50 protein-coding genes and 2 tRNA genes (1 of these 52 running past the window's edge) are annotated in these 56684 nt (G+C 69.2%); 29 read left to right on the top strand and 23 right to left on the bottom strand.

What is annotated here, in order from left to right; genetic code table 11:
* Both V6M51_RS22050 and V6M51_RS22045 read left to right on the top strand, forming a co-directional pair.
* Positions 1-4: the 3' portion of a hypothetical protein gene (locus V6M51_RS22050; protein ID WP_332770384.1), read on the top strand. Its footprint begins 773 nt before the window's first position; the window shows 4 of its 777 coding nt (coding positions 774-777); the start codon falls outside the window, past its left edge; its stop codon occupies positions 2-4.
* Between the two features lie 100 nt (positions 5-104).
* The gene (locus tag V6M51_RS22045) at positions 105-1865 is read left to right on the top strand and encodes an ABCB family ABC transporter ATP-binding protein/permease (protein ID WP_332770539.1); all 1761 of its coding nucleotides are present in this window, start codon (positions 105-107) and stop codon (positions 1863-1865) included.
* 155 nt (positions 1866-2020) lie between these two features.
* Here V6M51_RS22045 and V6M51_RS22040 read toward each other — a convergent pair whose 3' ends face one another.
* Positions 2021-5272, bottom strand: coding sequence for an efflux RND transporter permease subunit (locus tag V6M51_RS22040; protein ID WP_332770383.1), 3252 nt, complete (start codon positions 5270-5272; stop codon positions 2021-2023).
* A gap of 32 nt (positions 5273-5304) precedes the next feature.
* Positions 5305-6378, bottom strand: coding sequence for an efflux RND transporter periplasmic adaptor subunit (locus tag V6M51_RS22035; RefSeq protein ID WP_332770382.1), 1074 nt, complete (start codon positions 6376-6378; stop codon positions 5305-5307).
* A gap of 245 nt (positions 6379-6623) precedes the next feature.
* Between V6M51_RS22035 and V6M51_RS22030 the strand changes: the two genes are divergently transcribed.
* Together V6M51_RS22030 and V6M51_RS22025 are read left to right on the top strand one after the other, a co-directional pair.
* Complete coding sequence (locus tag V6M51_RS22030) at positions 6624-7064, top strand: VOC family protein (RefSeq protein ID WP_332770381.1); 441 nt, start codon at positions 6624-6626, stop codon at positions 7062-7064.
* Positions 7061-7843: an SDR family NAD(P)-dependent oxidoreductase gene (locus V6M51_RS22025; RefSeq protein ID WP_332770380.1), complete on the top strand. Its 783-nt coding sequence runs from the start codon at positions 7061-7063 to the stop codon at positions 7841-7843. The genes V6M51_RS22030 and V6M51_RS22025 overlap by 4 nt, the downstream gene beginning before the upstream one ends.
* 51 nt (positions 7844-7894) lie before the next feature.
* On the opposite strand, the gene V6M51_RS22020 is transcribed toward V6M51_RS22025, so the two are convergent.
* From V6M51_RS22020 to hutI, 5 genes are read right to left on the bottom strand one after another with little or no spacing between them, the layout of a single operon-like run.
* The gene (locus V6M51_RS22020) at positions 7895-8479 is read right to left on the bottom strand and encodes a HutD/Ves family protein (protein ID WP_332770379.1); all 585 of its coding nucleotides are present in this window, start codon (positions 8477-8479) and stop codon (positions 7895-7897) included.
* Positions 8476-10143, bottom strand: a complete 1668-nt coding sequence (gene hutU / locus V6M51_RS22015; protein ID WP_332770378.1) for a urocanate hydratase — start codon at positions 10141-10143, stop codon at positions 8476-8478. Before hutU ends, V6M51_RS22020 begins: the two co-directional genes overlap by 4 nt.
* Positions 10144-10150: 7 nt before the next feature.
* Complete coding sequence (gene hutG / locus V6M51_RS22010; protein WP_332770377.1) at positions 10151-10963, bottom strand: N-formylglutamate deformylase; 813 nt, start codon at positions 10961-10963, stop codon at positions 10151-10153.
* Complete coding sequence (gene hutH, locus V6M51_RS22005) at positions 10960-12492, bottom strand: histidine ammonia-lyase (protein WP_442957873.1); 1533 nt, start codon at positions 12490-12492, stop codon at positions 10960-10962. The genes hutG and hutH overlap by 4 nt, the downstream gene beginning before the upstream one ends.
* Complete coding sequence (hutI, locus tag V6M51_RS22000; protein ID WP_332770376.1) at positions 12489-13694, bottom strand: imidazolonepropionase; 1206 nt, start codon at positions 13692-13694, stop codon at positions 12489-12491. Before hutI ends, hutH begins: the two co-directional genes overlap by 4 nt.
* A gap of 65 nt (positions 13695-13759) precedes the next feature.
* On the opposite strand from hutI, the gene V6M51_RS21995 reads away from it, so the two are divergent.
* Both V6M51_RS21995 and hutC read left to right on the top strand, forming a co-directional pair.
* Positions 13760-15130 (top strand): formimidoylglutamate deiminase, encoded by a 1371-nt coding sequence (locus V6M51_RS21995; RefSeq protein ID WP_332770375.1) that lies wholly within the window; start codon positions 13760-13762, stop codon positions 15128-15130.
* Positions 15127-15834, top strand: a complete 708-nt coding sequence (gene hutC, locus V6M51_RS21990) for a histidine utilization repressor (protein WP_332770374.1) — start codon at positions 15127-15129, stop codon at positions 15832-15834. The genes V6M51_RS21995 and hutC overlap by 4 nt, the downstream gene beginning before the upstream one ends.
* Positions 15835-15985: 151 nt before the next feature.
* On the opposite strand, the gene V6M51_RS21985 is transcribed toward hutC, so the two are convergent.
* Together V6M51_RS21985 and epmA are read right to left on the bottom strand one after the other, a co-directional pair.
* Complete coding sequence (locus V6M51_RS21985; RefSeq protein ID WP_332770373.1) at positions 15986-17038, bottom strand: lysine-2,3-aminomutase-like protein; 1053 nt, start codon at positions 17036-17038, stop codon at positions 15986-15988.
* Positions 17039-17073: 35 nt separating this feature from the next.
* Entirely contained in the window at positions 17074-18129 is a 1056-nt protein-coding gene (epmA, locus tag V6M51_RS21980; protein WP_332770372.1) for an EF-P lysine aminoacylase EpmA, read from the bottom strand.
* A gap of 134 nt (positions 18130-18263) precedes the next feature.
* On the opposite strand from epmA, the gene efp reads away from it, so the two are divergent.
* Positions 18264-18830, top strand: coding sequence for an elongation factor P (gene efp / locus V6M51_RS21975; RefSeq protein ID WP_254833602.1), 567 nt, complete (start codon positions 18264-18266; stop codon positions 18828-18830).
* A gap of 196 nt (positions 18831-19026) precedes the next feature.
* On the opposite strand, the gene infA is transcribed toward efp, so the two are convergent.
* Positions 19027-19296, bottom strand: a complete 270-nt coding sequence (infA, locus tag V6M51_RS21970) for a translation initiation factor IF-1 (protein ID WP_254833601.1) — start codon at positions 19294-19296, stop codon at positions 19027-19029.
* 107 nt (positions 19297-19403) lie between these two features.
* On the bottom strand, positions 19404-19613 hold the full coding sequence (locus V6M51_RS21965) for a cold-shock protein (protein WP_254833600.1): 210 nt from the start codon (positions 19611-19613) through the stop codon (positions 19404-19406).
* A 329-nt stretch (positions 19614-19942) separates the two neighbouring features.
* Here V6M51_RS21965 and V6M51_RS21960 point away from each other — a divergent pair, with 329 nt between their 5' ends.
* Positions 19943-20410, top strand: a complete 468-nt coding sequence (locus V6M51_RS21960) for a DUF4126 family protein (RefSeq protein ID WP_332770371.1) — start codon at positions 19943-19945, stop codon at positions 20408-20410.
* A complete protein-coding gene (locus V6M51_RS21955) occupies positions 20410-21783 on the top strand; it encodes an FAD-containing oxidoreductase (RefSeq protein WP_332770370.1) in 1374 nt (457 codons plus the stop codon). Before V6M51_RS21960 ends, V6M51_RS21955 begins: the two co-directional genes overlap by 1 nt.
* 281 nt (positions 21784-22064) lie before the next feature.
* Here the strand turns inward: V6M51_RS21955 and V6M51_RS21950 are convergent.
* Positions 22065-22140, bottom strand: a tRNA-Asn gene (locus tag V6M51_RS21950).
* A gap of 294 nt (positions 22141-22434) precedes the next feature.
* Between V6M51_RS21950 and V6M51_RS21945 the strand changes: the two genes are divergently transcribed.
* On the top strand, positions 22435-23844 hold the full coding sequence (locus V6M51_RS21945; protein WP_332770369.1) for a Mur ligase family protein: 1410 nt from the start codon (positions 22435-22437) through the stop codon (positions 23842-23844).
* Here the strand turns inward: V6M51_RS21945 and V6M51_RS21940 are convergent.
* Positions 23841-24749, bottom strand: a complete 909-nt coding sequence (locus V6M51_RS21940; RefSeq protein WP_332770368.1) for an alpha/beta fold hydrolase — start codon at positions 24747-24749, stop codon at positions 23841-23843. The two genes, V6M51_RS21945 and V6M51_RS21940, sit on opposite strands and share 4 nt — an antisense overlap.
* Before the next feature lie 98 nt (positions 24750-24847).
* Entirely contained in the window at positions 24848-26185 is a 1338-nt protein-coding gene (locus V6M51_RS21935; protein WP_332770367.1) for an acyl-CoA dehydrogenase family protein, read from the bottom strand.
* Between the two features lie 104 nt (positions 26186-26289).
* Between V6M51_RS21935 and V6M51_RS21930 the strand changes: the two genes are divergently transcribed.
* The 7 genes from V6M51_RS21930 (at position 26290) to V6M51_RS21900 (ending at position 32977) form a co-directional block, all read left to right on the top strand.
* Entirely contained in the window at positions 26290-27282 is a 993-nt protein-coding gene (locus V6M51_RS21930) for a phosphotransferase family protein (RefSeq protein ID WP_332770366.1), read from the top strand.
* Positions 27279-27638, top strand: a complete 360-nt coding sequence (locus V6M51_RS21925) for a DUF6285 domain-containing protein (RefSeq protein ID WP_332770365.1) — start codon at positions 27279-27281, stop codon at positions 27636-27638. Before V6M51_RS21930 ends, V6M51_RS21925 begins: the two co-directional genes overlap by 4 nt.
* Positions 27635-28864, top strand: a complete 1230-nt coding sequence (kynU, locus tag V6M51_RS21920) for a kynureninase (protein WP_332770364.1) — start codon at positions 27635-27637, stop codon at positions 28862-28864. The genes V6M51_RS21925 and kynU overlap by 4 nt, the downstream gene beginning before the upstream one ends.
* Positions 28861-29667: a tryptophan 2,3-dioxygenase gene (kynA, locus tag V6M51_RS21915; RefSeq protein ID WP_332770363.1), complete on the top strand. Its 807-nt coding sequence runs from the start codon at positions 28861-28863 to the stop codon at positions 29665-29667. Before kynU ends, kynA begins: the two co-directional genes overlap by 4 nt.
* A 2-nt stretch (positions 29668-29669) precedes the next feature.
* Positions 29670-30848, top strand: coding sequence for a cyclopropane-fatty-acyl-phospholipid synthase family protein (locus V6M51_RS21910; protein ID WP_332770362.1), 1179 nt, complete (start codon positions 29670-29672; stop codon positions 30846-30848).
* A 138-nt stretch (positions 30849-30986) separates the two neighbouring features.
* Positions 30987-32582 (top strand): flavin monoamine oxidase family protein, encoded by a 1596-nt coding sequence (locus V6M51_RS21905; protein WP_332770361.1) that lies wholly within the window; start codon positions 30987-30989, stop codon positions 32580-32582.
* An 8-nt stretch (positions 32583-32590) separates the two neighbouring features.
* Positions 32591-32977, top strand: coding sequence for a c-type cytochrome (locus V6M51_RS21900; RefSeq protein ID WP_332770360.1), 387 nt, complete (start codon positions 32591-32593; stop codon positions 32975-32977).
* A gap of 12 nt (positions 32978-32989) precedes the next feature.
* On the opposite strand, the gene V6M51_RS21895 is transcribed toward V6M51_RS21900, so the two are convergent.
* Complete coding sequence (locus tag V6M51_RS21895) at positions 32990-33247, bottom strand: hypothetical protein (protein WP_332770359.1); 258 nt, start codon at positions 33245-33247, stop codon at positions 32990-32992.
* A gap of 143 nt (positions 33248-33390) precedes the next feature.
* Positions 33391-33464 (bottom strand) — tRNA-Cys (locus V6M51_RS21890).
* Positions 33465-33641: 177 nt separating this feature from the next.
* On the opposite strand from V6M51_RS21890, the gene V6M51_RS21885 reads away from it, so the two are divergent.
* The 6 genes from V6M51_RS21885 to V6M51_RS21860 all read left to right on the top strand — a co-directional run bounded on the left by V6M51_RS21885 (position 33642) and on the right by V6M51_RS21860 (position 42016).
* Entirely contained in the window at positions 33642-34211 is a 570-nt protein-coding gene (locus V6M51_RS21885; protein WP_332770358.1) for a protein-L-isoaspartate O-methyltransferase family protein, read from the top strand.
* Between the two features lie 122 nt (positions 34212-34333).
* On the top strand, positions 34334-35806 hold the full coding sequence (locus tag V6M51_RS21880) for a TolC family outer membrane protein (RefSeq protein ID WP_332770357.1): 1473 nt from the start codon (positions 34334-34336) through the stop codon (positions 35804-35806).
* 135 nt (positions 35807-35941) lie between these two features.
* Complete coding sequence (locus V6M51_RS21875; RefSeq protein WP_332770356.1) at positions 35942-36493, top strand: DUF2497 domain-containing protein; 552 nt, start codon at positions 35942-35944, stop codon at positions 36491-36493.
* A 120-nt stretch (positions 36494-36613) separates the two neighbouring features.
* A complete protein-coding gene (locus V6M51_RS21870) occupies positions 36614-39277 on the top strand; it encodes a valine--tRNA ligase (RefSeq protein WP_332770355.1) in 2664 nt (887 codons plus the stop codon).
* A gap of 235 nt (positions 39278-39512) precedes the next feature.
* Positions 39513-41273 carry a class I adenylate-forming enzyme family protein gene (locus tag V6M51_RS21865; protein WP_332770354.1) on the top strand — a complete coding sequence of 587 codons (1761 nt, stop codon included), beginning with the start codon at positions 39513-39515 and terminating at the stop codon, positions 41271-41273.
* The gene (locus V6M51_RS21860; RefSeq protein WP_332770353.1) at positions 41273-42016 is read left to right on the top strand and encodes a TlyA family RNA methyltransferase; all 744 of its coding nucleotides are present in this window, start codon (positions 41273-41275) and stop codon (positions 42014-42016) included. Before V6M51_RS21865 ends, V6M51_RS21860 begins: the two co-directional genes overlap by 1 nt.
* A gap of 32 nt (positions 42017-42048) precedes the next feature.
* Here the strand turns inward: V6M51_RS21860 and V6M51_RS21855 are convergent, their stop codons facing one another.
* Both V6M51_RS21855 and V6M51_RS21850 read right to left on the bottom strand, forming a co-directional pair.
* Positions 42049-42657: a glycine zipper 2TM domain-containing protein gene (locus V6M51_RS21855; RefSeq protein WP_332770352.1), complete on the bottom strand. Its 609-nt coding sequence runs from the start codon at positions 42655-42657 to the stop codon at positions 42049-42051.
* 44 nt (positions 42658-42701) lie between these two features.
* Positions 42702-43121, bottom strand: coding sequence for a glycine zipper 2TM domain-containing protein (locus V6M51_RS21850; RefSeq protein WP_332770351.1), 420 nt, complete (start codon positions 43119-43121; stop codon positions 42702-42704).
* Between the two features lie 242 nt (positions 43122-43363).
* Here V6M51_RS21850 and V6M51_RS21845 point away from each other — a divergent pair, with 242 nt between their 5' ends.
* On the top strand, positions 43364-44587 hold the full coding sequence (locus V6M51_RS21845) for a class I SAM-dependent RNA methyltransferase (protein WP_332770350.1): 1224 nt from the start codon (positions 43364-43366) through the stop codon (positions 44585-44587).
* Here V6M51_RS21845 and V6M51_RS21840 read toward each other — a convergent pair.
* The gene (locus V6M51_RS21840) at positions 44577-45047 is read right to left on the bottom strand and encodes a group II truncated hemoglobin (protein WP_332770349.1); all 471 of its coding nucleotides are present in this window, start codon (positions 45045-45047) and stop codon (positions 44577-44579) included. The two genes, V6M51_RS21845 and V6M51_RS21840, sit on opposite strands and share 11 nt — an antisense overlap.
* Positions 45048-45224: 177 nt before the next feature.
* Here V6M51_RS21840 and V6M51_RS21835 point away from each other — a divergent pair, with 177 nt between their 5' ends.
* Entirely contained in the window at positions 45225-46496 is a 1272-nt protein-coding gene (locus tag V6M51_RS21835; protein ID WP_332770348.1) for a cytochrome P450, read from the top strand.
* A 109-nt stretch (positions 46497-46605) separates the two neighbouring features.
* Here the strand turns inward: V6M51_RS21835 and V6M51_RS21830 are convergent, their stop codons facing one another.
* Positions 46606-47688: a PA0069 family radical SAM protein gene (locus V6M51_RS21830; protein WP_332770347.1), complete on the bottom strand. Its 1083-nt coding sequence runs from the start codon at positions 47686-47688 to the stop codon at positions 46606-46608.
* Between the two features lie 76 nt (positions 47689-47764).
* On the opposite strand from V6M51_RS21830, the gene V6M51_RS21825 reads away from it, so the two are divergent.
* Complete coding sequence (locus V6M51_RS21825; RefSeq protein WP_332770346.1) at positions 47765-48220, top strand: glycosyltransferase; 456 nt, start codon at positions 47765-47767, stop codon at positions 48218-48220.
* On the opposite strand, the gene V6M51_RS21820 is transcribed toward V6M51_RS21825, so the two are convergent.
* Positions 48176-49783: a lytic transglycosylase domain-containing protein gene (locus tag V6M51_RS21820; protein ID WP_332770345.1), complete on the bottom strand. Its 1608-nt coding sequence runs from the start codon at positions 49781-49783 to the stop codon at positions 48176-48178. The two genes, V6M51_RS21825 and V6M51_RS21820, sit on opposite strands and share 45 nt — an antisense overlap.
* A 68-nt stretch (positions 49784-49851) precedes the next feature.
* Positions 49852-50664 (bottom strand): uracil-DNA glycosylase, encoded by an 813-nt coding sequence (locus V6M51_RS21815; RefSeq protein WP_332770344.1) that lies wholly within the window; start codon positions 50662-50664, stop codon positions 49852-49854.
* A 154-nt stretch (positions 50665-50818) separates the two neighbouring features.
* Between V6M51_RS21815 and V6M51_RS21810 the strand changes: the two genes are divergently transcribed.
* The 3 genes from V6M51_RS21810 to V6M51_RS21800 are packed head-to-tail and all read left to right on the top strand — an operon-like array spanning position 50819 to position 55150.
* Positions 50819-52492 (top strand): electron transfer flavoprotein-ubiquinone oxidoreductase, encoded by a 1674-nt coding sequence (locus V6M51_RS21810; protein WP_332770343.1) that lies wholly within the window; start codon positions 50819-50821, stop codon positions 52490-52492.
* 57 nt (positions 52493-52549) lie between these two features.
* Positions 52550-54253, top strand: a complete 1704-nt coding sequence (locus tag V6M51_RS21805; RefSeq protein WP_332770342.1) for a tetratricopeptide repeat protein — start codon at positions 52550-52552, stop codon at positions 54251-54253.
* Positions 54254-54256: 3 nt separating this feature from the next.
* Positions 54257-55150, top strand: a complete 894-nt coding sequence (locus tag V6M51_RS21800) for a 4-(cytidine 5'-diphospho)-2-C-methyl-D-erythritol kinase (RefSeq protein WP_332770341.1) — start codon at positions 54257-54259, stop codon at positions 55148-55150.
* 91 nt (positions 55151-55241) lie between these two features.
* On the opposite strand, the gene V6M51_RS21795 is transcribed toward V6M51_RS21800, so the two are convergent.
* Positions 55242-56684: ammonium transporter (locus V6M51_RS21795; protein WP_332770340.1), on the bottom strand; the 1443-nt coding region annotated here is incomplete at its 5' end.

Here is a 56684-nt window from a genome sequence, read left to right as displayed (position 1 = left end):
ATGAGCGCCCTGACTTGACCTTCGCCCACCCCAGCACGGCGCGCGGCTTCGCCGTTCCCGGCGCGATCTCCCCGGCCTCGGTCAAGTTCGACTTCTGGCGCTCCATGGCCGATCTCGGCCGGCTGGTCATGCGCTCGGGCGCGCCCGGCCTCAAATGGCGGGTCAGCGCCTCCCTGGCCCTGGTTTTCGTCGGCAAGCTGGCCGGAGTGGGCGCGCCCGTGGCCCTGGGGGAGGCGATCAACACCCTGGCGCCTGGCGCGGGCGCCCCGGCGGCCGAGGTCGGCGTCGGTTTCGTGGCCTTCGCGCTCGCCTTCGTCGGCCTGCGCCTGGTCGCGGCCTGCGCGCCCTATGCCCGCGACGCCATCTTCACCGTGGTCAGCCAGTCGACCATGGCCAAGGCGGCCACCGAGACCTTCGCCCATGCGCTCGCCCTGTCGCTGGACTTCCACCAGGGCAAGCAGACGGGCAGCATGGCCCGGATCATCGACCGCGGGGCGCGGTCCACCGACTTCCTGATGCGCAGCGTGGTGTTCAACCTGGGCCCCACGGCTATCGAGCTGGTCCTCGCCATGATCGTCATGGCCACCCGGCTGGACTGGCGTTTCGCTCTCACCGCCTTCGCCACCATCGTCGTCTATACGGTCCTGACCTTCAAGATCACCGACTGGCGGCTGGCCCACCGGCGCGAGCTGAACGAGGCCGACAGCCGCACGGCGGGCCTCTCGGTGGACGCCCTGTTGAACTACGAGACGGTCAAGACCTTCGGCTCCGAGGTCCGCACGGTCGGCCGCTACGAGGCGGCCATGGGCGACTATGTGAAGGCCGGTGTGAAGGCCAACACCTCGCTCTCCCTGCTGAACGCCATCCAGTCGGTGGTGCTGAACCTGGGCCTGGCCCTGATGACTGTCATGGCCGGGTATGAGGTGCTGGAAGGCCGCATGCGGATCGGCGACGTCACCATGGCCATCCTGCTGCTGATCGGCATCTACGGCCCGCTCAACATGTTGGGCTTCAACTACCGCGAGATCCGCCAGGCCTTCATCGACATGGAGCAGATGGTGGCTTTGACAGCGCTGAAGCCCGACATCGTCGACGCGGCCGACGCGCGGGACCTGCCGCCCGCCACTGGGCGCGGGGCCGAGATCGTGTTCGAGGATGTGGAGTTCCGCCACGACGCCCGCTCCACCGGCCTGATCGGCATGAACTTCCGCGCCGCGCCGGGCTCGACGGTGGCCCTGGTCGGTCCCTCCGGCGCGGGCAAGACCACGGCGGTGCGCCTGGCCCTGCGGTTGATCGATCCGCAGAGCGGCCGGATCACCCTTGATGGCGTCGACCTGCGCCAGGTGAAGCAATCGGCCCTGCGCCGGGCGGTGGCCCTGGTGCCGCAGGACGTGGCCCTGTTCAACGACACTATCGCCGCCAACATCGCCTTCGCCCGGCCCGAGGCCAGCGCCGCCGATGTCCGCGCCGCGGCCGAGGCCGCCGAGCTGGGCGCCTTCATCGACGGCCTGCCGAACGGCATGGCGACCCTGGTGGGCGAGCGCGGCCTAAAGCTCTCCGGCGGCGAACGCCAGCGGGTGGGCATCGCCCGCGCCCTGCTGGCCGATCCGCGCTTCCTGGTGCTGGACGAGGCCACCAGCGCTCTCGACGGCCCCACCGAGGAGGCGATCCAGGCCACCCTGCGCAAGGTGAGGGAAGGGCGCACCACCCTGGTCATCGCCCACCGGCTGTCGACCGTGGTCGACGCCGACCTGATCCTGGTCCTGCGCCGCGGTCGCATCGTCGAGCAGGGCCGCCACGCCGAGCTGCTGGAGAACGCCGGCGAATACGCCGCCCTCTGGCGCCGGCAGACCCGGGAAGTCTGAGGCGTCGCGCTCCTTTTCCCTCCCCTTTATGGGGAGGGACCGGTCGCGAAGCGACCAGGGTGGGGAAGTCCGGCAAGTCGCGCGGAAGCTTCAGAAAGCCCCACCCTCGACCGCTACGCGGTCTGCCCTCCCCATGAAGGGGAGGGAAAAGCCAACTACTCCGCGGCCTTGGGCAGGCCGTCATCGTCGCCGAACACCACCGAGGGCTTCCGCGACAGCGTCTGGCGGGGCTTGAAGACCTTGCCGCCGGTCTTGCTCCAGAACCAGGCGAACCGACGCGAGGCCACCTTGGGCGCGGCCAGCAAGACTGGCGTCAGGATCAGGGTCAGCAGGGTGGCGAAGGACAGGCCCCAGACCACGGCGCCTGAGAGCTGCACCCACCATTCCGAACCGGGCGCCTTGTACTCCATGTGCATGCCATGGAAGTTCGGGTGCACCTGGAACATCAGCGGCAGCAGGCCGACGACGGTGACCAGGGTGGTCAGCATCACCGGCCGGAACCGCTGGGCGGCGGCGCGCACCGCGGCCTCGTCGGCCGGGAAGCCCAGGCGCCGGAGCTGGTAGTAGGTGTCCACCAGCACGATGTTGTGGCCGACCACCACGCCGGCCAGGGCCACGACCCCGGTCCCCAGCATGATCACCGAGATGTAATCGAAGGTGTGGCCGAGGTTGACCACGACCCCCAGCAGCACCCCGACCGTGGACAGGGCCACCGCCGAGAGCGTCACCAACACCCCGTAGAAGGAGTTGAACTGCCAGAGCAGGATCACCCCCATCAGGAACAGGGACACGGCCATGGCGGTCATGAAGAACACCGCCGCCTCGCGGCCCTCCTCGTCGGCGCCGGTGAATTTCCAGCGGACGGACGGGTCGAGATTGGCCTTCTCCAGCCAGGGCCGGAGCTCCTCGATCTTGGGGCTGGCGTCGACGCCCTCGATGGTGTTGGCCTGGATGACCACCAGGCGCTGGCCATCGCGGCGCTGGATGGTCGTGACCTGCTGAGCCGGCATCTGCTTGATGAAGTAGCTGGCCGGCACCGGACCGCTGGCGGTCGGGATCTTCAGAGTGTCGAAGGCGGCCACGTTGCGCGCCTCGGGCGGGAAGCGGACGCGGATGTCCAGCTCGTCGTCGGCGTCGTCGGGGCGGAAGCGTCCCACCAGCACGCCGCCGGTTACGAACTGGATGGCCTGACCGACCGAGAGCACGTCGACTCCGTAGCGGCCGGCGGCCTCGCGATCGACCGCCAGGTTCCACTCGATCCCGGGGGAGGTGCGATTGTCCTCCATCTCATAGAGTTGGCGATCGCTGGCGAACTTGGCCTTGACCAGGTCGGCCGCGGCGTTGAGCGCCACCGGATCCTGGCCGCGCAGTTCGACCTGCACATCCTTGCCCGTGGGCGGTCCGCCCTGCGGCTCGCGGACCTCGACCTCGATGCCGGGCAGGTTGGTGACCCGCGCACGGACCGCATTGGCGATGTCCTTGCCGACCAGGCCCAGGGCCTGGCGTTCCTCATACTCGGCAAAGTCGAGATTCAGGCGGCCGATGGTGTCGTTGGGGGCGGAGTTGGGCCCGCCGCCCGGGCTGCTGGTGCCCGTGCGGGTGAAGATCGAGTTCACGCCCTTGATGCCCTGCAGGCGGTTTTCGACCTGCTTGACCAGGATGTCCTGGGCCTGGGGCGAGAGGTTGCCGCGGGCCTTCACATAGACGTTCACCCATTCCGGGTCCTGCTGCAGGAAGAACTCCGAGGGCTTCTTGGCCGCGCCGAAGGCCATGACGATCGCGACGATGATTCCAAGGGTCGCCAAGCACGTGCGGCCGGGGTGACGGCCCAGCACGTCGATCATCCGGGCGTAGTAACCCATGAAGCCCTTCATCTCGCGCGGGTCGCCGCGCTCGGACTTTTCGATCTCGGCCAGGTGCTCGGCGTCCACCGCGGCCTTGCGGCCGAAGATCGACCCCAGGGCCGGGGTGAAGATCAGGGCGATGAAGATCGAGGCGCCCAGCACGTAGAACAGGGTCATGGGCAGGAAGCTCATGAACTTGCCCGGGATCGAGTTCCAGAACAGGAAGGGCAGGAAGGCGCAGAGCGTGGTCAGGGTGCCATTCAGCACCGGCCAGAACATGCGCTTGCCGGCGGCGGCGAAGGCCTCCTCCTTGGGCATGCCCTCGGCCATTTTCCGGTCGGCGTACTCCACGACCACGATGCCGCCGTCGACCAGGATGCCGACCGCCAGCACCAGGCCGAACATCACCATCTGGTTCAGGGTCACGCCGTTGGCGTTCAGCATCAGGAAGGCCAGCAGGAAACAGGCCGGGATCGCCGCGCCGACCATCAGGCCCTGGCGGATGCCGAGCGTCGTCACGATGATCAGCATGACCAGGATGGTGGCGGTCAGCAGGCCGCTCTCCAGCACCACCAGGGTGCGGCCGATGAAGTCGCTTTCGTCGAAGATGTAGTTGGCCTTGACCGTCTCGGGCCAGCGCTTCTGCTCCTCGGCGACGACCTTGCGGACCTCCTTCACCGTATCGAGGATGTTGGCGCCCGAGCGCTTGGCCACGTCCACCGAGAAGGCGGGCTGGCCGTTGAAGCGGGTGATGAGGGTCGCTTCCTTGAAGGTTCTGCGCACGTCGCCGATGTCGCCGACGGTGATCAGGCGGTCGCCGTTCCGCTTGATCGGCAGGGCCAGGATGTCTTCCGGCTTCTCGACGACGCCGGGAACCTTCACGGCGAACTTGCCGGTGGTGGATTCCAGGTTGCCGGCGGGCACCAGCTGGTTGTTGCGCCCGATCACCTGGGCCAGTTCGCCGGTGGTGACGTTGGCCGCCTCCATCCGCGCTGGGTCGACGGTGACCTCGAGGAACTCCTCGCGACCGCCGTTTAGATAGACCTCCAGCACGCCGGGCGCGCTTTCCAGCCGATCCTGCAGGGAGCGCGCGATCTGGAACAGGGTCCGCTCGGGCGCGGCGCCCGACAGCACGATGCCGATGATCGGTTCACCGGTGAAATTGGCTTCCTCGATGATCGGCTCTTCGGCGTCCGGCGGGAACTCGCCGCGGGCCAGGTCGACCTTGGCGCGGACTTCGCCCAGGGCCTTGTCCTTGTCGAAGTCCGCCTCGAACTCGAGATTGACGATCGCCATGCTCTGGCGGGCGACCGCGTTCATCTCCTTGATGCCCTCGATCGCCTGGAGTTCGGTCTCCAGCGGTCGCACCAGCAGCCGCTCGGCGTCCTCGGGACTGACGCCGGGATAGGGCACCACCACCGAGATGAAGGGGAAGTCGATGTTCGGGTTGGATTCCCGCGGCATGGCCAGGTAGGCGAACAGGCCGAAGATGCTGGCGATCAGGGTGACGGCCAGCACGACCTTGCGCCGTTTTATCGCGCCGTCGATCAGAGGTCCGATCATCTGCCCAGTCTCCTACGGCGAGCGTCTCGCGCTTAGCGCGCGACGCCCACGCGAACCTTTTGACCCTCGGCCACGTACGACTGGCCGACGGTGATGACGCGGACGGGACCTTGCAGGCCCGTCACCCAGATGCCTTGCGGGGTTTCCTCCAGCACCGTGACGGGGGAGAAGGCCACGCGGTTGTCGTCGAGGACATAGCGGACACCCTGGCGGCCCTTGGCGTCCAGCACCAGGGACGACAGGGGAACCAGGTGGGCAGGGCCCACGCCCGTGCCGATCTTGACCGAGGCCGAGAGGCCCGAGCGGATCAGATTCGGGTTGTTGGCCGTGACCTCCACCCGATAGGTGCGGGTCATGGCGTCGGCCTCGCGCGACGCATAGCGGATGCGGCCCGACAGGCTCTCGCCGGAGGTCAGCTGGGCCGTGGCCGTCGCTCCGACCCGGACCTTGGAGGCCTCGGTCTCGGGCAGGTCTCCCACGATCAGCAGCGGGTTCAGTTCGATCATGGTGCCGCAGGCCTGTCCGGGCGCCAGATAGGTCCCGATCTCGGCTTCGCGCTTGTCGAACACGCCGTTGAAGGGCGCGCGGATGTTCATCTGCTCCACGCCGATCTCGGCCTGGCGCGCGGCGGCCGCGGCGGCGTCGAGATTGGCCTGATCCTGCAGGACCTGGGTCTGGGAGCGGTAGCCCTTGGCGGCGAGGTCGGCCGAGGCCTTCTGCTGCAGCTGGCGCGAACGCACGTTGGCGCGCGCCTGATCGAGCGTGGCCTGGCGGGCGTCGACGTTCAGGCGGCAGAGCACCGCGCCCTTGCGCACATAGGAGCCTTCCACCGCCGGGGTCGCGGCGACCACGCCGGCGCTCTCGGACTTGACGACGACGCTACGAGCCGACTCGGTGCGACCGCGGATCGTGACGACATAGGGCTTGGCGACCTCCGGGGTCAGCACGGCCTGGACGGTCGGATCGGCCGCCTTGGTCTGGGCCGTGGTCTTGGCCTCGGCCTTTCCGGCCTTGCCCATGGCGTTCATGGTCGTCCCGACCACGAAGGCCAGGACAAGCACCCCGACCAGGATCAAGGCGAAGAGGTACTGTGGTTTTAAGCGCATCCAGCCGTTCCCCGAGCGCAGCAGCAGTGTCGCGACCGTCCCAATCCGGCCGCACGCCCCAGCTCACCAAATAGGTTGCGCCGCCTTGTTATTCCACCGTCCTACGAGCGCAAATGAAATCGCGGACAGGTAAGTGGTTCGGCGGATATTGTACCCTTTACGCCATAGGTTCGCAGCACAGCCTTGCGCAGACCTTAACCTCCCGGCAAACCACGCGCCCAGTCTTCGAAGGGAGCCCCAACGTCGTGAAATACCTGCACACCATGGTCCGCGTGGCCGATCTCGACGCCTCGCTGGATTTCTACTGCAACAAGCTGGGATTGCTGGAGGTCTCGCGCACCGAGAATCCCGGGGGGCGTTTCACCCTCGTGTTCCTGTGCGCCCCCGGCGACGAGGCGGCGGCCGCCCAGCGCAAGGCCCCGACCGTCGAGCTGACCTATAACTGGGACCCCGAGGACTATGGCGGCGGGCGCAATTTTGGCCACCTGGCCTATGCGGTCGACGACATCTACGCGACCTGCCAGCGGCTGGCCGACGGCGGGGTGACGATCAACCGCCCGCCCCGCGACGGACGCATGGCCTTCGTCCGCTCGCCGGACGGCATCTCCATAGAGCTGCTGCAGGCCGGTCCCGCCAAGCCGCCGGCCGAGCCCTGGGCCTCCATGCCGAACGTGGGTGTGTGGTGAGCGGTCGTCTGGAGGGGCGCTGCGCGCTCATCACCGGGGCGGCCGGGGGCATCGGCCTGGGCTGCGCCGAGGCCTTCGCCAAGGAGGGCTGCGACATGGTCCTCATGGATATCGACGGCCCGCGGCTGGCCGCCGCCGCCGCGGACCTGGCCCGGAGGTCGGGCCGCAAGGTCCATGCGCTGACCTGCGATGTCAGCGACGCCGAGGCCGCCCGCGCCGCGGTGATCAAGGCCGCGGCCCTGCTGGGACGGATCGATGTCCTGGTCAATAACGCAGGCGTCCTGGCCCCGGGCGACATCCTCGACGCCGAGCTCGCCGACTTCGACCGGGTGCTGGCGATCAATCTTCGCGCGCCCTTCGTCATCGGCCAGACCGTGGCGCGCCACATGGTCGACGCCAAGATCAAGGGCTCGATCATCAACATGTCCTCGATCAACGCCATCCTGGCGATCCCCAACCAGGTCGCCTACGTGACCAGCAAGGGCGGCATCGGCCAGTTGACCAAGGCCATGGCGCTGGGCCTCGCGCCCTACGGCATCCGGGTCAACGCCATCGGCCCGGGCACCATCGTCACCGACATCCTGAAGGGCGTGATGGAGAATGACGACGCGCGCCGCAGGGTCCTGCAGCGCACCCCGCTCAAGCGTTTCGGCGAACCGGAGGAGATCGGCCGCGTGGCCGTGTTCCTGGCCAGCGAGGACGCCTCCTACATGACCGGCCAGACCATCTATCCCGACGGCGGACGGCTGGCCCTCAACTACACGGTGCCGGTCGACTAACCGGGCGCCCGCCGCCCACGGCGCATCATTCGGTGGCCGCGGTCGCCGAGACTAGCCTTGTGGTATGGCTGCGGCGTCGATCTCGGCCAGGACCAGCCGTACGGCCCTGGCGAAGGTCACCGAGACCCCGCTCGGGACCAGCAGGGCGTCATCGGCCTGCAGCGCCGCCTCGCCGCCCGGCCAGGACGCGGCGACGGCTTCCAGCGTCAGCAGCAGGGTCGCTTCGCTCGTGCAGGCGAGAGCGTCGCCGGCGTCCAGCGAACGGCGCCGGACATGGGCCCGATAGGCGCCGCGCCGGACCATGATGTTGAGATCGCGGATCGGCCCGAATTTCAGGCTGGCCTCGCATCGCGCCTCGCCGGGGAAGGCCAGGGGCGGGGAGGCGGCGTCCATCGTCACGGCCGTCCGCCCGTCGATGCTGAGGCTGAGGCCCGCGCCCTCGATCACGGTCAGCACCCGGTCGATCCCCGGGAAGCTGGAGAACGGCCCGCCCTCCGACACCTCGGCGATGCTGACCCGCCAGTCGAAGCCGTCCATGGTCGCGCCGGGAGGCTGCACGGCCAGTTCGCGGGTGATCCCGCCGCCGTTCTTCCAGGGGACCGCGATCCGGTCGACGGCGCGCAGGACGCGCGTCACGGGAGGATGCCCGGCAGGTCCAGGCCCTTCTCGCGGGCGACGTTGAGCGCGATCTCATAGCCGGCGTCGGCATGGCGCATGACGCCGCTGGCCGGGTCGTTCCACAGCACCCGCTCCAACCGCTTGGCGGCGGCCGGGGTGCCGTCGGCCACGATCACCATGCCGGCGTGCTGCGAGAACCCCATGCCCACCCCGCCGCCGTGGTGCAGCGACACCCAGGTGGCGCCCGACGCGGTATTGAGCAGGGCGTTCAGCAGCGGCCAGTCGGAGACCGCGTCGGAGCCGTCGCGCATAGCCTCGGTCTCACGGTTGGGGGAGGCGACGGAGCCTGAGTCGAGGTGATCGCGGCCGATCACCACCGGGGCCTTCAGCTCGCCGGAGGCCACCATCTCGTTGAAGGCCAGGCCCAGGCGGTGCCGGTCGCCCAGTCCCACCCAGCAGATCCGGGCGGGCAAGCCTTGGAACTTGATCCGCTTGGCGGCCATGTCGAGCCAGTTGTGCAGGTGGGCGTTGTCGGGGATCAGTTCCTTCACCTTGGCGTCGGTCTTGTAGATGTCCTCGGGATCCCCCGACAGCGCCGCCCAGCGGAAGGGCCCGATCCCGCGACAGAACAGCGGGCGGATATAGGCCGGCACGAAGCCCGGGAAGTCGAAGGCGTCGGCCACGCCCTCTTCCTTGGCCATCTGGCGGATATTGTTGCCGTAATCGACGGTCGGGACGCCCGCCGCCTGGAAGTCCAGCATCGATTGGACATGCACGGCCATGGAGGCGCGGGCGGCTTCCTCCACCTGCTTCGGGTCCTGGTCGCGCATGGCGGCCCAGCGCTCCAGGCTCCAGCCCGCGGGCAGGTAGCCGTTGATCGGATCATGGGCCGAGGTCTGGTCGGTCAGCAGGTCCGGCCGGACGCCGCGCGCGAACATCAGCGGCAGCAACTCGGCGGCGTTGCCCAGCAGGCCGACGGAGATCGGGGTCTTGTCGCGGCAGGACTGTTCGATCCAGGCCAGGGCCTCGTCGAGATCCTCGGTGGAGCGGTCGAGATAGCCGGTGCGCAGCCGCATGGCGATGCTGGCGGGATTGCACTCGATGGCCAGGCAGGAAGCGCCGGCCATCACCGCCGCCAGGGGCTGGGCGCCGCCCATGCCGCCCAGGCCGGCGGTCAGCAGCCACTTGCCGGAGAGGTCGCCGCCATGGTGCTGGCGGCCCATCTCCACGAAGGTCTCATAGGTGCCCTGAACGATTCCCTGGGCGCCGATATAGATCCAGGAGCCGGCGGTCATCTGGCCGTACATGGCCAGGCCCTTGCGATCGAGTTCGTTGAAGTGCTCCCAGGTCGCCCAGCGCGGCACCAGGTTGGAGTTGGCGATCAGCACCCGGGGCGCGTCGGCGTGGGTCCTGAACACCCCCACCGGCTTGCCCGATTGCACCAACAGGGTCTCGTCGTCTTCCAGCCGGCGCAGGGTCTCGACGATCTTGTCGAAGCTCTCCCAGTCCCGCGCCGCACGGCCGATGCCGCCATAGACCACCAGCTCCTCGGGCCGCTCGGCCACGTCGGGATGCAGGTTGTTCATCAGCATCCGCAGCGGCGCCTCGGTGAGCCAGCTCTTGGCGGTGAGGGTCTGGCCGGTGGCGGGGCGGATGACGCGGGTGGTGTCGAGGCGGGTCATGGAGAACTCAAGCTTTGGCGAAGGCGACGCACGCCTTCAGGACTTCGGTGAGAGCCGCGCGCATCGGGGCGGCCTGGATGTCGGAATAGGGGGCGGGCCAGGTGGCCGGGGTCGGCGGCTCGGCCGGATCGTCCATGTAGCCGCGGCAGGCGAGCTCCATCTGGACGGCGTGAACGCCGTCTCCCGGCTGGCCGTAACGCCGGGTGGTCCAGCCGCCCTTGAAGCGGCCGTTGGTGACGCGGGAATAGCCGCTGGCGTCGCAGGCCGCCTCGACGGCGGCGGTCAGGAGCGGACTGCAGCTCTCGCCCGAATTGGTGCCTAGGCTAAAGTTCGGCAGCTCACCTTCGAACAGGCGCGGAATGACCGAGCGGATCGAATGGGCCTCGTAGAGCACCACCTTGTCGTGGACGCCGCGCAGTCGGGTCAGCTCGGCTTGCAGGGCCTCGTGATAGGGCGCGAAATAGGTCTCCCGTCGCCGCGCGATCTCGGCGGCGTCCGGGTTGCCATCGGCATAGAGCGGTTCGCCGTCGAAGGTGGTGGTCGGGCAGAGCTCGGTGGTCGCCTGGCCCGGATAGAGCGAGGCGCCCGACGGATCGCGGTTCACGTCGATCACCGTGCGGCTGATGGCCGTGCGCACGGTTGTCGCCCCGAGGTCGCGGGCGAAGCCGTACAGCCGGTCGATCCACCAGTCGGCGTCCTTCCGCGCCAGCCAGGGCGAGGCCAGGCGCTTCTCGATCTCCAGCGGGATCAGGGTCCCGGTGTGCGGGAAGCTGACCACCAGGGGACCGGCGCCACGATGGACCTCCAGCCACTCCATCACGACACGCCCGGCAGGCTGACGGCCTTGGCGGCCTCGATCACCGCGCCCGAACGCACCAGCGCGATGGCGGCCTCCATGTCCGGGTGGAAATGGCGGTCATCGGCCAGGTGCGGGACCTGGGCGCGGAGGGCGGCGCGGGCCGCCTCCAGGACGGAGCTCGAGGTCAGGGGCGCGTGGAAGTCGCAGCCCTGGGCGGCGGCCAGCAATTCGATGCCGATGACAGCGGTCGCATTGTCGACCATGCCCAGCAGTCGCCGCGCGCCGTGGGCGGCCATGGAGACGTGGTCTTCCTGGTTGGCGGAGGTGGGGATGGAGTCGACGCTGGCCGGATAGGCCTTCTGCTTGTTCTCGCTGACCAGGGCCGCGGCGGTCACCTGCGGGATCATGAAGCCGGAATTCAAGCCCGGCTTGGGCGTCAGGAACGCCGGCAGGCCCGAGAGCGCCGGGTCCACCAGCATGGCGATCCGCCGCTCGGCCAGGGAGCCGATCTCGCAGACGGCCAGGGCGATCATGTCGGCGGCGAAGGCCACCGGCTCGGCGTGGAAATTGCCGCCGGACAGGGCCTCGTCGCTCTCCGGGAAGATGAGCGGATTGTCGGTGACGCCATTGGCCTCGGTGGCGAGGGTGGTCGCGGCCTGGCGCAGGACGTCGAGGGCCGCGCCCATCACCTGCGGCTGGCAGCGCAGGCAATAGGGGTCCTGCACCCGCTCATCGCCCTGCAGGTGGGAGGCGCGGATCGCCGAGCCGGCCATCAGGGCGCGGAGGGCGTCGGCGGTCTCGATCTGGCCGGCATGGCGGCGCAGGGCGTGGATGCGGGGATCGAAGGGGGTGTCCGACCCCTTGGCGGCCTCGGTCGACAGGGCTCCGGTCACCAGGGCGGTCTGGAACAGCCGCTCAGCCCCGAACAGGGCGGCCAAGGCGTTGGCGGTGGAGAACTGGGTGCCGTTCAGTAGGGCCAGGCCCTCCTTGGGCCCGAGCGTCAGCGGCGAGAGCCCGGCCTTCGCCAGGGCCTGGGCGGCCGGCATCCGCGCTTCACCGACGAAGATCTCGCCCACCCCGATCATGGTCGCCGCCATATGGGCCAGCGGGGCGAGGTCTCCCGAGGCGCCCACCGACCCCTGGCCCGGAATGACCGGTGTCAGGCCCTTGGTCAGCATGGCCTCCAGCAGGGCGACCGTGGCTGGCCTCACCCCCGAGGCGCCCTGGGCCAGGCTCGCTAGCTTGAGCGCCAGCATCAGCCGGATCACTGGAACGGGAGAGGCCTCGCCCACGCCCGCGGCGTGTGAGAGTACGATGTTCCGCTGCAGGGTCTCCAGGTCGGCCGCGGCGATGCGGACGCTGGCCAGCTTCCCGAAGCCGGTGTTGATCCCGTAGACCGGCTCGCCCTTGGCCAGGATCCGCTCCACGGCCGCGGCGCTCTCGGCGATCAGCGGGGCGCAAGCCGGGTCGAGCCTCGCGCCGGCGCCCCGATAGATCGCCGCCCAGTCGGCGAGGCTCGCCTCACCGGGCCGCAAGACGACGTCGTTCATAGTCCACTCCAGACGCGGGCATGGAGCGGGTTGAACCCCATGCGATAGACAAGTTCGGCCGGGCGCTCGATGTCCCAAACGGCGAGGTCGCAGCGCTTGCCGGCCTCAAGGGTCCCGGTTTCGGCCAGCATTCCCAGGGCGCGGGCGGCCTCCCGCGTGACGCCTGCCAGGCACTCCTCGACCGTCAGCCGGAACAGGGTCGCGCCCATGTTCATGGTGAGCAGCAAGGAGGTGAGCGGCGAGGTGCCGGGATTGCAGTCGGTGGCCAAGGCGATGGGCACGCCGGCGGCGCGCAGGGCCTCGATCGGCGGCGGCACGGTTTCGCGCACGAAGTAGTAGGCGCCGGGCAGCAGGGTGGCGACCACGCCCGCCCGGGCCATGGCCGCGATCCCGGCCGCGTCCAGGTGCTCCAGGTGGTCGGCCGACAGCGCTCCGAACTCGGCGGCCAGAGCCGCGCCTTTGAGGTTGGAGAGCTGCTCGGCGTGCAGCTTGACGCGCAGACCGTGCGCCCTGGCCGCCTCGAACACCCGCCGCGTCTGGTCCGGGGTGAAGCCGATCCCCTCGCAGAAGGCGTCCACCGCGTCGGCCAGGCCCTCGGCTGCCACCGCCGGGATCATTTCGCGGCAGACCAGGTCGATATAGCCCTCCGGATCGCCCGCGAACTCCGGCGGTAGGGCGTGGGCGCCCAGGAAGGTGGTCTTGATGGTCACGGGGCGGCGCTGCTCCAGGGCGCGGGCGGCACGCAGCGATTTCAGCTCGTGCTCCAGCGAAAGCCCGTAACCGGACTTCACCTCGACGGTGGTCGCCCCCTCGGCGATCAGGGCGTCCAGGCGGGGCAGGGCGCTGGCGACCAACTCCGCCTCGCTGGCCGTCCGCGTGGCGGCCATGGTCGAGACGATGCCGCCGCCGGCCCGGGCTATCTCCTCGTAGGAGGCGCCGGCCAGCCGTAGTTCGAACTCGTGGGCGCGGTCGCCGCCGAACACCAGGTGGGTGTGAGGGTCGATCAGCCCCGGCGTGATCCAGCGGCCCCTACAGTCGATGGTTTCGTCGGTCACGAAGGCCGGCGCCTCGGAGGCGGGCCCGGCATAGACGATCCGGCCGTCGCGGGCGGCGACGCACCCGTCGTCCACCTCGCCCAGCCCCGGCCGCCCGGAGGCGAGCGTGGCGAGGCGGGCGCGGGCCCAGACCCTATCGCAGCGCATGGCCGCCTCCTTCCCTCGGTCGTCGAATATGTATAGACATATGTCCGAGACGGGAGGCTTGTCCAGTGACCGATCCGACGACGACCCTGTGGTTCGAAAGCGCCCTGCTGGAAACGGGATGGGCTGACAATGTCCGCCTGACACTACAGGGCGGCCGGATCGTCCGCGTCCAGGACGGCGTCCCGCGCGAGGTCCATGAGTCGGCTAACGGCCCTGCGGTCCCGGGCCTGCCCAACCTGCACAGCCACGCCTTCCAGCGCGGCATGGCGGGCCTGGCGGAGGTGCGCGGTCCGGCCGGCGATAGCTTCTGGACCTGGCGCGAGGTCATGTACCGCTTCCTGGAACGCCTGGGTCCCGAAGAGGTCGAGGCCATCGCCGCCCAGGCCTATGTCGAGATGCTGGAGGCCGGATTCACCCGGGTGGGGGAGTTCCACTACCTGCACCACGACCGCGACGGTTCGCCCTTCGCCGATCCCGCCGAGATGGCCGCCCGGATCGCGGCGGCGGCCGGCGAAAGCGGCATCGGGCTGACGCTTCTGCCGGTCTTCTATGCCCATTCCGGCTTCGGCGGCGCGGACCCGACTCCAGGCCAGGCCCGCTTCGTCCACGATATCGACGGCTTCGCGCGCCTGCTCGAGGCCAGCCGCAAGGCGGTGGCGGACCTCACCGGCGCGGTGGTCGGCCTGGCGCCGCACAGCCTGCGGGCTGTGACTCCTGGCGAGCTGAGCGCCCTCGTGGGCCTGGCGGGCAAGGGCCCGGTCCACATCCACGTGGCCGAGCAGACCCAGGAGGTCCAGGACTGCCTGGCCTGGTCCGGCCAGCGCCCGGTCGAATGGTTGCTGGCCAATGCCCCGGTCGATCCGCGCTGGTGCCTGGTCCACGCCACCCATGTCACCCTGGAGGAGATCGCCGACATGGCCCGCGCCGGAGCGGTTGTGGGGCTCTGCCCCATCACCGAGGCCAATCTCGGGGACGGCCTGTTCCTGGCGCCGGAGTTCCGCCAGCAGGGCGGCCGGTTCGGGATCGGCTCGGATTCCAACGTCCTGATCGACGTCGCCGAGGAGCTGCGCACCCTCGAATACGGCCAGCGCCTGGCGCGCCGGAATCGCAATGTCATGGCCGCCGAGCCGGGCGATTCCACCGGGGCGGGCCTCTATCGCGCGGCCCTGGCGGGCGGCGCCCAGGCGCTCGGGGTCGGGGCTCCGCGGCTGGCGGTGGGCGAGCTCGCCGACATCGTCACCCTCGACGCCGGCCATCCGGCCCTGGCCGCCCGGCGCGGCGACGCCCTGATCGACAGCTGGGTGTTCGCTGGACGCCAGGGCGTGGTCGACGGGGTCTGGCGCGCGGGCGTCAAGTTGGTCGGCGGAGGTCGCCACCACGCCCGCGACGCCGTCGCCGACCGCTACCGCAGGGCCCTGGCCCGCGTGCTGGCATGAGCGCGCCGCTGCATCAGCGCATCCGCGGCCAGATCGAGGACCAGATTCTCTCCGGAGCCTGGCCGCCGGGCCATCGCATTCCCTACGAACACGAGTTGATGGCCGCCCACGGCTGCTCGCGCATGACCGTGAACAAGGCGATGACGGCGTTGGCCGAGGCCGGGCTGATCGAGCGCCGCCGCCGGGCCGGCTCCTTCGTGGCCCGGCCCAAGGTCCATTCGGCGGTGTTGGACATCCCCGACCTGCGCTCGGAAGTCACCCGTCGCGGCCAGACCTACGCCTTCCGGCTGATCTCCAGCCGCCGCCGTGCGGCCAAGGGTCCGGCCGAGATCGAGCTGGCGGGCGGCGGAGCCCTGCTGGACCTGCGCGGCCTGCACCTGGCCGCGGGCCGGCCCCTGGCCGTCGAGGCCCGCCTGATCAGCTTGGCCGTCGCGCCGGAAGCCGCTGGGATCGATTTCTCCGGGGAGCCGCCCGGCGCCTGGCTGCTGGAGCACGTCCCCTGGACTGAGGCCGAGCATCGGATCAGCGCGGTCGGCGCCGACGCCGCCACGGCGAAATTGCTGGAGATCCCGCGTGGCGCGGCCTGCCTGGCGGTCGACCGCCGCACCTGGCGCGGCCCCACCCACGTCACCCAGGTCCGCCAGCTCTTCCCGGGCGAGGCCTATGACCTCGTGGCGAGGTTCGGGTCGTCGCGGGGCGGGTAGGCGCGCAAACCCAACTGTCATCCCGGTTTGCGAAACAAGACCGGGACCCATGAACACCGGATGGCCCAAGCCGTGGCGCGGCCTCGCCTCCCTCGTGGAGCCCGGTGCGTATGGGTCCCGGATAAGCGCTTCGCGCTTTCCGGGATGACACTCAGGGGTTAGTCGCAGCGGAGCGGGGCGGGTAGACGTGTGACGCCCCGCTTGGGTCTTCCACCGTCCCGCCGTCGGCGCTCAGATAGCTTGGCCCCACCGGCGCCTTGCCGTGCCCGCCGGGGATGTCCAGCACATAGGTCGGCTGGCAGAGGCCGGAATAGTCGCCCCGCAGGGCCCGCATCAGCGTCTGGCCCTGCGCGATCGTGGTCCGCAGGTGGCCGGTGCCGGGCGCGAGGTCGCCCTGGTGCAGGTAATAGGGCTTGATCCGGGTCTCGACGAAGGCGCGCATCAGGGCGCCCAGGGTCGCGGGATCGTCATTGACCCCGCGCAGCAGCACGCTCTGGCTGACCAGGGGAATGCCCGCCTCAACGAACCGGGCGCAGGCCGCCCGCGCCGCCGGCGTCAGCTCGCGCGGATGGTTGGCGTGGATCGCCACATAGACCGCCTTGTCGGGCCGCTTCAGGGCCGCGACCAGCTCATCGGTGACCGCGCCCGGATCGACCACCGGCACGCGGGTGTGGAAGCGGACGACCTTGACATGATCGATGGCGTCCAGCCGCGCCATCAGCTCCCGAAGGCGCCGGGCCGACAGCACCAGCGGATCGCCGCCGGTGACGATGACCTCCCAGATCTCCGGCCGCGCGGCGATATAGGCGAGGGCCGCGTCCAGCTCGGCGGGCGTGAGCGCGCCCAGCCCCTGCGGCCCGACCATCTCGCGGCGGAAGCAGAACCGGCAATAGACCGCGCAGGTGTGGGTGACCTTGAGCAGCACCCGGTCGGGATAGCGGTGGACGATCCCCGCCACCGGGCTGCGCACCGCGTCGCCGATGGGATCGGCGCGCTCGTCGGGATGAACGTCCAACTCATGGATATCGGGCAGGAACTGGCGGGCGATGGGATCGTCGGCGGTCTCCACCAGTTCGGCCATGGCGGGCGTGATGGCGACCGCGTACTGGGCGGCCACGCGCTCCAGGTCGGGAAGCTGGCCCGGCGAAATCAGCTTGGCCTCGGCGAGCGCCGCCGCACTGCGCAGAGTGGTCTGATAGGTCATGGGCCGCATATGGCCCACGGGGCCGCGCCCGGCAATCAGTCGGTCGCGGCCACCGGGGTCCACAGCACCTGTTCGATCCGGCTGGCCCCGGTCGCCAGCATGACCAGCCGGTCGAAGCCGAGCGCGATTCCGCAGGCTTGCGGCATGTGCTCGAGCGCGGCCAGGAAGTCCTCGTCGATGGGATAGCGCTCGCCATAGACGCGGGCCTTCTCGTCCATTTCGACCTGGAACCTGCGCCGCTGCTCGGCGGGATCGGTGAGTTCCCCGAAGGCGTTGGCCAGCTCCACCCCGCAAGCATAGAGCTCGAAGCGCTCGGCCACCCGCGGATCGCCCGGCTTGGGCCGCGCCAGGGCGGCCTCGCAGACCGGATACTCGCAGAGGATGGTCGCCCGGCCCATGCCCAGGTTCGGCTCGATCTTCTCCACCAGCACCCGGCTGAACACGTCGGTCCAGGTGTCGTCGGCGGCCACCCGAATTCCGACCGCCGCGGCCGCCCGCGCCAAGCTATCGCGGTCCGTCGCGCCGTCCGCCCCGACACTGGCCAGTAGATCGATCCCGACGAACCGTTCAAAGGCCTCCGCCAGGGTCACGCGCTCCGGCTCGGCGAAGGGATCGGCGGTCTGGCCGCGCCAGGTCAGGGCCTTGGTCCCCGCCGTCTCGGCGGCCAGCGCCAGCAGGGCGGCGCTGTCGGCCATCAGGGCCTCATAGGTCTCGCCCGCCCGGTACCATTCCAGCAGGGTGAATTCCGGATGGTGCAGCGGCCCGCGCTCGCGATTGCGCCACACCCGGGCGAAGTCGAAGATCTTGGTCTCGCCGGCCGCCAGCAGCTTCTTGGCCGCGAATTCCGGCGAGGTGTGCAGATAGAGCGTCGAGCGCCGGCCGTCGGTGGTGATCGCCTCGGTGGCGAAGGCGTGCAGGTGAGCCTCGTTTCCGGGCGAGACCTGCAGGGCCGCGGCCTCCACCTCGGTGAAGCCGTCGGCCTCGAACCAGGCGCGCAGCTCGCGCTTGATGGCGTTGCGCGCGGTCAGGAACGGGCGGCGGTCGCGGTGGCTGTCAGGACGCCACCAGGGCGAGGGCAGGGCGGTCGGCATGAGGCTGTTTACGGTGTCGCAGGCCGCGCGCGAAGCGGGAGAGCTATGGCGATCCTGGCAAGGTTCGCTATAGGGGCGGGCAAAGCATCATCGACGCGGCGGTCGAATCCGCCGCGAACTTGAGGAAGACCGACTTGAAGGTAATCGCCAGCTCCCTGCGTAAAGGCTCCGTCGTCGACATGGACGGCAAGCTCTATGTGGTCCTCAACGCCGAGAACATCCATCCCGGCAAGGGCACGCCGGTGACCCAACTCAACATGCGGCGCATCTCCGACGGGGTGAAGGTGTCCGAACGCTACCGCACCACCGAACAGGTCGAGAAGGCCTTCGTGGACGAGCGCGACCACACCTTCCTGTACCAGGACGGCGACGGCTTCCACTTCATGAACCCGGAGAACTACGACCAGGTCACCGCCTCGGCCGAGGTGGTGGGCGACGCCGCGCCGTTCCTGCAGGAGGGCATGACCATCCAGGTGGCCACCCACAATGACGTGCCGATCTCGTTGACCCTGCCGCGCACGGTGACCCTGGAGATCGTCGAGACCGAACCGTCGGTGAAGGGCCAGACCGCCTCGTCGTCCTACAAGCCGGCGATTCTCTCGAACGGGGTGAAGACCACCGTGCCGCCCTATATCGCCGTGGGCACCCGTGTGGTGATCCTCACCGAGGACAACAGCTACCTCGAGCGCGCCAAGGACTGAGGACGAATCCCTTCTCCCCTTGCGGGAGAAGGTGGCCCCGCGAGAGCGGGGTCGGATGAGGGGTCGATAGCCCTATCGGTCTGATGTCTGAGTTACGGCTGGACCGAACGCTGGTCGGAGAGATCTGAGAGACCCCTCATCCGACCGTTCTCCAAACGGCCACCTTCTCCCGCAAGGGGAGAAGGGACGTGAGTGCCTAGCGCTTGCGGAACGTCGGGCGCGCGCCGCCGCCGACCCGGGGGCCGTCGGTCTTGTGGCGGTAGGTGATGCGGCCGCGGGTCAGGTCGTAGGGGGTCATCTCGACGATGACGCGGTCGCCGACCAGCGAACGGATGCGGTTCTTCTTCATCTTGCCCGCCGTGTAGGCGAGAATCTCGTGGTCGTTGTCGAGCTTCACGCGGAACCGGCCCTCAGGCAGCAGTTCTACGATCAGGCCGTCGAACTCGATCAGCTCTTCCTTGGCCATACGAGGCCTCCTCTCCGCCGGGACGTCCGGCGAGGTCGTGAAAAAATGAAAACGGGCCGGCGTGAGCCGGCCCGTCTGGCAGTGGCGGGCTTACGCCCGCAAAGGCCTTAGGCGGATTGCAGCTGACCAGCCGACATCTTGCCGCTGCGCTGATCGCGCTCCAGTTCGAAGGCGACGCGTTGGCCTTCGTTCAGGGTGCCCATGCCGGCGCGCTCAACGGCCGAGATGTGCACGAAAACGTCGGCGCCGCCGTCATCGGGTTGGATGAAGCCGAAGCCCTTGGTTCCGTTGAACCACTTAACAATACCGGTAGCCATGAGAAGTCCCCTTCCGGGTCTTAATATTACCTCGCGCCAAGAGCGGCCGAGGGATCAAAATTTCGGATGGGGTCGAGGGCAGGTCCGGATGTTCGAGTAAACTCGAACTGGGATAGCGGCCGAACCAAAACGATATTCGATACGGTCGTAGACCATCTACTGGGAAAAAAAGCAATTCCTTTCGGCGAACGCCGCGATCAAGCCGCCGTTATCTGGCGGAAGCGGGGCGCCGCCAGGGTTGCAGGGGTGTCTCGACCACACCGGGCGATGGCGCCTATGCCGCGAGACCGTCCGGTGAGAAGCTGCGCCATCCCAGCGGAGATCGCGCCATGAGCCTCTATGTGTTCGCCCTGTTGATCGGCGTGATCGCCGGCCTGCGCGCCATGACCGCGCCCGCCGCGGTGAGCTGGGCCGCGGCCCTGGGCTGGCTGTCGCTCGACGGCACGCCCTTGGCCTTCCTGGGCTTCAAGTACACGCCCTGGATTTTCACCGCCCTGGCCGTGGTCGAGCTGATCAGCGACCAGCTGCCCAAGACCCCCAGCCGCAAGGTCCCGGTCCAGTTCGGCGCCCGGGTCCTCATGGGCGGCCTCTGCGGCGCGGCTATCGGCGCCAGCCAGGGTCAGCTTGTCGGCGGCCTGATCGCCGGCGTCGTCGGGGCGGTGATCGGGACCCTGGGTGGCTACGAGGCCCGTTCTCGGTTGGTCAAGGCTATCGGTGGCCGGGATTTCCCCATCGCCCTGCTGGAAGACGCCGTCGCGGTCGGCGGCGCCTACCTGATCGTGACCTCGCTCGCCTGATGCCGGCCTTCGACGCCATCGTCGTCGGGGCGGGCCAGGCTGGTCCATTCCTCGCCGTGCGGCTGGCCGGCGCGGGGATGAGCGTCGCGCTCGTCGAGCGCAAGCTGTTCGGCGGCACCTGCGTCAACACCGGCTGCATGCCGACCAAGACCCTGGTGGCCAGCGCCTATGCCGCCCACCTGGCCCGCCGCGCGGCCGACTATGGCGTCGTCCTCCAGGGCGAGGTCGGTGTCGACATGGCCCGGGTGAAGGCCCGCCAGGACAAGGTGGTCACCGACGCCCGGGGAAATCTCGAGACCTGGCTGAGGGGCGCCAAGGGCGTCACGGTCTTCCAGGGCCACGCTCGATTCGAGTCGCCCACCGAGCTGCGGGTCGGCGACGACGTCCTGACCGCCCCGCGCATCTTCATCAATGTCGGCGGCCGCGCCCTGGTCCCCGACATGCCCGGGGTGAACGAGGTCGACTACCTCACCAACACCTCGATGCTGGCGCTCGATGTCCTGCCGCGCCATCTGGTGATCGTCGGCGGCAGCTATATCGGGCTGGAGTTCGCCCAGATGTACCGCCGCTTCGGCGCCCAGGTCACGGTGGTCGAGAAGGGACCCCGCCTGATCGGCCGCGAGGACGCCGACGTCTCCGACGCCATCCGCGAGATCCTGGAAGGCGAGGGGATCGCCTTCCGCCTCAAGGCCGAGTGCATCAGCTTCCGTCAGCACGGGCCCGACATCGCCGTGGGCGTCGACTGCGAGAACGGCGAACCGGAGGTGCTGGGCTCCCACGCCCTGCTGGCCGTCGGCCGCAAACCCAATACCGACGACCTCGGCCTGGACAAGGCCGGCGTCACGCTCGACCCGCGCGGCTATATCGTGGTCGACGACCAGCTCCGCACCAATGTGGAGGGGATCTGGGCCATGGGCGACTGCAACGGCAAGGGCGCCTTCACCCACACCGCATATAACGACTTCGAGATCGTCGCCGCCAACCTGCTGGACGACGACCCGCGCCGGGTCAGCGACCGTATCTCCGCCTACGCCCTCTATACCGACCCGCCGCTGGGCCGGGTGGGCATGTCGGAGACCGAGGCCAGGGCGTCGGGCCGCAAGGTCCTGGCCGGAACCCGGCCCATGAGCCGGGTCGGTCGGGCGGTGGAAAAGGGTGAGACCCAGGGCTTCATGCGCATCCTGGTCGACGCCGACAGCCGCGAGATCCTGGGCGCCTCGATCCTGGGGACCTCCGGCGACGAGGCGATCCACGCCGTCCTCGACCTGATGTACGCCAAGGCGCCCTATTCAGTGCTGCAGCGCGCCGTGCATATCCACCCGACCGTCGCCGAACTGATCCCGACAATGCTGGGCGAGCTCAAGCCGCTGTAGGACGTCGCGAGGTCGTCGTCCTTCTCCCCTTGCGGGAGAAGGTGGCCCCGCGAGAGCGGGGTCGGATGAGGGGTCGATAGTCCTATCCGTCTGAGACCTGAGTTGACGCTAGGCCGAGAGCTCACCGGAGAATTCTGAGAGACCCCTCATCCGTCGGGCTCCTCGCCCGACACCTTCTCCCGCAAGGGGAGAAGGACACACGCCGGCCTGGTTCCATGGACCAGGGCGCTTACCGCGATTTTGGAAAGAAGCAGGCGGCTCTGCGCGCCCGAAAGGTCCAATGGCTCCCCGAGCAGGACTCGAACCTGCGACAAGTCGGTTAACAGCCGACTGCTCTACCAGCTGAGCTATCGGGGATCACCTTGGAGGCGGCGATATACGTCGCGTCGGGCGGGCGCGCAAGCCATGGATATCTTGTCGCGGGCCAGCCTCAAAAAAAGAGCCCGGCCGAGGCCGGGCTTTACGAAGTCGGTGATGGTGGGGTGCCTTCCGGAGAAGACAGTGCGAGGTTCGACCAACATGGTTAAGCGAGGATTAAGACCTGCCGGGGCCTGCTCCAAAACGCCGCGTCGGAGCGGGCGGACCTTGAGGCGACGGGCCGATCTCCGCTAGTCAGGACCCACGCGACGAGCGGTCCGGGAGCAGACGGAAATGCGTATCCATTTCACGGGCATGGCCGGGGCGGGGATGAGCGCCGTTGCGCTGCTGATGCGCGACGCGGGCCACGAGGTTTCGGGTTCAGACGAGGACGTCTTCCCGCCCATGTCGACCTATGTGGAAAGCCTGGGCTTCCCCTTTCATCGGCGATTCGATGCGGCGAATCTCCCGGCCGAGCTGGACGTCCTGGTGCTGGGGACCAGCGCCAAGCTGGGCGCCGAGACCAATCCCGAGGTGATCGCCGCCCGCGCCCGCGGCGTGCGGGTCACCACCTTCGCCGAGATGCTGGGGGAGACGACGCTTGGCCGCGAGGTCACGGTGGTGGCCGGCTCCTTCGGCAAATCGAGCTGCACGGCGCTGATGGCCCACATCCTGCGCCAGGCCGGGAACGATCCGGGCTGGATGGTCGGGGCCATCTCGCCCTCTCTGCCGGAGACCGGTCATTGGGGGAGGGGCCAGGTGGTGCTGGAGGGCGACGAGTACATCGTCTCCGGCGCCGACCGCCGGTCCAAGTTCGCCCTCTACCACCCCGACCACCTGCTACTGACGTCGCTGATCCACGACCACGTCAACGTCTTCCCGACCTTCGCCGACTACGAGGCGCCCTTCCTCGAGCTGCTGCGGGGTCTGCCCATGAGCGGCCTGGCCATGCTGCAGGACCATCCGGCGATCCGCGCCGTGGCCCATCACACCAAGGCCCGGGTGGTCTGGTACGACACGGCCCCCTGTGACGGCTGGTTCAGCCGCGACGTCACGTTCGGCGAGACCACCAGCTTCGTGCTGGTGGCCCCCGACGGCCGCGAGATCGACCTGCGCACCCAGCTGCTCGGCGCTCACAATGTGGAGAACATCGTCGGCGTCGCGGCCTATCTGCTGGAGCGCGACCTGGTCAGCCCCGACCAGCTCGCCCGCGCCCTGGAGAGCTTCGGCGGCATCCGCCGCCGGCTGGACCGCCTGACCGGCGCCTCCAAGGTCCCGCTGATCGAGGGCTTCGGCTCCTCCTACGAGAAGGCTCGCTCGGCCATCGAGGCCATGCAGCTGCACTATCCAGACCGGCCGCTGATCGTGGTCTTCGAGCCCCACACCTTCTCCTGGCGCTCCCGCGACGCGCTCAGCTGGTATGACACGGTGTTCGAGGGCGCGGCCCGGGTTCTGATGATCCCGCCGCCCACCCATGGGGCGGCCAGCCATCATCAGTCCACCCATGACGAGATCGTCGCGCGGACCGCCGCCGCCGGCGTGGCGGTGCAGGCCGTGACCCTCGCCGACGACGTCATCGCCGCGCTGTCGGACCTGCGCGGCGACGAGGCTGTCCTGCTGCTCTCGTCTGGCCCTTTGCTGGGCCTGCCCGACAGCCTGCCGCCGGTGTTCGACAGGCTGTACGGCGAAGCCGTCGCCGCCTAGGCCGCGATCCGCGCGGCGATCAGCGGCTCCAGCCAGGCGCCGCGCTCGATGACGCTCATGTGGGTCGTGCCCGGCAGGACCGCGAGCTGGGCGCTGGGGATCAGCCGCTTCATCTCCGCGGCGTGCTCGATGCGGGTGAAGTCGTTGTCGCCGATGACCAGCAACGTCTTGGCGCGGATCGCGCCGAGCTGCGCCGGGGTCCAGCCCTCCCAGGAGCCCAGCATGGCGTTCAGCTTTTCCAGCACCGGGAAGAAGGTCTCAGGCTTGGGATTGTGCCTGTTGTAGTTGGCCTGCCAGGACGCGAAATCCGCCTCCGTCGGCAGCAGTGGGATGAGCTCGGCCGAAGGTTCCTTGATCTCGCCGCGCTGCAGCTTGGCCAGTTCGGGCAGCATGCCGTCGAGATTGTAGGTCGTGCCCACCGCGGTGAGGCTGGCCGCCAGGGCCGGATGGCGGATCGCCACGCCGGTCGCGATCATCCCGCCCAGGCTGTGGCCGAACAGATGGGCCTGCTTGACCCCCAGATGGTTGAGCACGCCGGCCACGTCGTCGCTCATCCGCTCGAGCTTGAACGGCCCCTCGCGGTCGCCGGTGTGTCCGTGGCCCTGCGGTTCGATGGCGATGATCGGCCAGGTCTTGGAGAACCGCGGGATGATGTCGGCGGTGAAGGCGGTGTCGATGGCCATTACCCCGCCGGGCAGCAGCACCATCGGCGTCTTGCCGCCGGTCGGCGACCCGCCGTGCAGCTCGTAATAGACGCTCAGGCCGTCGACCTCGGCGTGGCCGCCGGTTCTCGTCTTGGTTTCCATGGCAAGTCCCTTGTCGCTCATGCCAAGGCCGGAGGCCAACGACGCGCCCGCGGCCAGCATCAGCCGCCGGCTGGGACCTGGCGCAGTCGGTTTCGTCATCGGGAGTCCTCCGGTCCGGTTACATTGGAACGACGAACGATGACGTCCCGACCCGACATCAGGCCGAGAGAATAGTCTAATTCACGGCGTCGTCCCGGTCAGTGGCGCGCCGGGATGGGTTGCACATATTCGCCCCCCATGGCCTCCGCCTCTTTGAACTGCGCCCGCTTGGGCCCGAGATAGCCGAACAGGAAGGCGGCGACCTTGCGCATCTGGATCTCCTCCGAGCCCTCGGTGATCCGGTAGCGGCGGTGGTGGCGGTAGATGTGCTCGAAGGGCTTGTGGCGCGAATAGCCGATGCCCCCGTGCACCTGCATGGCCCGGTCGGCGGCCTCGCAGACCAGCCGGTTGGCCCAGTAGTTACACATGGAGACCTTGTCGGAGATCGTCCGCTCGATCTCCTTGTGCTCCATCCGGTCCATGTCCCAGGCGGTCTTGCGGATCAGCAGGCGCAGCATCTCGCACTGGGTCGCCAGCTCCACGAGTGGGAACTGGATGCCCTGGTTGTCGGACAGCGGCTTGCCGAACGGTTTGCGGGCCCGGGCGTATTTCACGCTCTCCTCGATGCAGTAGACCGCCGCCCCCAGGGACGAGGCCGCCTGGCGGATGCGGTTCTGGTGCACGAAGCTCTGCCCAAGCCCCAGTCCGCGGTCGATCTGGCCCCAATAGCTGTCCTCGGGGACCCAGACGTCGGTGAAGCTGACCCGCGGGTGGTCGGTGGGCATGTTGAAGGTCCAGAGATACTCCTCGACCTTCACGCCGGGCGTGTCGGCCGGAACGATGAAGCAGGTGATCCCCGTGGCGTCGCCGTCCTTGCCGCTGGTGCGGGCGAAGACCATCACGTGGGTCGCCACGTGCATGCCAGTGGTCCACATTTTTTCGCCGCGGATCAGCCAGCCGGGCTTGCCGTCCTTGTCCTGGCGGACGGCGGTGGTCTCCATGAAGGTGGCGTCTGAGCCGTGGTTGGGTTCGGTCAGCCCAAAGCCGGTGCGCATCTGGCCGGCCAGCAGCTTGGCGCCGTCGCGGTCGTACTGGGCGTTGGTGGCGAATTCCTTGAACATCAGGATGAAGGGGTTGTTGCCGACGATGGAGTGCTCGTTCTGCAGATCGTTGTGCAGGCCCAGCCCCTTGGCCGCCAGGTGCTCGCGGATCACCGCCATGTCGAGGTTCGAGCCGCCCTTGCCGCCCATCTCGGCGGGCCAGGCATAGCGCAGGTGCCCGGCCTCGTCGGCGAGCTTGCGGGCCTGGCCCAGCAGCTCCTCCCATTCCTTCTTCGGCAGGCCGCCGGCCTCCCAGTCGGTGCGTTCGTATTCCCGCCGATGGTCGAAGTACTTCATGTTGTCGTCCCGCTGCTCCAGCGGCTTGATCTTGGCCTCGATGAAGGCGTCCAGTTCCCCCAGGTAAGCTTCGAGTTCCGGGCTGATGCTGAAATCCACGGGTGTCTCCTCCGATACGGGCCGACGTCTTTTTGGCCGTTTACAAGCCGGCGCCGAACGCTGCAGATCATTGAATTAGATCACGACAAAGGTTCCCCGGCGTCATGGAAGACACCATTTTTTCAAGCCTTTCGCGGCTGGCCCCCCGCCTGGCCGAGGGCGGTGCGACGATCGAGGCTCTGCAGCGCCTTTCGGGGGGCGCCAGCATGGAGACCTGGGCCTTCGCCGTGGCTGGACCGCGGGGTCGCGAGGAGATGATCCTGCGCCGCAGGCCGGGCGGTCCCATCGACGAGGAGGCCTCGCGCTCCGTCTCGCTGGCCACCGAGGCGGCCCTGATCGTCGCGGCCCACGGGACCGGCGCGCCGGTGGCCCCGCTGGTCCACCTGGCCGGGCCCGATGATGGCTTGGGCGAGGCCCACATCACCCGCCGCATCGCCGGCGAGACCCTGGGCCGCAAGATCGTCACCGATCCGAAGTTCGAGGCCGTGCGCCCCAGCCTGGCGCGCCAGTGCGGGGGCATCCTGGCGCAGATCCATTCGGCCAAGGCCGACCTGCCGCTGAAGACCGTCGATTTCCTGGGCGAGCTGGACCGCTACGAGGCGGTCTACCGTCAGTCGGGCGCCGAGCGGCCGATCCTGGAGCTGGCCTTCCAGCACCTGAAGAAGCACGCCCCGCCGCCGGTCGAACCGGTGCTGCTGCATGGCGACTTCCGGAACGGCAACCTCATCGTCGACCCGGAAAAGGGCGTCGCCGCCGTGCTGGACTGGGAGCTCTCCCACTACGGCGACCCCGCCGAGGACCTGTCCTGGATCTGCGTCAATTCCTGGCGGTTCGGAAAGGCCGAGCTGCCCGTGGGCGGCTTCGGCCACTACGCCGACCTGCTGGACGGCTACGCGGCCGGCGGCGGGGCCGAGATCCCGCTTTCGCGCGTTCTCCAGTGGCAGGCCCTGGGCTCCCTCAAATGGGGGGTGATGTGCCTGATGATGTATGCCAGCTACGCCAACGGCGCCGAGTCCTCGGTCGAACGGCCGATGATCGGGCGCCGGGTCTCGGAGACCGAGATCGACCTCGTCATCCTGATGGAGAACGGCCTGTGATCGAGAACCCCCGCGCCGACGAACTGGTGGAGGCGGTGGCCCGTTGGATCGATTCCGTGCGGCCGGACCTGCCGCCCCGCGACGCCTTCCTGGCCCGGGTGGCGGCCAATGTGCTGAGCGTGGTCAAGCGCGAGCTGACCCTGGGGCCCCAGGCCGAGGCCGCCGCCACCGCGCGCCTCGCCGGCTTGCTGGGACATGAGGGTTCCCTGGCCGAACTCAACGCCGAGCTCTGCGCGAAGCTGCGCGAGGGCGCCATGGACCGCGACACACCGGGCCTGCTGGCGGCGCTCAAGGCCAACATCGTCGAGCAGATCGCCATCGACCAGCCGAACTACGCCCCCGAACCCTCCCGATGATCGCCGATCGCGCCGCCTGCGAGGCCTTGGATCGCGCCGACCCGCTGGCCGGCCGCCGGGCGTTGTTCGACCTGACCCCGGGCCAGATCTATCTCGACGGCAATTCCCTGGGCGCCCTGCCGCGCGCCGTGAAGCCGCGCCTGGACGCCGCCGTCCAGGCCGAGTGGGGCAGGGACCTGATCAAGAGCTGGAACACCGCCGACTGGATCAACCTGCCGGCGCGGGTTGGAGGGAAGATCGCGCCCCTGATCGGCGCCGCGCCCGACGAGGTGATCGCCGCCGACTCCACCTCGGTGAACATCTTCAAGCTGGCCGCGGGGGCGCTGAAGCTGCGGCCGGGCCGCAAGGTGATCGTCACCGAGCCCGGCAACTTCCCCACCGACCTCTATATCCTGCAGGGCCTGCGCGACCTCATGGGCGACGTGGAGCTGCGGGTGGTCGAGCCGGCCGGCCTCAAGGCCGCGCTCACCGACGACGTGGCCCTGCTGCTGCTGACCCACGTCCACTACAAGACCGGCCGGATCCACGACATGGCGGGGCTCACAACCAAGGCGCATGCGGCCGGCGCCCTGGCGCTCTGGGACCTCAGCCACTCCGCCGGGGCGCTCGCGGTCGACTTGAACGGGTGCGGGGCCGATCTGGCCGTGGGCTGCGGCTACAAGTACCTGAACGGCGGCCCTGGCGCGCCGGCCTTCCTGTTCGTCGCCAAGCGCCTGCAGGCCGATTTCCAGTCGCCGCTGACCGGCTGGATGGGCCACGCGGCGCCCTTCGCCTTCGGCGACGACTACGCCCCGGCCAAGGGCGTCCTGCGCGGCCTCTGTGGCACGCCCCCGGTCCTCGCCCTGACCGCCCTGGAGGCGGCCTTGACGGTGTTCGACGGCGTCGACATGGCCGATATCCGCGCCAAGTCCATGGCGCTGGGCGACCTCTTCCTCGACCTGGCGCTCGCCCGCTGTCCGGAGTTCGGCGTGGGCTGTTCCCGCGACGCGATCCAGCGCGGCAGCCAGGTGGCGCTGACCCATCCCCAAGGCTATCCGATCATGCAGGCCCTGATCCATCGCGGCGTGATCGGCGACTTCCGCGCCCCCGACGTCCTGCGCTTCGGCTTCACCCCGCTCTATGTCGGCTACGCCGATGTCTGGGACGCGGTGGAGGTCCTGGCTGACATCATGGCCAAAGAGCAGTGGCGCGAAGCGCGGTTCCATGAGATCGCGGCGGTGACATGAGCGACAAACTCCATACCCCGCCGCCGATGAGCTACGGCGACTATCTGGGCCTCGACACCCTGCTGTCGGCCCAGCGCCCACGTTCGTCCGAGCACGACGAGCTGCTGTTCATCATCATCCACCAGGCCTCGGAGCTCTGGCTGAAGCTCTCGATCCACGAGCTTTCGGCCGCCCGCCAGCACATCCGCGACGACGACCTGGGCCCGGCCTTCAAGATGATCTCCCGGGTCAGCCGCATCCAGGGCCAGCTCATCCAGTCCTGGGACGTGCTGGGCACCATGACCCCCAGCGACTACCACGCGCTACGCCCGCACCTGGGCCAGAGCTCGGGCTTCCAGTCCTTCCAGTACCGGATGCTGGAGTTCCTGATGGGGGCCAAGGACGCCGGCATGCTCCGCGTCCACGAGGGGACCGAGGTCCACGCCCTGCTGGCCGAGGCGCTCGCCGCCCCCAGCCTCTATGACGAGTGCGTCCATCTGCTGGCCCGGCGGGGGTTCGACCTGCCGGCCGAGCTGCTGGAGCGCGACCTGCGCGAGCCCCACGCCGAGCATCCGGCTGTCGAGGCGGCCTGGATCGCCGTCTATCGCGACCCCGAGCGCTATTGGGACCTCTACGAACTGGCCGAGAAGCTGGTCGACCTGGAATTCCGCTTCCAGCAATGGCGCTTCGCCCATCTGAAGACCGTCGAACGCATCATCGGCTTCAAGCAGGGCACCGGCGGCAGCGCCGGCGCGGCCTACCTGGCCAAGGCCCTGGAGGGATCGTTCTTCCCGGAACTGTTCAAGGTGCGGACGGCGCTCTGAGCATGATCGACGCGCTCCTCGCCCGGATGATCAAGGTCGGCGACCTCACCGTGCGTCTGCCCGGCGGGACGACCAAGCGAGCCGGCGACGGGACGGGGAGTCCCGTCACGATCCGCTTCACCGGCCGGGGCGTGCGGCGGACCGTGGCCAATCCCAGCCTGGGCCTGGCCGAGGCCTATATGGACGGCGACCTGGTCATCGAGCAGGGGACCCTGTGGGACCTGCTGGAGCTCGTCGGCAAGGGCGGCAGCCGGGGACTCAAGGGCCGCGGCTCGTGGCTCAAGCGCACGCGACGGGCGGTGAAGCGCAAGATCCAGCAGGCCAATGACCGGACCGCCGCGCGCCGCAACGTCGCCCACCACTACGACCTGTCCAACGACCTCTACCGGCGCTTCCTCGACGCCGACATGCAGTATTCCTGCGCCTATTTCGCCCGGCCCGACATGACGCTGGAAGAGGCCCAGGCGGCCAAGAAGGCGCATATCGCGGCCAAGCTTCGGATCGCGCCGGGCATGAGCGTCCTCGACATCGGGTCTGGCTGGGGCGGCATGGGCATGACGCTGGCCCGCGACCACGGCGCCCAGGTGACCGGCGTCACCCTGTCGGTCGAGCAGCTTGAGCTGGCGCGGGCTCGCGCCCTGGAGGCCGGCCTCGCCGAGAAGGTCGTCTTCGAACTGAAGGACTATCGCGACCTAGACCGGCCCTTCGACCGCATCGTCTCGGTGGGCATGCTGGAGCATGTGGGCGAGCCGCATTTCCGCGAGTATTTCGAGACCGTCAAACGCCTGCTGGCCGATGACGGGAGCGCGGTGATCCACGCCATCGGGCGAGCCGGTGGCCCTGGCCTGACCAACGCCTTCACCCACAAGTACATCTTCCCCGGCGGCTATATCCCGGGCCTGTCGGAGATCGTCTCGGCGGTCGAGGATGCGGGCCTGTGGATCACCGACATCGAGATCCTGCGCCTGCACTATGCCGAGACCCTGAAGAACTGGCGGCTGCGGTTCCTGGCCGATCCGGAGATCCCCGCCCTCTATGACGCGCGCTTCCGCCGCATGTGGGAGTTCTACCTGGCCTCGGCGGAGATGGGCTTCCGCTACGGCGGGCACATGGTCTTCCAGATCCAGCTCGCCAGGCGAGTCGACGCCGTGCCGATCACGCGGGACTATATGCGCGCCTAAGCGGCGACCGCCGCCGCCCAGCCTTTGGGCGCCGGGACGCCAATCCACCGTCCAGATCCAAATCTAATGAAATAGCGATTGTCCGCCCGGTGTGGTCCTCTGCTCCCTGCGTCCCATTGCAGAGCGGGTGGGGATATTATGGATCGTGGATTGTTGGCCGCCGGGTTGGGCGTTTCGCGCCGGTCGTTTCTGGAGGGCCTCGGCGGGGTGGGCGGATCCAGCCTGCTGCTGGCCGGGATGAGCGCGCTCGGGTTCGGGATCGCCTCGGCCCAGGCCGCGCCGCCAGTCCTGTCGGGCGGCGGCGGCAAGAAGGTCGCCGTGCTGGGGGCGGGCGTCGCCGGCCTCACCGCGGCCTATGAACTCTCCAGGGCGGGCTACGACGTCACGGTCATCGAGGCCCGCGACTTCGCCGGCGGCCGCTGCCAGACGGCGCGCAAGGGCTTCAAGCTGACCGAGCTGGGCGGCGAGACCCAGGTCTGCGATTTCGATGACGGGAACTACATCAACCACGGGCCCTGGCGGATCCCCTATCACCACCAGTCGACCCTGCATTACACCAAGGAATTCAACATTCCGCTGGAGGTCTTCGTCAATGACAACGACGCCTCCTACCTGATGTTCGGGCACGGAACGGGGCCGCTGGCGGGCAAGCCGATCCGCAAGGGCCACGTGGCCGCCGACATCCGCGGCGGGGCCGCCGAGATCCTCGCCAAATCGATCAAGCAGGGCGCGCTCGACCAGCAGATGACCGCCGAGGATCGCGAGCAGTTCCTGGCCTACGTGGTCCAGGAGGGCTACCTGACCAAGGATCTGGCCTATAAGGGCACGGAGGGGCGCGGTTTCGACCTGCCGCCCGGCCCGCTGATGAATCCTGGTCCTGGCAAGCCGTCCACTCCCAACAGCTTCACCGATGTCTTGCACTCCGGGGCATGGCGCACCCTGGCCTCGGTGAGCAGCTGGGAGCAGCAGCGGACCATGTTCCAGCCGGTCGGCGGCATGGATCGGATCGCCAAGGGCTTCGAGGGCGCCATCGGCCAGCTGATCAAGTACTCGACCCAGGTGAAGAGCCTGAAGCAGAACCCGAAGGGGGTGGAGATCGCCTTCGTCGACGGCGACGGCAAGGCCGGGACCCTGAAGGCCGACTACTGCATCTGCACCATCCCGCTCTCGGTCCTGCGCCAGTTGGACGTCCAGGTCTCCAAGCCCTTCAAGGAGGCGATCGGCGCGGTCTCCTACGCCCTGGTCGGCAAGATCGGCCTGCAGATGAAGCGGCGGTTCTGGGAAGAGGACCATCACATCTACGGCGGCCACGTCTATTTCGACGACCCCGAGATCAACTCCATGACCCTGCCGTCCACTGGCTTCCAGGGCCGTAAGGGGGTGCTGTTGGGCTACTACAATTTCGGCGCCCAGGCCGCGAAGGTCAGCGCGCTCTCGCCCGCCGAGCGCCGCGCCCTGGCTGGCCGGGCCGGCGATCGGGTGTTCCCCGGCTATTCCGACAACATCGACAGCGCCTTCTCCGCCTCCTGGCACTTGATCGAGCACAATCTGGGCGGTTGGGCCCAGTGGAGCGACGAGGCGCGGGCCAGCGCCTATCCGATCCTCTGCGAGCCCGACGGGCGGCTCTACCTGGCCGGCGAGCACATGAGCTACATGACCGGCTGGCAGGCCGGCGGGATCGAGAGCGCCTGGCAGCAGATCGCCAAGCTGCACGCCCGGGCGCACGCGGCGTGAGGGGAGCCATGCGTGTCGTTCCGGCGCTCGCGCTTGTCGCCGCGAGCCTCTGCGCCAAGCCGGCCGCCGCCGCCGACGGCGCCAGCCTCTACAAGGACAACTGCGCCGCCTGCCATCGTCCGACCGGTCAGGGGATACCCGGCGCCTTCCCGGCGCTGGCCGGCAGCAAGTTCGTGCAGGGCGATGCCAAGGAGCCGATCGGCCGGGTGCTGCACGGACGGGGCGGCATGCCGTCCTTCCAGGACGAACTGACCGACCTGCAGATCGCGACGATCCTCAGCTATGTGCGCGTGTCCTGGGGCAATAAGGGCAAGCCCATCAACCCGACCCAGGTCACCGCTCTGCGCGGGGGCGGCAAGCGCGAGAACGCCAAGGCCGTGCTGCAGGCGCACTGAACCCGGCCGGGGCTATCCGTCGTTAAGCGTCGGCACGCGGAGCCCCGCGTCCCGCAACAGGGCGCCGGTGGCCAGGCCGCAGATTTCGGCGCCGTGGACCATGGCCCTCGCATTGGCCTCGATCAGGTCGGCCGGCGTCCGCACGCCCGGCAGCTCGGCCAGGTATTCCAGCCAGATGTCGCAGCCGCACTTCCAGAGCTCGAAGCCCTCTTGAAGGGCTCGTCCAGCAAGGGCGGCTGCGTGGTCGGTCTCGGTCGTTGGAAATGGCATAGGGCTGCTCCGGGGCGCTTCGCCACTAAGACAACCCGCGGGTCAGCGGCTTTGATCCCGCTCAAATCGCGTGACCGATCCTGGCGGCGACAGCGGCGCGGCCTGGAGCCGCAACCGTCTGGGATGTCGTTGGGAAGAATTATTGGAGGCCTGACCGAGAATCGAACTCGGGTGCACGGATTTGCAGTCCGCTGCGTAACCACTCCGCCATCAGGCCGCCGCCGGTTGTTCGCCGGAGAGGGCGGATCGCTAACAGAACGTCCCGCCGGGGGCAATCTCTGCCGCAAGCGTGTTGCGTTACGGTTAAGCGCGGACCCGTCGCATTGCCTTCGCCGAGGGCGGCGACCTATAAGCGCACTTCGAATTCAACCCGCCAGGAATCGTCCGAGGACCCATGGCCGCAGATTTCGCCGCCGCACGGCTGAACATGGTCGAGAGCCAGGTTCGCACCAACGACGTCACCGACGTGCGGATCCATGACGCCATGCGCGCCATCCCCCGCGAGCAGTTCGCGCCGGACAAGGCCTTCCAGGCCTATACCGACGCCGACCTGCCCTATGCGCCGGGCCGCTACCTGTTGCGCCCGCGTGAGGTTTCCAAGCTGCTCCAGGCCCTGAAGCCCAAGGCCGGCGAACGGGTCCTGGCCATCGCCGCGCCCTATGCCGGCGCGGTGCTGGAAGCCATGGGCCTGAACGTCGAGCATCTCGACGGCGCCGACCTCACCGCCGTCGCGGGCGCGAACTACGACATCGTCGTGGTCGAGGGCGCGGTGACCAAGGCCCCCGAGGCCTGGACCCTGGCCCTGGCCCTGGGCGGCCGCCTGGGCGTGATCGAGCGCGAAAACGTCACCGCAAAGGCCGCCTTGTACGTCCGCGCCGAGGACGGCGTGGGTCGCCGGACCCTCTTCGACGCCATGGCCCCGTTCCTCGAAGGCTTTGAACCGCAACATGGTTTCGCCTTCTAACCAGGTTGTGAAACACACCCGAAACCTTGGCGTGAAAAAAGCTTAAGGTCGCGGCCTCTAGTCCGCGACGGTTTCGCCGGTCATATAGGGCGCGGTCTCTCTACGCCGTTTCGGGGATAAGCATGTTCAATAGTCGTCGCGGAGCTTTGCTCGCCGCGGTCTGTGTCGCGGGCCTTGGCTGCGCTGCCCCCGCCTTCGCCGAAACCTTGGCCGAGGCCATCGCGCTCGCCTACGACTCCAACCCGACCCTGCAGGCCCAGCGCGCCTCGCAGCGGGCGCTGGACGAAAGCTACGTCCAGGCGCGCACGGGCTACCGGCCGACGCTCTCGGCCAGCGTCCAGGGCAACTATGAAGAAAACCGGACGCCGGGCGGCCGCCTGGTCAACGGCGTGCGGGTGTTCGGGCCGATCGAGGGCAATTCCGGCTCGGCCGGTTTCACCCTGTCCCAGCCGCTCTACACCGGCGGACGCACCGCCGCGGCGGTCTCCGCCGCCGAGGCCGACATCCTGACCGGTCGCGAGAACCTGCGCCGGGTCGAGTCCCAGGTGCTGGCCAATGTCATCACCGCCTATGTCGACACCCGCCGCGACATCGAGGCCCTGCGCATCCGCCAGGAGAACGTCCGCGTCCTGGAGCGCCAGCTCGAGGAATCCAAGGCCCGCTTCGACGTGGGCGAGATCACCCGCACCGATGTCGCCCAGTCCGAGGCCCGCCTGGCCGCCGCCCAGTTCCAGCTTTCCCAGGCCCAGTCCCAGCTCGCCATCAGCCGCGCCAACTACGCCGCCGTGGTCGGCCAGAATCCCGGCGACCTGGCGCCCGAGCCCTCGCTCGGGGCCCTGCTGCCGACCGACGTCGCCCAGGCCTTCGACGCGGCGGAGACGTCCAGCCCGCAGATCCGCGGCGCCGAATACGCCCAGCAGGCCAGCCGCGCGCGCCTGGCCGGCGCCCGCGCCGAACGCATGCCCAGTCTCGCCTTGCGCGGCACTGTCGGCTGGAACGGCCAGGCCGATCCGCTCGAGACCGAGGACTATGCCCGCAATATCCAGGGCTCGGCCGTGCTCACCGTGCCGCTGTTCACCGGCGGCCTGACCAATTCGCGGGTTCGCGCCCAGATCGAGCGCAACAACGCCGACCGAATCGGCGTCGAGACCGCCCGCCGCACGGTGCTGCAGGGACTGACCCAGTCCTGGAGCCAGCTCATCGCCGCCCGCGCCAATATCGGCTCCAGCGACGAGCAGGTCCGCGCCGCGCGCATCGCCGCCGAAGGCACCCGCCAGGAGCAGCAGGTCGGCCTGCGCACCACCCTCGACGTGCTGAACGCCGAGCAGGAGCTGCGCGCCGCCGAGCTGGCCCAGGTCAGCGCCCGCCGCGACGAGTATGTGGCCGCCACCAATGTCCTGGCCCAGATGGGCCGGTTGGAGGCGCCGAACCTCACCCCGGCTGTCACCCGCTACGATCCGAAGACCAACTTCTCCAAGCTCCGCTTCACCTGGGGTTGGGTGCCCTGGGAGGAGCCGATCGCCATCGTGGACGGCGTACTGACGCCCAAGCCGGCGGAAAAGCCCATGGAAGCCGCGCCGACCGCGCCGAAGTAAGCGGCCATTCGCCGCAAGACTTCGCCTGACAGGCGAATACTCGCTTGCGAAGCTTGGCGGAAATTGCAGGATCACACGCACGCGCCTACCGTGACGCGTACGGATTCTTTCATCGCTCCAGCGACGGCCCAGCATATGTCCGACACGACTTCGCAAGAACCGACGATGGAGGAGATCCTGGCCTCCATCCGGCGCATCATCTCCGAGGATGACGCACCCGCCGATGGGGCCGCGCCGGCCGAGGAAGAGGCCGAGCCCGAGCCCGCTCCGGAAGCCGCCTTGCCGGAGCCGGAGCCGGAGCCGGCGGAGCCCGAGGATGACGGCGTCCTCGAGCTGACCGAGAAGGTCGGCGATCTCGACGTCTACACCCCGGGCGCGGCCGAGCCGGAGCCCGAACCCGAGCCGCTGGCGGCCTATGAGCCCGAGCCGGAACCTGAGCCGGCCTATGAGCCGCCGCCGGTGTCGCCCGGCGAAGGTCTGGTCGGCGACATCGCCGCGGCCGCCGCGGCCTCGGCCTTCGGAAGGCTCTCGAAAACCATCCAGATGCCGGCCGAGGGCCGCACCTTGGAAGACGTCGTACGCGAACTGCTGCGGCCCATGCTCAAGCAATGGCTGGACGACAACCTGCCGCAGATCGTCCAGGCGACGGTGGACCAGGAAGTCGAGCGCATCGCCCGCGGGCGGTAGGGCGCCCGCCCAAATCTGGCAGACCCAATCCAATCCGCCCTCTCCGGGAAAACCGGGGAGGGCGGTTTTGACTCATCCCGCTTCCGCTGGCCGGAGCGAAAATGTAAGCACGCCCTCGCAATGCTTGAAAAAAACTTCGATCCCAAGACCGCCGAACCGCGCCTCTACGCCGCCTGGGAGGCCTCGGGCGCGTTCGCGCCGACCTCCGATCCGGCCGCCGAGCCGTTCTCGATCGTCATCCCGCCGCCGAACGTCACCGGTTCGCTGCACATCGGCCATGCGCTGAACAACACCCTGCAGGACGTGCTGACCCGCTTCGAGCGGATGCGCGGCAAGGCGGCCCTGTGGCTGCCCGGGACCGACCACGCCGGCATCGCCACCCAGATGGTGGTGGAGCGCCAGCTCGCCGAGGCCGGCAACCGCTCGCGCCGCGACATGGGCCGCGAGGAGTTCGTCGCCAAGGTCTGGGAATGGAAAGCCGAGAGCGGCGGGACCATCACCAACCAGCTGCGCCGCCTGGGCGCCTCCTGCGACTGGAGCCGTGAGCGCTTCACGCTGGACGAGGGCCTCTCGGCCGCGGTGCGCAAGGTGTTCGTCACCCTGCACAAGCAGAAGCTGATCTACCGCGACAAGCGGCTGGTGAACTGGGATCCGCACTTCCAGACCGCCATTTCCGACATCGAGGTCGAGCAGCGCGAGGTCGAGGGGGCCTATTACCACTTCGCCTATCCGCTGGAGGACGGCTCCGGCGAGGTCGTGGTGGCCACCACCCGGCCCGAGACCATGCTGGGCGACACCGCCGTGGCGGTGAACGCCAAGGACCCGCGCTACGCTCACCTGATCGGCCGGGCCGTGCGTCTGCCGATCGTCAACCGGCCGATCCCGATCATCGCCGACGACTACGCCGATCCCGAAAAGGGGTCCGGCGCGGTGAAGATCACCCCGGCCCACGACTTCAACGACTATCAGGTCGGCAAGCGCAACAACCTGCCGCTGATCAACATCTTCGACCCCCAGGCGCGGATCAACGAGAACGCGCCCAAGGAGTATCTGGGCCTGGACCGCTTCGCCGCCCGCAAAAAGGTGGTGGCCGAGTTCGAGGCCCTGGGCCTGCTGCGCGAGATCGAGAAGACCCGCCACGCCGTGCCGCATGGCGACCGCTCCGGCGTGGTCATCGAACCCTACCTGACCGACCAGTGGTACGTCGACGCCAAGACCCTGGCCCAGCCGGCCATCAAGGCGGTGGAGGAGGGGCGCACGGTCCTCGAGCCCAAGAACTGGGAGAAGACCTACTTCGAGTGGATGCGGAACATCGAGCCTTGGTGCGTCAGCCGCCAGCTCTGGTGGGGCCACCGCATCCCGGCCTGGTACGGGCCGGACGGCAAGATATTCGTCGAGGAGACCGAGGAGGCCGCCAAGGCCGCCGCGCGCGAGCACTACGGCCACGACGAGCCCCTGCGCCAGGACGAGGACGTCCTCGACACCTGGTTCTCATCGGGGCTGTGGCCGTTCTCCACCCTGGGCTGGCCGGACAAGACCGCCGACCTTGAGCGGTTCTACCCGACCCACACCCTGGTGACCGGCTTCGACATCATTTTCTACTGGGTCGCCCGGATGATGATGCTGGGCATCCATTTCACCGGCGAGGTCCCGTTCAAGCGGGTGTTCTTCAACGCCCTGGTGCGCGACGCCAAGGGCGCCAAGATGTCCAAGTCCAAGGGCAATGTCATGGACCCGCTGGAGCTGGTCGACAGCTACGGCGCCGACGCCCTGCGCTTCACGCTGACGGCCATGTCGGGCCAGGCGCGCGACATCAAGCTCTCGACCCAGCGTATTGAAGGTTATCGCAATTTCGGCACGAAGCTGTGGAACGCCACCCGCTTCACCCAGATGAACGGCTGCGCCCGCGCCGAGGGTTTCGACCCGGCCAAGGTCACGGGCGTGCTCAACCGCTGGATCGTCGGCGAAACCGCCCGCGCGGCCCAGACGGTGACCGCGGCCCTGGAGGGCTGCGGCTTCGACGAGGCCACCAACGGCCTCTACCGGTTCATCTGGAACACCTATTGCGACTGGTATGTCGAACTCGCCAAGCCGCTGCTGAACGGCGCCGACGAGGCGGCCAAGGCCGAGACCCAGGCGACCGCCGCCTGGGTGCTGGACGTGATCCTCAAGCTGCTGCACCCGGTCATGCCCTACATCACCGAGGAGCTCTGGAACCAGACCGCCGACCTGGGCGCCCCGCGCGCCGAGGGCATGCTGATCACCGCCCAATGGCCGGTCCTGCCGTCCAGCCTGATCGACGCCGCCGCCGACGCCGAGATCGGCCTGGTCATCGCCTCGGTCAGCGAGGGCCGCTCGGTCCGCGCCGAGCTCAACGTCCCGCCCAGCGCCAAGCCCGCCCTGCTGGTGGTCGAGGCCACGCCCGCCCAGCGCCAGGTCTTCGAGACCAACGCCGCGGTGATCGCCCAGACCCTTAGGATCTCCGAGGTCCGCTTCGAGGAGGCCATCCCCGAGGGCGCCATCCCCTTCGTGGTGGATGGGGCCACCTTGGCCCTGCCGGTGGCGCAGTTCATCGACCTGGCCGCCGAGCGGGCGCGCCTGGCCAAGGAGATCGCCACCCACGCCTCAGACATCGCCCACGTGAACAAGAAGCTGGGCAACCCGGCCTTCGTGGCCAACGCCAAGGAAGAGGTGGTCGAGGAGAACCGCGAGCGCCTCGCGGAGTCCGAAGCCGCCAAGGCCAAGCTGGAAGGCGCCCTGTCGAGGCTGGAAGCGGCGGGCTGAGCCTTTTCCCTCGCCTTTATGGGGAGGGCAGACCGCGGAGCGGTCGGGGGTGGGGTAACCTGCCGCTTGGCGCGGATGCTGGACCTCCCCACCCTGGTCGCTGCGCGACCGGTCCCTCCCCATAAAGGGGAGGGAAAAGGTTCAAACAGGTGTTTGCACCTGACGCTAGGTTATGCCAGTTCACCTGAGACGACGCGGGCGGTGAATCCCGCGCGAGTATCAGGAGGAACGTCCCATGACCGAGGCTGCTCTGCCCGCCGGTTGGCCCGCCATGTCCATCGCCCAGGCCAACGCGATGATCACCGCGCCCGGCTCGCCCGCCGAGATCGAGACGGTGGATATCCGGGGCGTTCCGACCCGCGTCTGGAAGAACCTGCCGCCGTCGATCCGCGCCATCGTCGAGCTGGGCCGCACCCATGGGGACCGGGTGTTCCTGGTCTATGAGGACGAGCGGGTCACCTTCGAGGCCTTCCACCGCGCCGTGGCCGCCTTCGCCGCCGAGCTGCAGGCCCAGGGCGTGGTCAAGGGCGACCGGGTCGCCGTGATCATGCGAAACCTGCCCGAGTGGCCGGTGGCCTTCTACGCCGCCGCCGCCGTGGGGGCCATCGTCACCCCGCTGAACGCCTGGTGGACGGGACCGGAGCTGGAATACGGCCTCACCGATTCCGGGACCAAGGTCGTGGTCATGGACGCCGAGCGCTATGAGCGCATGACCGAACACCTGCCCAACTGCCCCGACCTGGTCCGCGTCTATGTCAGCCGCGACCGCGAGGAGATCGCCCACCCGCTGGTGACCCAGCTCGAGAGCGTGATCGGCGGCGCCAACGACTGGGCCAAGCTGCCCGACCGACCGCTGCCCGATGTCGAGATCGGCCCGGACGACGACGCCACCATCTTCTACACCTCGGGCACCACGGGTAAGCCGAAGGGCGCGCTCGCCACCCAGCGAGGCGTCAATTCCAACATCATGGCCGCGGCGGTCTCCGGCGCCCGGGCCTTCCTGCGTCGGGGCGAGGCGCCGCCCCAGCCCGATCCCAATGGCCCGCAGCGCTCGTCGCTGATCTCCGTGCCCTTCTTCCACGTCACCGGCTGTTTCGCCGTGCTGAACCCGTCCCTGGCGGGCGGCGCCAAGCTGGTGATGATGCACAAATGGGACGTCATTCGCGCCTTCGAGCTGATCGAGCGCGAAAAGGTCCAGTCGGCCGGCGGCGTGCCCACCATCGCCTGGCAACTCATCGAGCATCCGGCGCGGGCCAACTACGATCTCTCGTCCCTGGAGGCCGTGGCCTATGGCGGCGCGCCCTCTGCGCCCGAGCTGGTGCGCAAGATCAAGGAGACCTTCCCCAAGTCGGCGGCCGGCAATGGCTGGGGCATGACCGAGACCTGCGCCACGGTGACCACCCACGGGGCCGAGGACTACGCCAACCGTCCCGACAGCTGCGGCCCGGCCGTGCCGGTCTCCGACCTGGAGATCCGCGACCCCGCCGACGGCAAGACCGTGCTGGCCCCCAACCAGGTGGGCGAGCTGTGGGCGCGCGGCCCGCAGGTGGTGAAGGGCTACTGGAACAAGCCCGAGGCCACGGCCCAGACCTTCGTCGACGGCTGGGTGCGCACCGGCGACCTGGCGCGGCTGGACGAGGAGGGCTTCTGCTTCATCATCGACCGGGCCAAGGACATGCTGATCCGCGGCGGCGAGAACATCTACTGCATCGAGGTCGAGAACGTCCTCTATGACCACCCTGCGGTGATGGACGCCGCCATCGTTGGCATTCCGCACCGGACCCTGGGGGAAGAGCCCGGCGCCGTGGTGACGCTGAAGCCCGGCGCCTCGGCCACCGAGGCCGAGCTGCGCGCCCATGTGGCCGAACACCTGGCCGCCTTCAAGGTGCCGGTGAAGGTCAAGTTCTGGCACGAGACCCTGCCGCGCAACGCCAATGGCAAGATCCTCAAGAACGAGCTCAAGAAGCTGTTCGAGGAGGAGCAGGCCCCGGCCTGATGGCCCGCAGGCGGGCCGACGTCCTGCTGGTGGAGCGCGGCCTGTTCGACAGCCGCGCCAAGGCCCGCGCCGCCATCGAGGCGGGCGGCGTCACGGTCGGCGGCCGGGTGCTGGCCAAGGCCTCCGAGCCGCTCGAGGCGGACGCCGAGATCGTCGCCGTGGCCGCCCATCCCTATGTGGGGCGGGGCGCCCTGAAACTGGTCCACGCCCTGGACCTGTGGCCGGTCGAGGTCGTGGGCCGAGCGGTGCTGGACGTGGGCGCGTCGACCGGCGGCTTCACCGAGGTCTGCCTGGCGCGCGGGGCGGCGAAGGTCTTCGCCGTCGATGTGGGACGCGGCCAGCTCCACCCCCGGCTTGCGGCCGATCCCCGGGTGGCGAACCTCGAAGGCGTCGATGCGCGCAGCCTGGACGCGGCCTTGATCCCGACCCCGCCGGACCTGATCGTCACCGATGTCAGCTTCATCGGCCTGGCCAAGGCCCTGCCGGCGGCGCTTGGCCTGGCGCGGGACGGGGCCGATCTGGTCGCCCTGGTCAAGCCGCAGTTCGAGGCGGGCCCGCAGGGGGTGGGGAAGGGCGGTCTGGTCAAGGACGAGGCGGTTCGCGCCCGGACCCTGGCCGAGGTCATGGCCTTCCTGGAGGCCGCGGGCTGGGCTGTCCGGGGCACCGCCGACAGCCCCATAGCCGGGGGCGACGGCAATCGCGAATACCTGCTCTGGGCCATGAAAAAAGCCGCCGGCGATTAAGCCGACGGCCTTCTCACGCTCAGACGCCGGTACTAGTCGACGACCTGATAATTGCCCGAGGCGTCCTGGCAGACGCGGACGAAGCGCTTCTGAACCCGGCCGTCGGGGAGATAGATCGGGCTCTCGGCCAGGGTGCAGCCGTCGGCGCCGGGACGCTCTGTGACCTCATATCGCGTGCCGCGACGGTCGTAGGCGTAGTCGTCGTCGCCATAGCGGTCGCGATCGTATGAACCGGCGTAGTAGCCGCGATCGGAATAGCCGCCCGACCCGTAGCGCGAGCCGTTGTCGTAATAGGTCGAGCGCGGCGCCCGGTAGGATTCGCAGGCCGCGGAGTTCTTGCCGACCGCCGCGCCGCCCACGGCGCCGAGCGCGCCGCCCAGCAGGGCGCCTTCGGTCCGCGCGTTGCGGGCCGCGGCGTTGGAACCGATCACCGCGCCCAGCGCGCCGCCGATCAGGGCGCCGGCCGTGCCGCGATTGGTCGAGGACCGACGGCAGGGGTCGTAATAGGTCCCCTCGCGCTGGTCGTAATAGCCGGCCGACTGGGCCGCGGCGAAGGTCGGGACCGTCACGGCGGCCGAGAGGGCCATCACGCCGGCGACGCCGGCCAGGGCGCCCTTGGCGAATTTGGTGCGGAAGTTCATGGGTTCATCCCCTCGTTGAATCTCGATGATGCTGTGTTGCGGGCCTAGCCGCGGCCGCTCGGCCGCCAGACGCCATCGCGCCCGCGGCAGACTTCGAAGCTGTGGTTGCGGCCGCCGTAGTACTCCTGCACCCAGCGGCAGTTGTTGCGTTGGTAGGCGCTGCGTTGGACGCGCTTGGGATAGGCGCCGCACTTGACGTTGCGCTTGGCGATCTCGTGACCGGCGACCGCGCCGACCACGCCGCCCAGCACCGCGCCCTCGGTCTTGGCGCCGTTGCCCGCCACGCTGCCGCCGACCACGGCGCCCAGGACGCCGCCCGCCAGGGTGCCCTGGTTGGCCTTGCGGCGCTGTTCGGCGCGGCAGGGATCGCCTGAGCCATAGGACTGGGCGGCGGCGAAGGTCGGGATGGTGAGGGTGGAGGCCGCAACGGCCGCTGCGGCGGCGAGGGCGAGGACGCGATTCATCGGGTGGCTCCAGATTGGGTGAGGCGACGCCGGGGCGCCGACTGCGGTAGAGAGATTGGTGGAACGAACCTGAACGCTGCTTGAGTGCGTCGTTCATCTTCGTTCATGTGACGCTGCGCCTTGATCCACACGGGTTGGACGCGAGTTTCCTGAAAACGAGCTAGAGCATGCGAAGTTCCCGGCGGCCGTCCCGGCCCCAGAGGCGTCCCCAGTCCGAATCTCCGTCCGGGCCCGCCCTTGAGGTGGTCATCGAGAGCGTAGGCGGAGAAGGGGACGGCATTGCGGCAGGACCGCTCTTCGCGCCCTTCACCCTGCCGGGCGAGCGCGTGCGCCTGGCTCCGGGCGGCGAGCGGCGAGAGGTCGAGCAGATCCTGCAGGCGAGCGCGGAGCGGGTCGTCCCGCCGTGCCCGCATTTCGGGGTCTGCGGCGGCTGCGCCCTCCAGCACTGGGAGCACGGCGCCTATCTGGCCTGGAAGGTCGACCGCCTGCGCCGCACCCTGGCCCGCGAGCGGATCGAGACCGAGTTCCTGCCGGCCGTGGCGGCTCCGCCGGCCAGCCGCCGCCGCCTGGCCCTGCACGCCCGCCCCGGCGGTCGCGGCGCCGCGCGCCTGGGCTTCAAGGCGCGCAAGTCCTGGGACGTGGTCGATATCGAGGTCTGCCCTATCGCCGATCCGGCCTTGCAGGCGGCCCTGCCGGCCCTGCGCGCCCTGGCCGCGCCGCTGTTCGAGCATTCCAAGTCCGCCCCCACCCTGCACGTCACCCTCACCGCCACCGGCATCGACGTCGACATCACCGGGGTGGAGCGCAAGAGCGGCGGCCTGTCGGCCGATGCGCGCATGCGGCTGGCCGAGATCGCCGCCCGAGGCGACTTCGCCCGCGTCACCCTGGACGGGGAGCCGGCCTATCTGGCCCGCCAGCCCATGGTCCGCCTGGGCCCAGCCACCGTCGCCCTGCCGGCCGGGGCCTTCCTGCAGGCCGTGCCCGCCGCCGAGGCCGCCATGGCCGCCCTGGCGGTGGAGGCGGCGGCCGGCGCCGACAAGATCGCCGACCTCTATTGCGGGGTGGGGACCTTCACCTTCCGACTGGCCGGGGTCGCGCCCGTCCTGGCCTGCGACTCCTCAGGCCCTGCCATCCGTGCGCTCAACGCCGCGGCCTCGACCGCGCCTGGGACACGGGGGATCGTCGGCGAGCATCGCGACCTCGCGCGGCGCCCGCTCCTGGCCGAGGAAATGAAGCGCATCGACACGGTTGTGTTCGACCCGCCGCGGGCCGGGGCCTCCGAACAGTCGGCCGAGATCGCCCGCTCCAAGGTCGCCCGCGCCGTGGCGGTGTCCTGCAACCCCGCCACCTTCGCCCGCGACGCGCGGATCCTGATCGACGGCGGCTTCGTCCTCGATCGCCTGCTGCCGGTCGACCAGTTCCTCTGGTCGCCGCATATCGAGCTGGTGGGCGTGTTCAGCCGCTGATGAACGGCCCGCCGGGTGGCCCCCAGTTCCAGCTCGGCATGGGCGGATTGTCCTTGGGCGCCTCGACGCCCTCGGCCGAGTTGATCACCGCCAGCCGCGTGCCCCACTCCAGGTAGCCCACGAAGGCCGCGCGGAACTCCGGATCGTCGGGCAGGCCGACCTCGTCGGCGGTCTCCAGCATCAGCCCCACCCAGCGTTTGCGCTGCGGCTCGGTGAGGTGGCGGCCCAGGTGGTGGCCGATCATGCCGGCATGGCTGCCGCCCGCGCTGGTATAGGCCTTGGGCCCGCCCAGCACCTCGCCGACGAAGGCCGCCACGTGTTGTGGGTGTTCGTTGTCCATGTGGGCGAAGATCGGCGCCAGGACCGGATCGCCGGGAACCTTTGCGTAGAAGGCGGTGGTGAGCGCCAGCAGCGCCTCGGCGCCCCCGGCCCAGTCGTAGAGGGTTGGGATGTCGGTCACGAAGGCTCCCCGGAACTGCGGCCAGACTTGGTGCGATGCGGCCGGGCCGTCAACCGGCCGCCGGAAGCCCGCGGCGCATGCAGGGAAAATCCCTTGCAAAACAATGTTCGGATCGGCGTCCTCATCCCCAACGAGAAGGCCGCGCCCGCTTCGAGGCGCCCCTCAGGGAGACGACCTATGAGCGACGGCGCCGTCGACATCCGTGGAGAAGCCCGCGCGCGGGCCTACGCCGAGCCGCTGGAGACCCTGAACCCGGCCCAGCCGCTGCTGTTCGCCGACGACCAGCTCTGGCCCTATTTCGAGCGCCTGCGGGCCGAGTCGCCGGTCCACTTCACCGAAGACAGCGCCTACGGGCCCTACTGGTCGGTGACCCGCTACAACGACATCATGGCGGTCGACACCAATCACGAGGTGTTCTCCTCCGCCGACGGCATCACCCTGGTCAGCCTCGAGGCCAAGGAGCAGAACGCCAACCGCCCGGCGCGGCCCAGCTTCATCTCCATGGACCCGCCCAAGCACGACGTGCAGCGCAAGACCGTCAGCCCCGCCGTGGCGCCGGCCAATCTGCATCGCATGGAGCCGGTGATCCGCGAGCGCGCCGGGATCATCCTCGACGGCCTGCCGATCGGCGAGGTGTTCGACTGGGTCGACCTGGTCTCCAAGGAACTGACGGCCATGACCCTGGCCACGCTCTTCGACTTCCCCTTCGAGGAGCGGCGGACCCTGACCCATTGGTCGGACTGCATGACCAACGCCCCCGGCCATGGCCCTGTGACCAGCTGGGACCAGAAGCGCAGCGAGATCGCCGCCTGTTTCGGCCGGTTCACGCAGATGTGGAGCGACCGGATCAACAGCCCGCCGGCCGGCGACATGATCTCGATGCTGGCCCATGGCGAGGCCACCCGCGACATGGACATCCACGAGTTCCACGGCAATGTCGCCCTGCTGATCATCGGCGGCAACGACACCACCCGGAACACCATCTCCGGCTCGGTCTATGCGCTCAACCAGAACCCCGGCCAGTACGCCAAGCTCAAGGCCGACCACTCGCTGATCTCGTCCATGGTCTCCGAGACCATCCGCTGGCAGACCCCGCTGGCCCACATGGCGCGCACCGCGACCCAGGACTACGAGCTGGGCGGCAAGACCATCCGGAAGGGCGATCGGGTGGCCATGTGGTACGTCTCGGGCAACCGCGACGACGAGGTCATCGCCGAGCCCGACAGCTACATCATCGACCGCGAGCGGCCCCGCCAGCACCTGTCCTTCGGGTTCGGCGTCCACCGCTGCGTCGGCAACCGCCTGGCCGAGCTTCAGCTCAAGATCATCTGGGAAGAGATGCTGGCCCGCTTCCCGACCATCGAAGTGGTCGCCGAACCGACCCGCACCCACTCGGTCTTCGTCAAGGGCTACGAGACCCTGCCGGTGATCATCCCGGCGCGGAACTAGCCCTCACTCCGCTCATCCCGGCGAAGGCCGGGACCCAGCTCAAGCCCGCTGAGTTCCAGGATGAATCTGGGTCCCGGCCTTCGCCGGGATGAGCGGGGAAGGCGGCGGTCTAACCGAACAGATCCCCCTGATCCCCGGCCTTCACCGGAACCCGGAACTGGCTGAGGTCCAGGCCGTCGAACCTGAACGTCAGGCCGTAGCGCTTCTTGGCCGCCTGGAAGCGCTGGGACATCATCTCGGCGATGGGGCCTTCGCCGCGCATCCGCTTGCCCCATTCGGGATCGTAGTCGAGGCCGCCGCGCATCTGGCGCACCAGCGACATCACCTTGCTCGCCCGGTCCGGGTGGTCGGTGGCCAGCCATTCCTGGAACAGGTCCTTGATCTCGCGCGGCAGGCGCAGGGCCACATAGCCCGCCCCCTTGGCGCCGGCGGCCGCGGCGCGTTCCAGCACCGCCTCCATCTCGTGGTCGTTGAGGCCCGGAATCGAGGGGGCGAACATCACGATCACCGGCACGCCGGCGTCCGACAGCGCCTTGATCGCCCCGATCCGCTTCTCCGGCGTCGCGGCGCGAGGCTCCATGCTGCGGGCCAGGGCGCGGTCCAGGGTGGTGACCGAGACCGCCACCCGGCAGAGGTTCTTGGCCGCCGTCTCCGCCAGGATGTCGAGGTCGCGCAGGATCAGCGCCGACTTGGTGATCACCGAGAACGGGTGGTTGAACCGCGCCAGCACCTCCAGCACCTGGCGGGTCACCCGCGCGGTGCGCTCCTGCGGCTGGTAGGGGTCGGTATTGCCGCCGATATGGATGAATTCCGGCCGGTAGCGCGGCGCCGACAGCTCCTTCTCCAGCAGCTTCCCCGCCTCGGGCTTGAAGAAGAGCTGGCTCTCGAAATCCAGCCCCGGCGACAGGCCCATATAGGCGTGGGCGGGCCGGGCGTAGCAGTAGATGCAGCCATGCTCGCAACCCCGATAGGGATTGATCGAGCGCGAGAACCCCACGTCCGGGCTGTTGTTCTTGCTGATGATGGTCTTGGCCCGCTCGGGGCTGAGCGTCGTCTTGATCTGGACCGGCTGCGGGTCCTCCACCGTCCAGCCGTCGTCGAAGGCCTCCCGCGCCTGGGCCTCATAGCGCCCTGACGCATTGGACCGGGCGCCGCGGCCCCGGATGGCGATCTGTTGGGTGAACGTGGACACCCCGCCACCCTAGCGTCGAATGAGAACAAAACAAGAACTCTATTGACGCCTCGTTCGAACCAACGCCACTGGGCCTATGCTCTCCGTGATCATCCCGACGCTGAATTCCGAGCGCGAGCTCGCCAACCTGTTGGGCCGCCTGGTGCCGGCGGCGGTGGACGGGCTGGTGGCTCAGGTGATCGTGCTCGACGGCAAGTCGACCGACGGCACGCTGGAGATCGCCGAGGACGCCGGCGCCGACCTGGCCTCCACCTTCGCCTCGGCCCTGGCGATCACCCGGCGCGACTGGGTGCTGATCCTGCCCGCCGATCTGCGCCTGCGCAGCGGCTGGGACGGGGCCCTGGGCGGCCACCTGACGGCGCGCGGCGGGTCGGCCCTGGTCCTGGGCGAAAGGGACGGGGAGGGGCTGCTGGCGCGGTTGAGGCCCGCGCCGTCCGGTCTGCTGGTGGCGAAATCCGCGCTCAGGGGCGCGGGGGCGGCGCTCGACCTAGTCGCTCTGCGCCGCAAGCATGGTGGGCGCACCCGGCTGTGAGGCCGGCTGGTCCAGGCGCGCGTCGATGAAGCCCTGGCCCTGGGCCAGGGCGTCCAGGGTCTTGCTCTCCTGGCCGAATTTCTTGCGATAGGTCCAGTAGGCCGCCATCACCTTCTCGACGTAGTTCCGGCTCTCAAGGCTGGGCAGGCTCTCGATGATCAGCAGGCTGTCGGCTTCCGGGCCGACCCGCTTGACGGTGTTCAGCAGGGTGCCGGGGCCGCCGTTATACGCCGCCACCGTGCGCAGGATGTCGTAGCCGACCCCGCGCTCCATCAGCCAGGTCACATAGTCCTGCCCGACCCGCAGGTTGAAGGCGGGATCGAACAGCGGGCTCATGTCGGTCTTGAGCTTGTCGTCGCCGGCGGCGCGGGCCGCGGCCTCGGGCATGAGCTGCATCAGGCCCACGGCGCCGGCATGGCTCACCACCAGCGGATTGAAGCGGCTCTCCTGGCGCACGATGGCGTAGACCAGGGCCTTGTCGACGGTGAAGCCGGATCTGGGCTCCAGGGTGGGCGTCGGATAGTCGGGCTCGGCCACCGCGCGGGTCGGGCCGGTGAGCGCCGTCAGCGGGGCGTTCAGCGCCTGGATCAGCTCCATCCAGCGCGAGCGCTCGGTGGGGGTCTTGGCGAGCGTCAGTCCGGCGCGGCATTCCAGCCCGGCCTCGGTGGCCCGGCCGATCTGGGCCAGGGCCGCGGCGCGGTGGGCGCGGGAATCGCTGCTGATGAACCGCGCCAATTCCACGGTCGGTCCGGTGTAGGCGGCGGGCACGTAGCGGCCCTGATCGGCGACGGCGAGGAGCTTGGCCTTGCCCAGCGCCACGCGGCGCTCGGCGATCATGCCGTAGAAGGTGGTCGGGAAGCGGGCCGCCAGCGCCAGGAACTGGTCGGCGCGGGCGCCGTCGCCGGTCTCGGCCACCGCGCGCGCCGCCCAGTAGGCCGCCCCGGCGCGCAGCCAGGGATCCTCGTCCTCGTCGCGGGCCACCAGGGCCAGGTGGGTCTCGGCGGCGTCGTAGTTCTTCAGGCGATAGGCGGCCAGGCCGGCGATCCAGCGTTCGCCGGCGGCCGGGGCCAGCTCGAAGGCCCGCTTCATGTCGCCGGCGTAGAAGGCCTCGCGGGCCATCCGACCCTTGGCGCCGGGCAGGCGCTCGGCGATGCCCTGGGCGGTGCGCTCGATGGCGCCCCAGCCGAAACCCGCCAGCAGGGGCGTCTTCAGGGCCGGACCCGCGGGGGGCTTGCGTCGGCTGGCCAGGGAATAGATCCGCTCTGCGCCCGGCAGGTCGCCGAACCGCTCCAGCCACTTGGCCAGCTCGTCATAGCTGGCGGTGTGGGCGGTGGGATGCATGAGCTGGCGGAAGGCTAGGTGGCCGGCCAGGGACTGGTCCTTAGCCTGGGCGGCCTGCAGGCCGGCGTCGATGAAGTCGCCGTCCTCGACGGCGGCGAACGCCGCAGCGTACCGCTGGGCGTCCGAATCGCTCAGCACCTTGGGCGCTGCGACGGCGGTTTGGGCGAAGGCGGCGAAGATCCCGGCGAGAACCGCGACCTGAATGCCGTTGCGTGCCTGCATCCATTTCCCGCGTCGGCCGCTTCTTGAGAGCGATCTGGACGCAGCCCTTGTTCTCGACAGAGGGAGTCCTAGCCGCCCCGTTCCGGGCGATCAAGTCGCTCGGTCAGGGTCAGAAGGTCGCTCCACGCCTTCTTCTTGGCTGCCGGTTGTCTGAGCAGGAAGGCCGGGTGGAGTGTCGGCATGGCGGGCAGTTCCAGTTCGCCGCTCTCCGAACGCCATTCGAACCACCGCCCGCGCAGGGACAAAATCCCCTCGTCGCGCTTCAGCATCGACTTGGCCGAGGGCGCGCCGACCAGCAGCAGCATCTTCGGCGCGACCAGCTCGATGGCCCGCTCCAGGAAGGGTTGGCAGACCGCCTGTTCCTGCGGCGTCGGCGTCCTATTCCCTGGGGGGCGCCAGAAAACGGTGTTGGTGATGAACACCCGGTCGGTCAGGCCCGCGGCGGCGAACATCTTGTCGAGGAGCTGGCCCGCCTTGCCGACAAAGGGCTCGCCGCGGGCGTCTTCCTCCGCGCCCGGGCCCTCGCCGATCACCAGCAGCGGCGCATCGGCCGCGCCGCGCGAGAACACCGCCTGGCGCGCGCCCTCGAACTTCAACGGGCAGCCGTCGAAACCGGAAATGGCGGCCTTCAGCGCGTCCAGGTCCCGGGCTTCCGCGGCCAGACGCCGCGCCTCGATCACCGCCGAGGCGACATCGGGGGCCAGGCCCGGCTTGCGCACGGCCGACGTGGGGGCGGCGGCCTTCCGCTCCGGCGGGCGCGGCGGGACGATCTTGCCCGCCTCGATGCGGTCCACCGCAACGTCCAGCAGCATGGCGTCGACCCCCGCCTCGGCCCAGAAGGCGAGCAGGCTTTCGGCGGCGCGGGGGTCGGCTGGGGTCATCGGGTCCGAGAAAAGCTTCTGTGAGACAGTTGTATAGCGGAGTTCACGCTTGACCGCCCTCGTACAAGCTACCGATAAGTCCCGCGACGGATCAACGCCGCGTGACATAAGGGGAGGGGAACCCCTGGCGCGCGGATCTTAGGGAGTTGGGGACATGACCGAAGCCATCGAACGCGAAGCGATGGAGTACGATGTCGTCATCGTCGGCGCCGGCCCCTCGGGACTCTCGGCGGCGATCCGCCTGAAACAGCTTGCCGAAGCGGCCGGGACCGAGATCTCGGTGGCCGTGCTGGAAAAGGGCTCCGAGGTCGGCGCCCACATCCTGTCCGGCGCCGTGATCGACCCCATCGGCCTCAACGAGCTGCTGCCCAACTGGAAAGAGCTGGGCATCCCGCTGGAGACCAAGGTCACCCGCGACAAGTTCGTGATCCTGGGGCCGCAGGGCGACCTGGACATCAGCTTCCTGCCGTTCCCGAAGTGGATGCTCAACCACGGCAACTACATCGCCTCGCTCGGCAACGTCTGCCGTTCGATGGCCCAGCACGCCGAGGCGCTCGGCGTGGAGATCTATCCCGGCATGGCCGCCTCCGAGGTGGTCTACAACGAGGACGGTTCCGTGAAGGGCGTCGTGGCCGGCGTGTTCGGCATCGGCAAGGACGGCCAGCCTGGCCCCGACTTCCAGCCCGGCATCGAACTGCACGCCAAGTACACCTTCATCGGCGAGGGCGTGCGCGGCTCGCTGGCCAAGCAGCTGCAGGCCAAGTTCGGCCTCACCGCCGGCCGTGATCCGCAAAAATTCGGCATCGGGATCAAGGAGTTGTGGCAGGTTCCTGACGAGAACTTCGAGGCCGGCCTGACCCAGCACACCTTCGGCTGGCCGCTGAAGAACGACGCCGGCGGCGGCTCGTTCATGTACCACTTCGGTGACAACTACGTGGCCATCGGCTTCGTGCTGCACCTCAACTACAAGAACCCCTGGCTCTCGCCCTTCGACGAGTTCCAGCGCTTCAAGACCCACCCGGCGATCCGCTGCTACCTGGAAGGCGGGAAACGCATCTCCTACGGCGCGCGCGCCATCACCGAGGGCGGCCACCAATCCCTGCCGCAGCTCTACTTCCCTGGCGGCGTGCTGTTGGGCTGCTCGGCCGGCATGGTCAATGTCCCGCGCATCAAGGGCAGCCACAACGCCGTGAAGAGCGGCATGCTGGCCGCCGAGGCCGCTTTCGCCGCCATTGGCGCGGGCCGTTCGGGCGACGAGCTGACCTCGTACGAAGAGACCTACAAGAAGTCGTGGATCGCCAGGGAGCTGCGCAACGTGCGCAACTTCAAGCCGCTGTGGTCGAAGTTCGGCACCATCCCGGGCATCGTCCTGGGCGGGATCGACGCCATCATCGCCAACGCGCTCGGCGGCTGGTCGCCGTGGGGCACGCTTAAGCACGGCAAGAGCGACGCCGAATCCACCGGCTTGGCCAAGGACTACGATCCCATCGTCTATCCGAAGCCCGACGGCGAGTTCAGCTTCGATAAGCTGTCCTCGGTCTTCCTGTCCTCCACCAACCACGACGAGAACCAGCCGGCCCACCTGAAGCTGAAGGACGCTTCGGTCCCCATCCAGGTGAACCTGCCCCGCCACGGGGAGCCTGCGCGGCTCTACTGTCCGGCCGGGGTCTATGAGGTGCTCTACGACGCCGAGGGCAAGAACCCGAAGTTCCAGATCAATTTCCAGAACTGCGTCCACTGCAAGACCTGCGACATCAAGGATCCGTCGCAGAACATCGTCTGGACCACGCCCCAGGGCGGCGACGGGCCGAACTATCCGAACATGTGACGCCAAGCCTCGCCCTGGCGCCTTGATGTTGGCGCGGAAAGCGGGGAGTCTCGCGCCATGCGCCATCTGCTCGTTGCCCTCGCCCCGCTCCTCCTGGTCGCCGCCTGCGCGACGCCGTCCGAGGAGGTCGCCTGGCGCCCGACCATGATCGACGGCATGGGGGGCTCGGCCTATGGGGCCTTCCTGGCCGGCCAGGGGGCGCTCAACGACGGCAACGGGGCCGAGGCGGCGGCCTATTTCGAGCGCGCCGAGACCGAGGGCGGCGCCAACGACCTGCTGCGCGACCACGCCTTCACCGCCGCGGTCCTGGCTGGCGACATCGCCAAGGCCGCCGCTCTGGCGCCTGAGGGCGAGGAGGCCTCGGACGCCACGAAGCGCCTGGGCCAGCTGGTCAAGGGCGTCGAGAACATGGCCCAGGGCAAGGGCAAGGACGCCCACGCCATCCTGACCGGCGACGGTATCGGTTTTCCCCATCGCGGCGCCGCGGCCCTGCTGGCCCCGTGGGCGGCGGCCATGGCCGGCGACGTCGACGGCTCGCTGGTGCGGCCCGAGGTGCGCGGTGACCGGGTCGTCGACTATTTCGGCCAGCTCGGCCAAGCCTATCTCTATGAGCGGGTCCGCCGCTTCGACGAGGCGGAGACCGACTACAAGGCGCTGACCGGCGCCGAGAATCCGCTGGACATGGCGATCCTGGCCTATGGCGCCTTCCTGGAACGGCGCAATCGCCGCGCCGACGCCGTGGCCCTCTACGACAAGGCGCTCGCCGCCCAGCCCTCGGATGCGATCATCGCCGCGGCGCGCCTGCGCGCGCTCTCGGGCAAGTCCACGCCGCCCATGCCGAGCCTGCGCCAGGGCGCGGCCCAGGTGCTGATCGCCCCGGCCGCCACCATGCTGGGCGCCAAGCAGGACCAGCTGGGCCTGGCCTATCTGCGCCTGTCCCTGCGGCTCGATCCCACCCGCAACGAGGCCTGGCTGATGGTCGGCGACCTGATGGAGGTGGCCGGCGACACCACCGCCTCGCGCGACGCCTACGGCCGGCCCAAGCTGGGTTCTCCGGAATTCGCCACGGCGCGAGCCAAGCTCGCCTGGAGCTACCAGAACGCCAAGCAGCCCGAGATCGCGCTCAAGATGGCCCAGGAGGCCGCGGCCTCCGGCGACCACGAGGCCCGGGTCACCTATGCCGACCTGCTGCGCGCCAACGACCGCTATGCGGAATCCGCCCAGGTGCTGAGCCAGGCGATGGGCGCGAACGCCAATCCCGACTGGCGACTGCTCTATGCCCGCGGCGTGGCTTTCGAGCGCTCGGGCCAGTGGCCGGCCGCCGAGCGCGACCTGCAGGCCGCGTTGAGCCAGCGGCCCGAGGATCCCGAACTGCTGAACTATCTGGGCTATTCCTGGATCGACCGGGGCGAACACCTGGCCGAGGCCCTGGGCATGGTCCAGAAGGCCGTGGCCGCCAATCCGCAGTCGGGCGCCATGATCGACAGCCTCGGCTGGGCCTATTACCGCCTGGGCGACTACAAGAAGGCGGTCGAGCGGCTGGAACAGGCCGTCGAGCTCGAGGCCGGCGATCCCGAGATCAACAACCACCTGGGCGACGCCTACTGGCGCGTCGGCCGCCGCACCGAGGCGGAGTTCCAGTGGCGCCGGGTGCTGACGCTGGATCCCGACGAGCGGATCAAGGCCGATGTCGAGGCCAAGCTGACCTCGGGCCTCGGCCCCAAGGGGCCGGCGACGTCGCCGCGCATCGCCGAGCATTAGGCCATGGGCCCCGCGGCGTTCGCGCCTGCCAAGATCAACCTCTTCCTGCATGTCGGCGCGCCCGGGGCCGACGGCTATCACCCGCTCTGCAGCCTAATGGTCTTCGCCGACATCGGCGACCGGGTGAGCGTCCATGAGGCCGACGCCCTGGCCTTGCGGGTCCATGGCCCGTTCGCCGCGGGCCTGCCCACCGAGGACGCCGACAATCTTGTCCTGCGCGCCGCCCGCGCCCTGATGGCCCGCGCGCGCGGGCCGCAGCCACCCCTGGCGCTTTCGCTCGACAAGCGGCTGCCGGTGGCCGCGGGCCTGGGCGGCGGCTCCAGCGACGCCGGCGCGGCCCTGCGCCTGGTGCGCGAAGCCCTGAGCCTCACCCTGGAAGACCGCGAGTTGGAGGCTATCGCCGCCGAGTTGGGCGCCGACGGCGCAGCCTGCCTCTGGGGCCGTCCGGTGCTGGCGGAGGGGCGGGGAGAGCGCCTCAGCCCCGCGCCCGGCCTGCCGGCCCTCGAGGCGGTGCTGGTCAATCCCGGGGTCAGCGTCTCCACGCCGGAGATCTATCGAGCCTTCGACGCCGCGGGCTCGTTCGCCGACATCGCGCCGCCCCCCATGCCCGAGGCGTTCGAGAGCGTCGAGGAACTGGCCGGCTGGCTGCGCGCCACGACCAACGACCTGCAGGCGCCCGCCGTGGCCCTGGCCCCGGCGATCGGCGACGTGCTGGAGACCCTGGCCGACGAGCCCGAGGCCCTGCTGGCGCGGATGTCCGGCTCCGGCGCCACCTGTTTCGCCCTCTGCGGCTCGGACATCCAGGCCGAGACCCTGGCCGAGCGCCTGGAGGCCATGCGTCCGGCCTGGTGGGTCAAGCGCTGCCGCCTGGGTGGGCCCTGGGACCAGGCGGTCTAGAATTCGCGCAAACGAAAACGGGGGCCCGCTAGGGCCCCCGTTCCCGAGAGGGGAGCAGGGACCCAGGCGGCCCTGCTCCTGATCTGGACGCCTACGAGTGGTAGGCGCGTTCGCCGTGTTCGACGATGTCGAGGCCTTCTTCCTCGGTGTCGACCGAGGGCCGCAGGCCGATGGTGAACTTGATCGCGAAGAAGGTGATGGCCGAGGCCACCGCCGACCAGGAGATCGCCACCAGGACCGCTTTCACCTGGGCCATGACCTGGGTGCCCATCACATAGGCGGCCGTGTCGCAGGTGGAGATGTCGCCGTCGAGGCCGCAGGTCGTGTAGTCGACCACGCCCGCGCCGCCCCAGGCCGGATTGACCAGGAAGCCGGTGGCGATGGCGCCGACGATGCCGCCGACCGCGTGGATGCCGAAGGCGTCCAGGCTGTCGTCGTACTTCAGCGCGTTCTTCACGACCGAGCAGAAGATCACGCAGATCGGCGAGACGATGAGGCCCAGGAGCAGGGCGCCCACAGGGCCGGCGAAGCCGGCGGCCGGGGTGACGGCCACGAGGCCGGCGACCAGACCCGAAGCCATGCCCAGCATGCTGGCCTTCTTACGGGTCACCCACTCGGTGACCACCCAGGAGAGGCCGGCGCCGGCGGTGGCGACCAGGGTGTTCATCATGGCCAGGGCGGCGTAGCCGTTGGCTTCGAGATTGGAGCCGGCGTTGAAGCCGAACCAGCCCACCCACAGCAGACCGGCGCCCGCGAGCGTCAGGGTCAGGGAGTGAGGCGGCATGGCCTCGACCTTGAAGCCCTTGCGAGGACCCGTCACCAGGGCGCCGACCAGGGCCGCGATCCCGGCGTTGATGTGGACCACGGTGCCGCCGGCGAAGTCGATGGCGCCCCAGCCCCAGAGCAGGCCCGACTGGACCGGATCCTTCGGCGCGGTGGCGATGGCGTCGGGGCCAGCCCACCACCACACCATGTGCGCCATGGGATAGTAGGAGAGGATCGGCCAGAGGATGGCGAAGGCCACCACCGCGGCGAACTTCATCCGCTCGGCCACGCCGCCCAGGACCAGGGCCGCGGTGATGCAGGCGAAGGTCATTTGGAAGCAGATGAACACCAGTTCGGGGATGTAGATGCCCGTCGAGAAGGTCGCCACGTTGCTGGCCGGGGTCACGTCCTTGAGGAACAGCCGCCCGGCGCCGCCGATGAACTTGTCGAGGCCGCCGCCGTCGGTGAAGGCAAGGCTGTAGCCGTAGAGCAGCCAGGCGATCATGCCGATGACGGTCACCGTGGAGACCTGCATCAGCATGGACAGCATGTTCTTCTGGCGGACCAGGCCGCCGTAGAACAGGGCCAGGCCCGGCAGGATCATCAGCAGGACTAGGACGGTGGAGACCAGCATCCAGGTGGTGTCGCCCTTGTCGACCGTCTGGGCCGGGGCTTCGGTGGTCGGAGCAGGCGCGGCCTCGGCGGCGGCCGGAGCGGCTTCCGCGGGCGCTGCGGCCGGCGTGGCCTCAGCCGCGGGCGCGACGGCCTC

Source organism: Phenylobacterium sp. (genome assembly GCF_036677185.1).
Lineage (GTDB): Bacteria > Pseudomonadota > Alphaproteobacteria > Caulobacterales > Caulobacteraceae > Phenylobacterium.
The sequence above is the reverse complement of the archived record's forward strand: the minus strand, read 5'-3'. Positions and strand labels throughout refer to the sequence as shown.

What these genes read in the sequence shown, in the direction of transcription:
- V6M51_RS21865 (WP_332770354.1), top strand. Translation starts at nt 39,513, where the DNA reads ATGACCGAGGCTGCTCTGCCCGCCGGTTGGCCCGCCATGTCCATCGCC.
- V6M51_RS21895 (WP_332770359.1), bottom strand. Translation starts at nt 33,247, where the DNA reads ATGCCATTTCCAACGACCGAGACCGACCACGCAGCCGCCCTTGCTGGA.
- V6M51_RS21800 (WP_332770341.1), top strand. Translation starts at nt 54,257, where the DNA reads ATGGGCCCCGCGGCGTTCGCGCCTGCCAAGATCAACCTCTTCCTGCAT.
- V6M51_RS21870 (WP_332770355.1), top strand. Translation starts at nt 36,614, where the DNA reads ATGCTTGAAAAAAACTTCGATCCCAAGACCGCCGAACCGCGCCTCTAC.
- V6M51_RS21985 (WP_332770373.1), bottom strand. Translation starts at nt 17,038, where the DNA reads ATGACCTATCAGACCACTCTGCGCAGTGCGGCGGCGCTCGCCGAGGCC.
- V6M51_RS21835 (WP_332770348.1), top strand. Translation starts at nt 45,225, where the DNA reads ATGAGCGACGGCGCCGTCGACATCCGTGGAGAAGCCCGCGCGCGGGCC.
- hutH (WP_442957873.1), bottom strand. Translation starts at nt 12,492, where the DNA reads ATGAACGACGTCGTCTTGCGGCCCGGTGAGGCGAGCCTCGCCGACTGG.
- V6M51_RS21810 (WP_332770343.1), top strand. Translation starts at nt 50,819, where the DNA reads ATGACCGAAGCCATCGAACGCGAAGCGATGGAGTACGATGTCGTCATC.
- V6M51_RS21960 (WP_332770371.1), top strand. Translation starts at nt 19,943, where the DNA reads ATGAGCCTCTATGTGTTCGCCCTGTTGATCGGCGTGATCGCCGGCCTG.
- V6M51_RS21805 (WP_332770342.1), top strand. Translation starts at nt 52,550, where the DNA reads ATGCGCCATCTGCTCGTTGCCCTCGCCCCGCTCCTCCTGGTCGCCGCC.
- V6M51_RS21940 (WP_332770368.1), bottom strand. Translation starts at nt 24,749, where the DNA reads ATGACGAAACCGACTGCGCCAGGTCCCAGCCGGCGGCTGATGCTGGCC.
- V6M51_RS21815 (WP_332770344.1), bottom strand. Translation starts at nt 50,664, where the DNA reads ATGACCCCAGCCGACCCCCGCGCCGCCGAAAGCCTGCTCGCCTTCTGG.
- hutU (WP_332770378.1), bottom strand. Translation starts at nt 10,143, where the DNA reads ATGACCCGCCTCGACACCACCCGCGTCATCCGCCCCGCCACCGGCCAG.
- V6M51_RS21965 (WP_254833600.1), bottom strand. Translation starts at nt 19,613, where the DNA reads ATGGCTACCGGTATTGTTAAGTGGTTCAACGGAACCAAGGGCTTCGGC.
- V6M51_RS21900 (WP_332770360.1), top strand. Translation starts at nt 32,591, where the DNA reads ATGCGTGTCGTTCCGGCGCTCGCGCTTGTCGCCGCGAGCCTCTGCGCC.
- V6M51_RS21905 (WP_332770361.1), top strand. Translation starts at nt 30,987, where the DNA reads ATGGATCGTGGATTGTTGGCCGCCGGGTTGGGCGTTTCGCGCCGGTCG.
- V6M51_RS21955 (WP_332770370.1), top strand. Translation starts at nt 20,410, where the DNA reads ATGCCGGCCTTCGACGCCATCGTCGTCGGGGCGGGCCAGGCTGGTCCA.
- V6M51_RS21885 (WP_332770358.1), top strand. Translation starts at nt 33,642, where the DNA reads ATGGCCGCAGATTTCGCCGCCGCACGGCTGAACATGGTCGAGAGCCAG.
- V6M51_RS21880 (WP_332770357.1), top strand. Translation starts at nt 34,334, where the DNA reads ATGTTCAATAGTCGTCGCGGAGCTTTGCTCGCCGCGGTCTGTGTCGCG.
- V6M51_RS21820 (WP_332770345.1), bottom strand. Translation starts at nt 49,783, where the DNA reads ATGCAGGCACGCAACGGCATTCAGGTCGCGGTTCTCGCCGGGATCTTC.
- infA (WP_254833601.1), bottom strand. Translation starts at nt 19,296, where the DNA reads ATGGCCAAGGAAGAGCTGATCGAGTTCGACGGCCTGATCGTAGAACTG.
- V6M51_RS22040 (WP_332770383.1), bottom strand. Translation starts at nt 5,272, where the DNA reads ATGATCGGACCTCTGATCGACGGCGCGATAAAACGGCGCAAGGTCGTG.
- V6M51_RS21825 (WP_332770346.1), top strand. Translation starts at nt 47,765, where the DNA reads ATGCTCTCCGTGATCATCCCGACGCTGAATTCCGAGCGCGAGCTCGCC.
- epmA (WP_332770372.1), bottom strand. Translation starts at nt 18,129, where the DNA reads ATGCCGACCGCCCTGCCCTCGCCCTGGTGGCGTCCTGACAGCCACCGC.
- hutC (WP_332770374.1), top strand. Translation starts at nt 15,127, where the DNA reads ATGAGCGCGCCGCTGCATCAGCGCATCCGCGGCCAGATCGAGGACCAG.
- hutI (WP_332770376.1), bottom strand. Translation starts at nt 13,694, where the DNA reads ATGCGCTGCGATAGGGTCTGGGCCCGCGCCCGCCTCGCCACGCTCGCC.
- V6M51_RS21945 (WP_332770369.1), top strand. Translation starts at nt 22,435, where the DNA reads ATGCGTATCCATTTCACGGGCATGGCCGGGGCGGGGATGAGCGCCGTT.
- kynA (WP_332770363.1), top strand. Translation starts at nt 28,861, where the DNA reads ATGAGCGACAAACTCCATACCCCGCCGCCGATGAGCTACGGCGACTAT.
- V6M51_RS21855 (WP_332770352.1), bottom strand. Translation starts at nt 42,657, where the DNA reads ATGAACTTCCGCACCAAATTCGCCAAGGGCGCCCTGGCCGGCGTCGCC.
- V6M51_RS21860 (WP_332770353.1), top strand. Translation starts at nt 41,273, where the DNA reads ATGGCCCGCAGGCGGGCCGACGTCCTGCTGGTGGAGCGCGGCCTGTTC.
- V6M51_RS22035 (WP_332770382.1), bottom strand. Translation starts at nt 6,378, where the DNA reads ATGCGCTTAAAACCACAGTACCTCTTCGCCTTGATCCTGGTCGGGGTG.
- V6M51_RS21875 (WP_332770356.1), top strand. Translation starts at nt 35,942, where the DNA reads ATGTCCGACACGACTTCGCAAGAACCGACGATGGAGGAGATCCTGGCC.
- kynU (WP_332770364.1), top strand. Translation starts at nt 27,635, where the DNA reads ATGATCGCCGATCGCGCCGCCTGCGAGGCCTTGGATCGCGCCGACCCG.
- V6M51_RS21910 (WP_332770362.1), top strand. Translation starts at nt 29,670, where the DNA reads ATGATCGACGCGCTCCTCGCCCGGATGATCAAGGTCGGCGACCTCACC.
- V6M51_RS22045 (WP_332770539.1), top strand. Translation starts at nt 105, where the DNA reads ATGGCCGATCTCGGCCGGCTGGTCATGCGCTCGGGCGCGCCCGGCCTC.
- V6M51_RS21850 (WP_332770351.1), bottom strand. Translation starts at nt 43,121, where the DNA reads ATGAATCGCGTCCTCGCCCTCGCCGCCGCAGCGGCCGTTGCGGCCTCC.
- V6M51_RS21930 (WP_332770366.1), top strand. Translation starts at nt 26,290, where the DNA reads ATGGAAGACACCATTTTTTCAAGCCTTTCGCGGCTGGCCCCCCGCCTG.